Raw genomic sequence first — 53358 nt, forward strand, 5'->3', positions numbered from 1 at the left:
CGGATGATCGAGATCCGCAAACAGAACCCCGCCTTCGGACTCGGCTCCTACACCGAACTGCCGTCCTCCAACCCGGCGGTGCTCGCCTTCCTGCGGGAACACGGCGACGACCTGGTGCTGTGCGTCAACAACTTCTCCCGCTTCGCCCAGCCCACCGAACTCGACCTGCGGGCCTACGACGGACGGCACCCCGTCGAGCTGATCGGCGGGGTGCGCTTCCCCGCCATCGGCGAACTGCCCTATCTGCTGACCCTGCAAGGCCACGGTTTCTACTGGTTCCGGCTCACCCGAGTCGCATCCCGCATCGGCCGCCGCCGCTGACCCGTCCGGCGCCGAGGAAAGGACGCGTCACCATGCCGAACACCATCACCCCCCGGCCGCGCGCCGCGACCGCGCTCGACGGGCCCCTGGACTCGCTCGGCGGACTGTTGCGCGAGTGGCTGCCCGGGCAACGCTGGTTCGCGGGCAAGGACCGGCCCGTCACCGATCTGTCGGTGCTGTCCGTGACCGAGCTGTTCCCGGGCTGCCTGCACCTGCTGGTGCACGCCTCGCACGCGCCGGTGCCCACCCCCGGCGGCACGCCCCCGCCCGGGGACTGCTACCAGCTGCTGCTGAGCCTGCGCCGGCACCTCGCGCCGCGCCTGGAACGGGCGTTCATCGGGCGGGCCGCGGCGGGACCGCTGGCCGGACTCGCGGTGTACGACGCGCTGCACGACCCGCGCTCGGCCCAGCTGCTGCTGGAGCGGCTGCGGCGGCCCGGCGCGGCGGGCCCGCTGCGGTTCGAGGCGGACCCGGCCGCCCGGGTGCCCGGCGGTCTGCCGCCGCGGCTGCTGGACGCCGAGCAGTCCAACTCCTCGGTCGTCTACGGCGACGCGTACATCCTGAAGCTGTTCCGGCGGATCCAGCCCGGCGTCAACCCGGACCTGGAGGTGCCCGCGGCGCTGGCCGCGCTCGGCTGCTCCCGGGTGCCGGCGCCGGTGGCCTGGTTCACCACGGACGGCCCGCGCCCGGCCACCCTCGGGGTGCTCCAGCCGTTCCTGCCGGACGCCACCGACGGCTGGTCGCTGGCGCTCGGCGCGCTCGCCGCGGGCGACGACTTCACCGCCGAGGCCCGGGCGCTGGGCCGGGCCATGGCCGAGGTGCACCTGGCGCTGGCCGAGGCGTTCCCGCCGGCCGGGCCGGGCGAGAACGGCCGTACGGCGGAGGCGATGAGCGCACGGCTGGACGCCGCCGCGCACGCCGTACCCGGGCTGCTGCCCTTCGTGCCCGGCCTGCGGGCCGCGTTCGCGGCGCTGGCCACCTGCGACACCGGGCCGCCCGCCCAGCGGGTCCACGGCGATCTGCACCTGGGGCAGGTGCTGCGGGCCGGCCGCGACTGGTTCGTCATCGACTTCGAGGGCGAGCCGTCCCGGCCGCTCGCCGAGCGGCGCAGCCCGCAGTCCCCGGTGCGCGACGTCGCCGGGATGCTGCGCTCCTTCGACTACGCGGCCCGGCAGCGCCGCCCCTGGCGACCCGAGTGGGCGCGCCGCTGCCGGGAGGCGTTCTGCGCGGGCTACGCGGCCCGCGCGGGCTGGGATCCACGCAAGAAGCACGCGCTGCTGCGCGCGCACGAGACGGACAGGGCGGTCTACGAGGTGCTGTACGAGGCGAGACACCGACCGGACTGGCTGCCGGTTCCGATGGCGGCGATCAAACGGCTCGCCGTGTGGGGAGGCTGACGCATGGCACTGCGCGACACCACACGCCCGGAGGCCGCGGGCCCCGTGCCCCCCGTGGCCGAGCCGCTGGACCCCGCCGAGCGCGGCCGGCTGCTGGCCGGGGCGCACCACGATCCGCACGCCCTGCTGGGCGCCCACCCGGTGCCGGGCGGCACGCTGCTGCGGGCGCTGCGCCCGAACGCCCGCGCGGTGAGCGTCCTGACCGACGGCACCCGCACCGAGCTGCGCCCGGAGGGCGACGGGCTGTTCGCCGGCGTGCTGCCGGGCCCGGGCATCCCGTCGTACACCCTGCTGGTGGCGTACGACGACGGGGAGCGGGAGGTGCACGACCCGTACCGCTTCTTGCCCGCCCTCGGCGAGCTGGACCTGCATCTGATCCGGGAGGGCCGGCACGAGCGGCTGTGGCGGGCGCTCGGCGCGGAGCCGATGGTCCACCAGGGCGTGGCCGGCACCCGGTTCACGGTGTGGGCGCCGAACGCCCGGGGGGTGCGGGTGGCCGGGGACTTCACGTACTGGGACGGCACGCAGTACCCGATGCGCTCGCTCGGCGCGTCCGGGGTGTGGGAGCTGTTCCTGCCCGGGATCGGCGAGGGCACCCGGTACAAGTTCGAGATCACCTCCCGGCACGGCCACCGGTTCCTGAAGGCGGACCCGATGGCGCGGTGCACGGAGGTCCCGCCGGACACCGCGTCGGTGGTGACGGCGTCGCGCTACGCGTGGGGCGACGCCCAGTGGATGGCGCACCGCGGCGACACCCCCGTGCACCAGGCGCCGTTCTCGGTGTACGAGGTGCATCTGCCGTCCTGGCGTCCCGGCGCGACCTACCGGCAGCTCGCCGAGGAACTCCCCGCCTACGCGCGGGAGCTGGGCTTCACCCACCTGGAGCTGATGCCGGTGGCGGGGCATCCGTTCAGCGGCTCGTGGGGGTACCAGGTCACCTCCTACTACGCGCCGACGCCCCGGCTGGGCTCCCCGGACGACTTCCGGTACTTCGTGGACGCCTGTCACCGGGCCGGCCTCGGGGTGATCATGGACTGGGTGCCGGCGCACTTCCCGAAGGACGACTGGGCGCTGGCCCGGTTCGACGGGGAGCCGCTGTACGAGCCCGGGAACGCCTCCCGTGCCGAGCACCCGGACTGGGGGACCTACGAGTTCGACTACGGCCGCACCGAGGTGCGCAACTTCCTCGTCGCCAACGCCGTCTACTGGTGCGAGGAGTTCCACATCGACGGGCTGCGGGTGGACGCGGTCGCCTCCATGCTCTACCTGGACTACTCACGGGACTCCGGGCAGTGGGAGCCGAACGTGTTCGGCGGCCGGGAGGACCTGGACGCGGTCGCCTTCCTCCAGGAGATGAACGCCACCGTCTACCGGCGCTGCCCGGGCGTGGTCACCATCGCCGAGGAGTCCACCGCGTGGGACGGGGTGACCCGGCCGACCGACGGCGGCGGGCTGGGCTTCGGGCTGAAGTGGAACATGGGCTGGATGCACGACTCGCTGGAGTACATCCAGAAGGAGCCGGTGCACCGCAGGTACCACCACGACGAGATGACCTTCTCGATGGTGTACGCCTACAGCGAGAACTACGTCCTGCCGATCTCCCACGACGAGGTCGTGCACGGCAAGCGGGCGCTGGTGTCGAAGATGCCCGGCGACTGGTGGCAGCGGCGGGCCAACCACCGCGCCTATCTGGGGTTCATGTGGGCCCACCCGGGCAAGCAGCTGTTGTTCATGGGGCAGGAGTTCGCACAGGGAGCGGAGTGGTCCGAGGCGCACGGCCCGGAGTGGTGGCTGCTCGGCGACGGCCACCACTCGGCGGGCGACCACCGGGGCGTGCAGTCGCTGGTCCGTGATCTGAACCGGGTGTACCGGGCGACGCCGGCGCTGTGGCAGCGGGACACCGACCCGGGCGGCTTCAGGTGGGTGCTGTGCGACGCGGCGGACGACAACGTGCTGGCGTTCCTGCGGTTCGCGGCGGACGGCGGCCCGCTGCTGGCGGTGTCGAACTTCTCTCCGGTGGTCCGGCACGGCTACCGCCTGGGGGCGCCCGAGGGCGTGGCCGCCTGGCGGGAGGAGCTGAACACCGACGCGGTGCGCTACGGCGGCAGCGGTGTCGGCGCCGGCGGGCCGGTCGAGGCCGCGGACGGGGCCCTCTCGCTGACACTGCCGCCGCTCGCCACGGTCTGGCTGGTGCCGGAGGGCTGAGGCGCCGCAGGTGTCGGTGGCCGTCCGGGGGGCAGTCGGGGTCGTACAGAGCCTCGACTGCCCCCGCGGCACGACACAGAAGGGCGGCCCCATTGCGCACCGTAGGAGTGGAGGAGGAACTCCTCCTGGTCGACCCGGACAGCGGCGACCCGAAGGCGCTGGCGGCGGCCGTTCTCGCCCGCGCCGCCCAGGACGACCCCGGACAGCAGGTCTTCGAGAAGGAACTGTTCGGGCAGATGCTGGAGTTCGCCACGCATCCGCAGTCGGACATGGCGCGGCTCGGGGACGAGATCGTCCGCTGCCGCAAGGAGGCGGCCCGGCACGCCGGGGAGATCGGCTGCGCCGTCGCCGCGCTGGCCACCTCGCCGCTGCCGGTCAGCCCCTCGCTGAGCGTCAACGAGCGCTATCAGTGGCTGGCCGATCGGTTCGGGATCCCGACCTGGGACCAGCTCGTCTGCGGCTGCCACGTGCATGTGTCCGTGGAGTCGGACGAGGAGGGGGTCGCCGTCCTCGACCGGCTCCGTCCCTGGCTGCCGGTGCTCCGGGCGATCAGCGCGAACTCCCCGTTCTGGCAGGGCCGCAACACCGACTACGCCAGCTATCGCAGCCGGGTGTGGAACCGCTGGCCGTCGGCCGGGCCGGCCGAGCCGTTCGGCACCGCCGAGCGCTACCACCGGCGGGTGGCCGACATGGTGGCCACGGGCGTCGTGCTGGACGAGGGCATGATCTACTTCGACGCCCGGCTGTCCGCCCGCTATCCGACGGTGGAGATACGGGTGGCGGATGTGTGCCTGGGCGCGGGGACCGCCGTCCTGCTCGCCACGCTGGTCCGCGCCCTCGTGGAGACGGCCGCCGCCGAGTGGCGGGCGGGCCGGCCGACGCCCGACACCGGGGTGAGCCTGCTCAGGATGGCCGACTGGCAGGCCGCCCGGTTCGGCCTGGAGGAGGAGCTGCTCGACCCGGTCACCCTGCGGCCCCGGCCCGCCGCGCGGGTGCTGGACTCCCTGCTGGAGTACACCGGGGACGCGCTCGGCGCCGCCGGCGACGCCGACCGCGCCACGGAAGGCGTGGCGGAGCTGCTGCACCGGGGCAACGGCGCACGGGAACAGCGCCGGCTGCTGGAGCGCACCGGCAGCCTGCGGGACGTGGTCACCGAGTGCGTGCGGCGCACGCAGGGGTGAGCGTCCCGCCCGGCGGCGGTCACAGGATCAGGATCAGCGCGTAGACCAGGAAGAACGCCGCGATCAGGACCACCAGGAGCAGGATCACGGTCAGCGGCGCCTTGGCCCAGCCCTTCGTCGGATTGTGCGTCTCCCGGGGCCCGGCCTCGGGCATGCTGCTCTCGGCGGGCGGCGTCTCGCCGGGCGGGACGGAGCCGCCGGGCTCCAGCCCGGTGGTGCGCTCGGGCTCCGGATCGGGGTTCACATGACTCATGTCCCCCGAGTCCCCAGGACGGGCCCACATCATCAGCCGATCACGACTTCCCGGTTCCGGTCACCGGACGCTGTCCCCTGAGCTACATTCGAGCACCGCCGACAGCGAGCCGGTCGGCGGTGTGTCCCTGCGTACCCCGGGAGCAGCGCATGCGGAACGTCGCCTCCGCCCCGGCCGCCGCCCCGCTCTGGCGGACGGTGACGGCGGCCGAGCTGCGGGACCGGGTGTCGGACGTGGCCCGGGACCTGGTGGGCGCACACCGCGGCGCCCCCGGGACGGGCCGGGGCGCGCTGTTGCCCACGCCGTCCCCCAAGCTGCGCCGGGACGCCGTGGCGCGGCACTGCGCCGCCGGGATCGAGGCGATGTACGCGGCCCGGTCCCGGCCGCGGCCGGTGGTGCGGGAGCCGGCCGACCCGGACGGGACGGACGACGTGTTCCGCCGAGGAGGCGGCGCCCCCGGGGGAATCGCGGGAGCGGAGAGGGCGGAAGGATAGTCCGCGCCAGTGGGGGAACCCGCAGCGCATCGAAGAGATCAGCGACGAGGACCGTCCGGCCGCCGGTGCCGGACGGGGCCGGGGAAGCGAGATGGCGACGGAGCCGCGTTGGGACGACACACCACCGTCGGAGGAGAAGTACGAGCGTACGTTCTCCTTCCCCGGTGAGCTGCGCAACGTCACGGGAGCGCGGCTCGCGGCGGAGGAATTCCTCCACGCGCTCTCCCGTGACGCGCCACCGGGCGCCCAGGAGTACTGGGACGACATCCTGCTGGTGGTGACCGAGCTGGCCGCGAACGCCATCCAGTACGCGCCGGGCCCCTTCGGCCTGCGGTTGCGCCGCACCTTCGACGGGGTGCACGTGACGATGCGGGACACCAACCCGGAGCGGCCGGAGCCGCGGCCCTTCCACCCGCGCACCGGTGGCGGCGGCATCGGCTGGCACCTGGTGCACACCCTGTGCAGCCAGGTCAGCGTCGTCGTGCACGACAGCGGCAAGGACATCCACGCGTTCCTGCCCTGGTGACACGGGGAACGCCGGGCGGGCGGCCGCACCACGTGTAGGCGGGCGCCCACCGGTTACTCCACCGGACAGCGGGGGCGTGGTGCCCCCCACGCGTTCGTCTGGCTGCCGCGCCCGGCTGGCGGGGTGGTCGCGGGCGCGGTGGGATCGGAGTCGGCGCACAGCGATCCGGGGCGGGCCGGCGGCATCGAGCCGGACCGTCCGGAGCCGCAGAAAGGGATGAACACCGTGACACGACCCAGGATCCTGGTGGTGGGCGCAGGCTTCGCCGGAGTCGAGTGCGTCCGCCGCCTGGAGCGGAAACTCGCGCCCGACGAGGCCGACGTCACTCTGGTGACGCCGTTCTCCTACCAGCTCTACCTGCCTCTGCTGCCCCAGGTCGCCTCCGGCGTGCTCACGCCGCAGTCGATCGCCCTGTCGCTGCGCCGCAGCAAGAAGTACCGCACCCGGATCATCCCGGGCGGTGCGATCGGGGTGGACCTGAGGTCCAAGGTGTGTGTCGTCCGCACCATCACCGACAAGATCGTCAACGAGCCGTACGACTACATCGTGCTCGCCCCGGGCAGTGTGACCCGCACCTTCGACATCCCGGGCCTGACCGACCACGCCTTCGGGATGAAGACGCTCGCCGAGGCCGCCTACATCCGCGACCACGTCATCTCGCAGCTGGATCTGGCGGACGCCAGCGACGACCCGGCCGAACGGGCCGCGCGGCTGCAGTTCGTGGTGGTCGGCGGCGGCTACGCGGGCACGGAGACCGCGGCCTGCCTGCAACGCCTCACCCACGCCGCCGTGCAGCGCTACCCGCGCCTGGACCCGGGTCTGATCCGCTGGCACCTGATCGACATCGCGCCCAAGCTGATGCCGGAACTGGGCGACAAGCTGGGCCGCAGCGCGCAGGAGATCCTCGGACGGCGCGGTATCGAGGTCTCGCTGGGCGTGTCGATCGACAAGGCCGGCGCGGAGGAGGTCACCTTCACCGACGGCCGGGTGGTGCCGACGCACACCCTGATCTGGACGGCCGGGGTGGTCGCCAGTCCCCTGATCGCCACGCTCGGCGCGGAGACGGTCAAGGGCCGGCTGGCGGTGACCGCGCAGATGTGCCTGCCGGGCCATGACGGGGTGTTCGCGCTCGGCGACTCGGCGGCCGTGCCGGACCTCGCCAAGGGCGACGAGGGCGCGGTCTGCCCGCCCACCGCCCAGCACGCCATGCGGCAGGGCAAGGTGGTCGCCGACAACGTCATCGCCACGCTGCGCGGACAGCCGATGCGGCCCTACGAGCACAAGGACCTGGGACTGGTCGTCGACCTCGGCGGCAAGGACGCGGTGTCCAAGCCGCTCGGCGTGGAGCTGCGCGGGGTGCCCGCGCAGGCGGTGGCCCGCGGCTACCACTGGTCGGCGCTGCGCACCAACGTCGCCAAGACGCGGGTGATGACGAACTGGATGCTGAACGCGGTCGCGGGCGACGATTTCGTGCGCACCGGCTTCCAGGCCCGCAAGCCCGCCCGGCTGAAGGACTTCGAGTTCACCGACTCCTATCTGACGCCCGAACAGGTGCGGGCCCGGGTGGAGGGCGCGGCCGTCGGCCCGTCCTGATGTGACCGTGATCACCCGGGACCGCCGACGAGTCCGGCCCGGGCCGGCCGTCTTACCAGGTGATCACGGAACACCGCACGGAGGGACGCACCACGATGACCGAGAAGACCGTCAAGGGCCCGGCGAGCTACTTCCCCTCGATCGAGGCGAAGTACGGCCGCCCGGTCGCCGAGTGGCAGGAGCTGATCCGCTCCTCGCCGCTGACCCGGCACATGGAGCTGGTCGGCTGGCTGAAGTCGGCGCACGGGCTCGGCCACGGGCACGCGAACGCCCTGGTGGCCGCCACCCTGGCCGAGGGCAGGTAACCCGGGCGCGCGTGCGATGCTGGGTCGCGGATCAATGTCCGGTACGGGAGAGAGCGCGGCCAGGTGAGGGAACGGGGACGGTCGGGACGGGTACGGATGTGGGACCGGCTCGCGGCGTCGGACCCCGGACTGCTCCGGCTGACGGCGGGACTGCGCACGGTCACCGCCATCGCCCTGACCCTCGCCGTGCTGGCCGGCGCGAGCGTCCCGGTCCCCCGTCTGGTCGCCGGGGCCATGGCCGCGATGGTCGCCACCTTCGCCATCCGGGAGAAGCAGCCCGCCCGGCAGGCCGTCACGCTCGCGCTCGGCCTGCCGATGGCGCTCGCCTCGGTGTCGCTGGGCGCGCTGCTCAACCAGCGCGTCGTCGTCGGCGACCTGTTCTTCGTCGCCCTGATCTTCGGCGCCGTCTACGGCCGCCGGTTCGGCGACCGCGGCACGGCACTCGGGCTGATCGGGTTCCAGGTCTACTTCCTGTCGTTGTTCGTGCAGGCCACGACGGCGGCGCTGCCCGGGCTGTACGGCGTCATCGCGGTGGCGTTCGCGTGCAGCGCCACCGCCCGGTTCGTGCTGCTGCCGCAGACCCCGGCGGGCACCCTGGACCGGCTGCGGCGGGCCTTCCGCGCCCGGCTCGCCCAGTTGCTCGCCAGCCAGGCGAAGCTGCCGGACGCCGGACCGGAGGAGGTGGAGAAGGTGCTGGAGGAGCTGCGCACCCGCACCGCCCGGCTGCACGAGACGGCGCTGCTGATCCAGGGCCGGCTGGAGGACGGCACCTCGGACCCGGCGGTGGCCCGGCTGCTCCAGCGCCGGATCGCGGACGCGGAGATCGCGGCCGAACGGCTGGGGCTGCTGCTGCTCACCGCGCGCAGCGCCGAGCGCACCGACACCCTCACCCTGCATCTGCCGGGCGCCCCGGTGCCCTCGGGGATCGAGCTGCCGGTGCGGGACGGGGCGGCGGCCGCGCTGCGCCGGGACCTGCGGGCGCTGCGGGTGCTGATGCTGCGGCCGGCCGGGGAGGCGCCGGGGGCCGCGCTCGCCCGGGTGCGCAACCGGCTGCTGGGCTACCGCGAGGAGGAGAACCTGCCCGACGCCTCCCCGGCCGTGCAGGACGTCTTCCGGGGGCTCGGCGAGGCGGCCCGCGCCGCGCTCGGCCTGCGGCTGGCCCTGGACGGGCCGCAGGACGAGTCCGCCGACACCCCGGCGACCACCCGCTCGCGCGAGGAGCTGGACGCGGAGGACACCGCGATCGAGATCAGCGAGGAGCGGGCGCCGGAGGCGGAGCCGACCGGGCTGCGCCGGCCCACCACCCGGGCCGCCGTCCAGGTGGCCGTCGGTTCCTCGCTGGCCATCGCCGGCGGCGAGCTGCTGTCCAGCCAGCGCTGGTACTGGGCGGTGCTGACGTGCTGGATCGTGTTCCTGAACACCGCCTCCACCGGCGAGATCGTGGTGAAGGGCTACCGGCGGCTGCTGGGCACGGTGCTCGGCGTGGTGGCGGGCATCGGGCTCGCCGGGCTGGTCGGGCACCACACCTGGATGGCGTTCGGCCTGGTGCTGCTGTTCATCTTCGCGATGTTCTACACCGCGCCGCTGTCGTACACGCTGATGTCGTTCTTCGTCACGGCGATGCTGGGACTGCTCTACACGCTGCTGAACACCTACAGCGCGGCGGTGCTGGTACTGCGCATCGAGGAGACGGCGCTCGGCGCGGCCTGCGGGGTGTTCGCGGCGGCGGTGGTGCTGCCCGTGCACACCGACCGCCGTACCAACGAGCTGCTGGTGGCGGTCCTGGAGCGGCTCGCCGACGTCACGCGGGGCGCCGTCGACCAGCTCAGCGGCGGGCCCGGCGGCGATCTGGTGGAACAGGCGCGGGAGCTGGACCAGGCGCTGGCGGACCTGCGGGCGGCCACCCAGCCGCTGACCCATCCGATCACCCCGCTGCGCTCGCGCCGGGACTCGGTGCGGTACGTGGTGGCGCTGCTGGAGACCTGCGCGTACCACGGGCGGTCCCTCGCCGCCACGGCCGAACTGCTGCCCACGCATCCCTCGATCGCGGCCGACCCCCGGCTGCGCGGGGCATGCGGGCGGATCCTGCACAACATCGAGGCGATCGCGGCGCACGTGGCCGATCCGCACTCCGCCGAGAAGATCGAGAGCGGCCCCAGCATCGCGTCGATGCTGGAGCCGGGAACCCTGCGCACCCCGCGCTACGGCCGTGTGACCGACCGGGTGCTGCGCCATCTGCAGCGGCTGGACGAGGCGGTCTCCGGTCTGGCGCGCCCGCTCGGCGTGGCCGGCGGGCCCTCCCGGTGAGCGGTCAGCGCCGTCCGGCGGAGCCGGGCCGGGGCGTGCCCAGCGCCTCGTCGCGGATGCGGGCGCAGCTGCGGCTGATCAGCCGGGAGACGTGCATCTGCGAGATGCCGAGCCGGTCGGCGATGCGGCTTTGGGTCATGTCCTCGAAGAAGCGCATGTAGAGGATGGCCCGTTCACGCTCGGGCAGCCGGCGCAGGCCCTCCTTGGCGGCCTCCCGGTCGACGACGGTGTCGAAGGAGGTGTCCGTGGCGCCGAGGGTGTCGGCGAGGCTGTAGCCGTCGTCGCCGGCGGACAGCTCGGCGTCCAGGGAGAGGGTGCTGAAGCTCTCCAGCGCCTCCATGCCGGCAGCGACCTCCTCCTCGGTGAGCCCGGTGTGGGCGGCGATGTCGGCGACGGTGGGCTCGGGGCTGCCCGGGTTCTGGGTGAGCTCCCTGCGGGCCACCCGGACCCGGTTGCGCAGTTCCTGGACCCGGCGGGGTACGCGCAGGGCCCACATCCGGTCGCGGAAGTGCCGCTTGACCTCTCCGGTGATCGTGGGCACGGCGTAGCTCTCGAAGGCGCCGCGGGACGGGTCGAACCGGTCGATGGCCTTGACCAGTCCCAGTGCGGCCACCTGGCGCAGGTCCTCCACGGACTCGCCGCGGTCGCGGAAGCGGCCGGCGATCCGGTGGGCCATGGGCAGCCAGGCGGTGACGAGTTCATCGCGTACGGCGTCCCGCTCGGGGCCGTCCTCCAGCTCCGCCAGCCGGGCGAACAGCGCCGCGGTGTCGGGGGCGTCGTCGTGGCTGCGGCGGGCGGACGCCCCTGCGGGGGCGGTCGTGCCGGGACGGCTTGTCGACATGTCGGTCAGCATGCGGAATCGCTCCTGAACGTGGTTTCAGGGCACCTCCGGAAACAGGGGTTCCGGGTTCTGGCCCGAACGGTGGTGTCAGGGTTTCGCCGCGGGGTGAGCCACCGGGCCCGGCGGGAGGGGCCCAGGCAGCGGGTCTCTTCCCCGCTGGGCGCGCGCCTCCGGTCCGAAGCACGAGATTCCGCCTGCCCCCTGCCCCGGAGGGCAAACACCCCGATGAGGGGAACTTCGCGAACCGCTCCGGCACAAGCGGAACGATGCCCCGGGCCACGGCGTGGATCCGGCACCCTCGGTAGGGGTGTCATCACCGGGCCGCTCGCGGGTACCCGCCGGATATGACGGATGTCGTGGACGCGGACGAGTTGTTGCGCCGCATCCGGCGCGGTCAGGAGCACGCGGCGGCGCAGGAGGAGACATGGCGGGAGCGGGCCCGGAGCCTGGCGGCGACGGATCCGCAGGGTGCCGCGGAGGCGGCGGACCGGGCGCGGGCGTTCGAGGCCGTGCTGCGGGTGCTGGAGGAGATCGTCCACCCGGGCGGGCCTCCCGTGCGGACGGACGGAGTGAAACAGGTCACCTGACCCGGTTAAGCCCGGGGAAAACCCCGGTAAATGGTTTATTATTCATCCATACGTGATGCGGGAGCGGCGCGGAACCGTCCTTCCCCCCTCCGCGCGTCACCGCATACGGCCCTGGCTGGTTTCCCCCGTCCAGCCAGGGCTTTTTGCTGCCCGGGAACGGCCGGGAGGCGGCGGGCGCCCCGGTTTCGAGGTGCCCGGGGCGGCGGCAGCGGCTGAAATGGGCTTAAGCACAGCACCCCGACCGCAACCGCCGCCGGCGAGGAGCCCCGCGCATGACCAAAGCGATCAAACTGCTCACCGCCCTTCCCCAGGCGCAGCGCGAGCGCCTGATGGAGGTGGCCCGGGAGGTCTCCTTCCCCGAGGACAGCCACATCTTCGAGGCGGGCGGCACCGCCGACCGGTTCTGGGTGATCCGCTCGGGCGCGGTCCACCTGGACACCGAGGTCACCTCGCGGCAGCGGGTGACCGTGGCCACGCTCGGCGCGGGCGACCTGCTCGGCTGGTCCTGGCTGTTCCCGCCGTACGAGTGGGACTTCGGCGCGGTGGCCTTCACCGACGTGCGCGCCTACGAGTTCGACGGGCCGTCGGTGCTCGCCCTGTGCGTGGAGGATCCGCTGCTCGGGCTCTCGGTGGTGCGGACGGTGGCCGAGATCCTCGCCCACCGGCTGGAGACGACCCGCGGCAAGCTGATGGAGCAGTACACGATGCGGCGGCGGGTCGGTCCGCTCTAGCCCCCGTGGCCGCCCGTCAGACGCGGTAGCGGCGCAGGGCCGGGACCGCGCCGGCCAGGGCCAGCATCGCCACGACGACCAGGGCGCCGCCGCCCGCGACGGCGGCCCGGGGGCCGAACGCGGCGCCGGCGGTGCCGTGCAGGACGTCCGCCAGCCGCGGCCCGCCCGCGACGACCACCGTGAACACCCCCTGCATCCGGCCGCGCATCTCGTCGGTCGCGGCCGACAGCAGGATCGCGCCGCGGAACACCATGGAGACCATGTCGGCGACCCCGGCCGCGGCGAGGAAGACCACGGCGACCCAGAGGTTGCCGCTCAGCCCGAACCCGGCGATGGCCACGCCCCAGCCGACGACCGACCCGACGACCATCCAGCCGTGCCGGCGGGCCCGCGAGAACACCCCGGAGAACAGGCCGCCGAGCACCGCGCCGATCGGGATGCCGGCGAACAGCACGCCGAGCGCCAGACCCTCGCCGTAGGAGCCGTAGCTCTCCGCGGCCAGCTGCGGGAACAGGGCGCGGGGCATGCCGAACACCATGGCGACGATGTCGGCGAGGAAGGACAGCAGCAGGACCTTGTGCCGGGCGATGTACCGGAATCCGTCCGCTATCTCGCGCAGCCCGGCCCGGCGGGCGCCGGTCCCGCCGAGCGGCGGCAGGGCGGGCAGCCGCAGGACGGCCCACACGGCCGCGCACAGCGCCAGCGCGTCGATCAGGTACAGCTCCGGCAGCCCGACGACCGGGATCAGCGCACCGGCGAGCAGCGGTCCGGCCACCAGACCGGTCTGCATCACCGTCGAGCCGAGCGCGTTCGCCGCCGGCAGCTGCTCGGCCGGGACCAGCCGGGCTATGGAGGCGCTGCGGGCGGGCGCGTTGAGTCCGAAGAACGCCTGTTGCAGCGCGAGCAGGACCATGAGAACGACGACCGAGTCCATACCGGTGACGGCCTGCGCCCAGAACAGCAGCGAGGTCACCGCGATGCCGCCGTTGGTGACCAGCAGCAGCTTGCGCCGGTCGACGGTGTCGGCGATCGCCCCGCCCCACAGCGCGAAGGCCACCATCGGCAGCAGGCCCGCGAAGCTCGCGTAGCCGACCCAGGCCGAGGACTGGGTGATGTCGTAGATCTGCTTGGGTACGGCGACGGCGGTGAGCTGGCTGCCGACGGCGGTGACGATGGTCGACGACCACAGCCGCCGGTAGGCGGGGATGCGTAGCGGGCGGGTGTCCATCGCCCAGCGGCGCCAGCCGCGCCGGGGCGGGTCCGCGGCCTCCGGGCGGCCGGGGGTGGTCTCGGTGCTGCTGCTCTCGCTCGTGTCCACGGCTGTCCTGGTTGCTCGTTACATCTTTTCGGTTCGAGAGCCTCACTATCGCAGCAGCGAGCGGCGGACATCGAACAGGATGCGGTCAGGACCCGGCGACCAGGCTCACGCCCAGCACCAGCATGGTGACGGCGACCAGGCCGTCCAGCACCCGCCAGGCGCCCGGCCGGGCCAGACACCGGCCGAGCAGCCGGGCGCCGAAGCCGAGGGCGGCGAACCAGCACAGGCTGGCGAGCACGGCGCCGAGCCCGAAGGTCCAGCGCAGCGGGCCCCGGTCGGCGGCGAGCGAGCCGAGCAGGAACACGGTGTCGAGGTAGACGTGCGGGTTCAGCCAGGTCATCGCCAGGCAGGTGAGCACCGCCCGGCGCCGGGAGCCGGCCGCCTCGCCCTCCGCGCGCAGCCCGGTGGTGCCCGGCTTGAGCACCCGGCGGGCGGCCAGGACGCCGTAGCACAGCAGGAAGAGGCCGCCGACGACGCCGACCGCGCGCAGCGCGCCCGGCCAGGCCACCACCACCGCGCCGACCCCGCCGACCCCGAGCGCGATCAGCACCGCGTCGGACAGGGCGCAGATGCCGACCACGGTGAGCACGGCCTCCCGGCGCACCCCCTGCCGCAGGACGAAGGCGTTCTGGGCGCCGATGGCGACGATCAGGGACAGGCCGGTGCCGAACCCGGCGGCGGTGGCGGTCAGGGCGTGGTTCATGCACAGGACGCTAGAGAACACAGAGCCCCAAGTACAGCTAATGATTTTTAGGTAGCGTTAGCGTATGTGATGACAGAACTTCCCCTGGAGCAGGTACGGACCCTGCTGGCCGTGATCGACGAGGGCACCTTCGACGCGGCCGCCGCCGCGCTGCACGTGACACCGTCGGCGGTCAGCCAGCGGGTCAAGGCCCTGGAACAGCGCACCGGCCGGGTCCTGCTCCAGCGCACGAAACCGGTACGGCCCACGGAGTCCGGCGCGGTGCTGGTGCGGTTCGCCCGGCAGCTCGCCCGGCTGGAACGGGACGCCTGGGGCGAGCTGGGGCTGAACGGCACCGGGGAGCCGACCCGGGTGTCGGTAGCGGTGAACGCGGATTCGCTGGCAACCTGGTTCCTGCCGGCCCTGACCCGGGTCCCGGACCTCTGCTTCGAACTGCGCCGGGAGGACGAGGACCACACGGCGGCGCTGCTGCGCGAGGGCCTGGTGATGGCGGCGGTGACCTCCTCGCCCGACCCGGTCCCCGGCTGCACGGTGCGCCCGCTCGGCCGGATGCGCTATCTGCCGGTGGCCGCGCCGGAGTTCGTCGCCGACCGGCTGGCGGGGCGGCCGGCGGCGGAGGCGCTGTCCCGGGCGCCCGTGGTGGTCTTCGACCGCAAGGACGACTTCCAGGACGGCTTCGCCCGCCGGCTCGGCCGCGGTTCGGCCGGTCCGTTCCGGCACCACGTGCCCACCTCCGAGGGGTTCCTGGAGGCGGTCGCCGCAGGGCTGGGCTGGGGCATGGTCCCGGAGGCCCAGGCCGGTCCCCTGCTGGCGCGGGGACGGCTGGCGCTGCTCGTCCCCGGGGAGTTCATGGACGTGGCCCTGTACTGGCAGCAGTGGAGGCTCGACTCCCCCGCCCTGGCGGCCCTCGCCGACGCGGTGACGGCCACGGCGGCGGAGGTGCTGCGCCGCTGAGGGAGCGGATCACGCACCGAGGCCAACTCGCCGCCGGCGGTGGCCGGTCCGGGGCCCGGTGCCCACCGGGCCCCGGAGCCCCGTCTGTTCGCCGCCCCACGCCCGCGCGCGGAGGGCTTTCCCGCCCGCCGGAACGCCATCGTCGCCGGATCGTCCGGCGGTTGAGCCGTTTCACGTTCCCCCGGCCGGTCACCCGAAGGCGAGAACGCTTACGACAGGGCACGACGACTCCCACCGATCCAGGAGATTTCCGATGGACAACTGGCGTGACCATGCCGCGTGCCGTGACGAGGATCCCGATCTGTTCTTCCCCATCGGGACCACCGGCCCGGCACAGGTGCAGACCGAGCGGGCGAAGGCGGTGTGCGGACGCTGCCCGGTCCGGGAGCAGTGCCTGGACTGGGCGCTGGACACCGGGCAGAGCATCGGCGTCTGGGGCGGCACCACGGAGCTGGAGCGCCGGGCGCTCAAGCGCCGGGCCCGCTCCCGCTACCGCTCCGGCTGACGGCCGGAGCCCGGCCGGCGCCCGCGCGCCGCGCGGTGGCCCTCCCGGCGCGGGGGGGGGGCGCCCGGCGCGCGGCTCAGCCGCCGCGGCGCAGGGTCCCCCACGCCCGCTCCTGGCGGGCCACCTCGTGGCGGGCCTCCTCGATCACCTCGTCGGCGATCCAGCACAGCGGTTCGACGTCGGCCACGAGCGGCTCGTTGTCGGGTCCCCGGCCCCGCTCCCTGCCCCCGAGGACCCAGGGGCGTACGCCGGGGCCCTTGTCGTGGGGCAGGTGCGCGTAGTCGTAGAGGCGGCGCGCCACCCACAGCTCGACCGAGCGGCCGTTCCACCACTCCTCCACGTCGAGCGGGTTGGCGGACAGCCCGGGCATGGCCACGCCGGTCAGCTCGTCCGTACTGGACGCCTTGCGGAGATCGGTGCCGGGCCCCTTGGACCATCGCACGTACAGCCCCCGGCGCCGCCGCACCAGGGCGGCCGCGTCGGCGAGGGTGCCCACGACCGGCAGGTCGTCCGGTGCGCTCATGGCTTGACCTCCCTGTACTGCGCGTACGCCACGCGACCGGAGTACCCCGGCCGCGCGGCGGAAATCGAACGTCAGGCGCGGTCCGGCCGGCCCGGGGCGTACAGCCAGGTGTCGAACAGTCCTTTGAGCCGCTTCCCCGACGTCCGCTCGGCCAGCCGGACGAACCCGGCGGTCGTGCCGTGTCCGCCGCGGTGCCCGTCCGCCCAGGCGCGCAGGACGCGGAAGAAGTCCGCGGCGGCGCGGGCCTCACGGGGGTCCGCGGCGTTGAACACCTGGATTCCGTCACGGGTCGTGTACCGCTCGGTACGGAACGTGCCGATGGTGGCGGTCGCCAGGTAGGCGGCCATGGGCTCGCTCTGGCGCCAGCGGACGGTGGTCGTGCCGTGGGCGGTGCGCTGACCGAGGAGGACGCCGTTGGCGACGGCGGTGCGGCCCCGCGGGACGGTGAGCGTGAAGTCGTACGACGCCTTGTCCCCGGGGTGGCCGTTGGCGGGGAACCAGGTCATGGCGCCCTGGGGTTCGCCCGCGACGAACGCGCCGTCGTCGGTGGGGATCCAGCCGTCCGCCGAGCCGTCGGGGTCGGTGACCGGCCCGGGGGTGCCGTGGTAGGTGACGGCGACCCGGAAGGTGCGGCCCTTCGCCCGGGCGGTGGGCGGGGTGACGGCGAGTTCCCGGCCGTCGCGCGCGAAGCGGGCGGTCCGGCCGTCGACCGTCACCCGGGTGACGGTCAGCCCGGGCAGGTCGAGGTCGAAGCGGGTCAGGCGCTGGGTGGCGCGGGCGGTGAGGACGGCGGCGCCGTCGAGGCGCCGGGCGGCGGGATCGTAACGCAGCGTCAGGTCGTAGTGGCCCACGTCGTAGCCGCCGTTGCCGCTGAGCGGGAAGTACGGGTCGCCCGCGCCGGGCGCTCCGGCGGTGGCCGGTGCGGCGCTCCCGGTGGTGTTCGGTGCCGCGGCCCCGGTGGTGGCGAGGAGTGCGGCGAGGGCGACGGGGACGGTGGCGAGGACGGCGGTTCGGCGGCGGGCGGGCCGGCGCGGTGGCGTCACATGCGCTCCTCGGGCGTGGCGGTGATCGACCGGCCGCCAGCGTAGGCGGGCCGGCGCCCCGGATTCCCCCTTCTTCCGGTCGAGTCGCCTCGCGTCGCCGCCCGGGGGCACAGGCGGTGCGCAGTACGCTCGCGGCACCGTCCCCGCCCCGGAAGGAGCCCCGTGCCGTGAGCGTGCGCCTGCGCCGGATCTACGAACCGCCCGAGCCCGACGACGGTCTGCGCGTGCTGGTGGACCGGCTGTGGCCGCGCGGCCTCGCCAAGGAGGACGCCCACGTGGACGAATGGCCCAAGGGCCTTACGCCGTCGGCCGAGCTGCGCACGTGGTACCACGCGGGCGAGGGTTCGTACGAGGAGTTCCGCCGGCGCTACGAGGCGGAGCTGGACGCGCCGGAGGCCGCCGCGCTGCTCGACGGCCTGCGCGAGTCGGCCCGCAAGGGACGCGTGACCCTCCTGACGGCGTCGAAGCGGCCCGGGGAGAGCCACGCGCGGGTGCTGCTGGAGCTGGTGGGGGGCTGAGGGGCGGCCCTGGTCCGGGGCCGGCGCCCGCCCGCTGCCCGCGGCCGGGGTTCAGCCCGTGTGCCGGGCCGCGTGCCGGCCCGCCGCCCGGCCGGAGAACAGGCAGCCGCCGAGGAAGGTGCCCTCCAGGGCGTTGTAGCCGTGCACCCCGCCGCCGCCGAACCCGGCCACCTCGCCCGCCGCGTACAGCCCCTCGATGGGCGTGCCGTCGGTGCCGAGGGCCCGGGAGTCCAGGTCGGTCTGGATGCCGCCGAGGGTCTTGCGGGTCAGCACGTGCAGCCGGACCCCGACGAGGGGGCCCGCGGCCGGATCGAGGATGCGGTGCGGGGCGGCGACCCGGCCGAGCCGGTCGCCGATGTAGCGGCGGGCGTTGCGGATGCCCTGGACCTGGGCGTCCTTGCTGTAGGGGTTGGCGATCTGCGCGTCGCGGGCCTCGATCCGGCGGCGCACCGCGGCGGCGTCGAGCAGCGGCTCGCCGGTCAGCGCGTTCATCTTCTCCACCAGCCGTTCCAGGCGGTCCGCGACGACGAAGTCCTCGCCCCGCTCCAGGAAGGCCCGCACGGGTGCCGGGGCGCCCTTGCCGAGCAGCCGGTCGCGCAGCACGGCCTTGCGGTCCCTGGCGGTGATGTCGGGGTTCTGCTCGGAGCCGGAGAGCGCGAACTCCTTCTCGATGATCTTCCGGGTGAGGACGAACCACGAGTGGTCGTAGCCGGCGATGTCCTCGGTGGTGCGCAGGTACTTCAGGGTGCCGAGCGTGTCGTAGCCGGGCAGGCAGGGGTCGGGCAGGCGGCGGCCGAGGGCGTCGAGCCAGACGGAGGACGGGCCGGGCAGGATGCGTATGCCGTGGCCGGGCCAGATCGGGTCCCAGTTGCGCAGGCCTTCGGTGTAGTGCCACATGCGGTCGCGGTTGACGAGCCGTACGCCGGCCCCGGCGCTGATGTCGAGCATGCGGCCGTCGACGTAGGCCGGGACGCCGGTGACCATCCGGGCGGGGGGCGTGCCGAGCCGCGCGGGCCAGTGGCGGCGGACGATGTCGTGGTCGGCGCCGATGCCGCCGGTGGTCACGACGACGGCCTGGGCGGTCAGTTCGAAGTCGCCGGCGCGGTCGCGGCCGGAGGCGACGCCGCGCGGGGAGTCGTCGGGGGCGAGGACCGTGCCGCGCACCCCGCGAGCCGTTCCGCCCTCGACGACCAGTTCGTCCACCCGGTGGCGGTGGTGGAAGGTCAGCAGTCCGTCCCGGGCGGCCTGCCGGGCGTAGCGGACGAAGGGTTCGACCACGCCGGTGCCGGTGCCCCAGGCGATGTGGAAGCGGGGCACGGAGTTGCCGTGCCCGTCGGCCCGCAGGTCGCCGCGCTCGGCCCAGCCGACGGTGGGCAGCAGTTCGATGCCGTGCCCGGCGAGCCAGGACCGCTTCTCCCCCGCCGCCCACTCCACGTAGGCGCGGGCCCAGCGCACCGCCCAGGAGTCCTCGTCGGCGAGCCGGTCGAAGCGTGCGCTGCCCTGCCAGTCGGTCCAGGCGAGGCCGAAGGAGTCCTTGACGCCGAGGCGGCGCTGTTCGGGCGAGTCGACGAGGAAGAGCCCGCCCAAGGACCAGAACGCCTGGCCGCCGAGGTTGGCGGCGTTCTCCTGGTCGACCAGGGCCACCCGGCGGCCCCGGCTGGTGAGTTCGTGCGCGGCGACGAGCCCGGCGAGGCCCGCTCCGACCACGATGACGTCGGCGTCCATGTGTGTGTCCTTCCTCGGGGGTGCGCGTCGGGGGCCGTCGCGGGGCTACGACGGGGTGCGGCTGCCGTCCGTCAGCAGCGCGGTGAGCAGCCGCTTCAGCCAGGCCCGGGCGGCCTCGACGTCCCGGTCCAGCAGCAGTTGGGTGGTGACGCCGTCGTACGCGGCGACCACGGCGCGGGCGGCGCCGTCCGCGTCGCCGAGGACGGCGGGCAGCGCGGTGTGGCCCCGGGCGCGGGCCAGCCGGCCGGCGACGGCCGCGCGGAGCCGGGCGCGGTGGTCGAGCAGGGCGCGGGCGACGGCCGGGTCCCGGGCGGCGTGCACCAGGAAGTCGGTCTTCACCAGCAGCCAGTCCACGTCGAGCAGCAGCACCTCGGTGACCCGGTCCACGGCGGCGGTCACGTCGAGGTCCGGGCCGTCCTGGGCGAGCGCGTCGGCCACCTGGCCGGCGATCAGGCCGGCGCGCTCCCGGTACAGGGCGAAGAACAGCTCGTCCAGGGTGGCGAAGTTCGAGTAGAAGGCGCCTCGGCTGAATCCGGCCGCCTCGCAGACCTCCTCGATGGTGACCCGCCCGAACCCCTTCGCCGCGAACACGGCGAACGCGGCGTCGAGCAGCCGGGCCCGGGTGCGGACCCGGCGCCGGGTGACGCGCGCGGGCGGCTCGTGCGCCGGCTCCATCCGACCGTCCTCTCGTTCGATGCGCGAATGTATCGGATACATCGGTGTATCGAAAGGGCGCGGTGACGGCGTTCGAACGCCTCAGTGATCAAATGAAACATACTTTCGATTAACGGAGTACGCTGGCCCCATGGCCACGCACCTCCAGGGCTCCCTGTTCGACCAGACCGACGAGCTGCGGCTCGGTCCCCTGGACGGGCTGGGCCGCACGGTGCTGGGCGCGGGGGCCTGGATCGACGTGCTGCCGGGCTGGCTCGGCGGCGCCGACGCGCTCTTCGAACACCTCGCGGCCGAGGTGCCGTGGCGGGCCGAGCGCCGGAAGATGTACGACAACGTGGTCGCCGTCCCCCGGCTGCTGGCCCACTACGGCGAGCGGGACCCGCTCCCCCACCCGGTGCTGGACGAGGCCCGCGCCGCCCTGTCCCGGCACTACGCCGAGGAGCTGGGCGAGCCGTTCACGACGGCCGGGCTGTGCTTCTACCGGGACGGCCGCGACAGCGTGGCCTGGCACGGGGACCGCACCGGGCGGGGCGCCCGCGAGGACACCATGGTCGCGATCCTCTCCGTCGGCGCGCCCCGGGACCTGCTGCTGCGGCCCGCGGGCGGCGGCGGCCCCGCGGTGCGCCGGCCGCTCGGGCACGGCGATCTGATCGTGATGGGCGGATCCTGCCAGCGCACCTGGGAGCACTGCGTGCCCAAGACCAGCCGGGCCACCGGACCGCGCATCAGCGTCCAGTTCCGGCCGCACGGCGTCCGGTGACCGGCCGGCCCCGCCCTTGCGCGGACCCTCGGCCGGTCTGATTGGCTGTCCTTCCACCAACGATCACACGGGGTTCGGGGAGATCATGCGGGCAGAGGTACGCCAAGTCGCCGACGGCACCTACCTGGTGTGCGGCGCGCACGTCAACTGGGTGATCCTCAAGGAGGGCGACGCCGTCACCCTGGTGGACACCGGCTATCCGGGAGACCGCCCGGCGCTGCTGGAATCGCTCGCGGAGGTCGGCGCCTCCCCGGAGGCGGTCGCCGCCGTGCTGATCACCCACGCGCACAACGACCACCTGGGCTCGGCCGAGTACCTGCGCGCGGCCCACGGCACGCCGGTGTACCTGCACCCGGCCGAAGTCGCGCACGCGCGGCGGGACTTCCTCCAGCAGGCCGCCGTCGGCGATGTCGTGCGCAACGCCTGGCGGCCGGGCGTCCTGCCCTGGGCGCGGCACGTGCTCAAGGCCGGCGGCACCGCGCACAACCCGGTCGCCGCGCCCGAGCCGTTCCCCGCCGAGGGCCCCCTTGACCTGCCCGGCCGTCCCGTGCCCGTGCACACCCCCGGCCACACCGACGGCCACTGCGTCTACCACCTGCCCGGGTCGGGGATCGTCATCTCCGGGGACGCGCTGGTCAGCGGGCACTCCATCTCACGGATCGAGGGCCCGCAGATCCTGCCCGGCTTCTTCCACCACGACCGGGCCCGGGTCATCGCCTCGCTGGAGCTGGTCGCCGCCCTCGACGGGGACGTCCTGCTGCCGGGACACGGACCGGTGCACCGGGGCCCGGTGCGCGCGGCGGCCGAACAGGCCCGGGAGAGGGCCTCCTGAAACACCCGGCCGGGGCCTTAGGGTTCGTGTCATGTCCTTGCAGATCAGCGCCACGAACCCGGAGCACCCCGCGCTCCTGCTCGCCCTGCCCTGGGACACCCCGCTGGAGGAGTGGCCCGAGGAGTACCTCGTCCCGCTCCCCCGCGGCATCTCCCGGCACGTGGTGCGCTACGCGCGCGCCGGCGACGAGGTGATCGCCGTCAAGGAGCTGGCCGAGCGGCCCGCGCTGCGCGAGTACGGGCTGCTGCGCGACCTGGACCGGCTCGGCATCCCGGCCGTCGACCCGCTCGCCGTCGTCACCGGCCGCACCGACCGCTCGGGCGCCCCGCTGGAGCCGGTGCTGATCACGCGGCACCTGCGCGGCTCGATGCCGTACCGGTCGATGTTCGAGACCACCATGCGCCCGGCGACCATGCACCGGCTGATGGACGCCCTCGCCGTGCTGCTGGTCCGTCTCCACCTGGCCGGCTTCGCCTGGGGCGACTGCTCGCTGTCCAACACCCTGTTCCGGCGGGACGCGGGCGCCTACGCGGCCTATCTGGTCGACGCCGAGACCGGCGAGCTGCACCCGCGGCTCAGCCCCGGGCAGCGCGACTACGACCTCGACCTGGCCCGGGTCAACATCAGCGGCGAGCTGCTGGACCTCGAGGCGTCCGGCGCGCTGCACCCGTCGGTGGACCCGGTGGAGTTCGGTCACGAGATCTGCACCCGCTACCACGGGCTGTGGCGGGAGCTGACCCGCACCTCGGTGTACCCGGCGGGCAAGTACCACTACATCGAGCGCCGGATCCGCCGGCTGAACGACCTCGGCTTCGACGTGGCCGAGATGCAGATCGAGCACTCCTCCAACGGTGACACGGTCACCTTCGTGCCGAAGGTCGTGGACGCCGGCCACCACCAGCGGCAGCTGCTGCGGCTGACCGGCCTGGACACCGAGGAGAACCAGGCACGGCGGCTGCTGAGCGACCTGGAGAGCTGGATGGCCACCCAGGACGACTACGCCCCCGAGGACGCGACCGGCGGGGACCCCCATGCCGCCCGCCCCGAGGTGCTCGCCCACCGCTGGGTCCGGGACGTGTTCCGGCCCACCGTGCGCGCCGTGCCGCCGGAGCTGCGCGGCACGATGGACCCGGCGGAGATCTACCACCAGCTGCTCGAACACCGCTGGTACCTGTCCGAGCGCGCCCAGCACGACATCGGGCTGGACACGGCCGTCGAGGACTACATCGAGAACGTCCTGCCGAGGGCCCGCGCCACACTGGAGCCGGCCGAGCCCGAGTAGGTCAGTCGTGCGGGACCACGGCCACCGGGCAGCCGGCGTGGTGCAGCACGCCGTGCGCCACGGAGCCGATCCGGGCACCGACGGCCGTCCGGTGCGCCCGGCGCCCGACGACCATCAGCTGGGCCCGGGCCGCCGTCGACAGCAGCACCTGCCCGGCGCTGCCCATCTCGACGTGCTCGGCGACGGACACCTCGGGGAACCGCTCCCGCCAGGGCCGCACGGCATCCGCCAGCGCCTGCTTCTCGTACGGTTCGAGGCCGCCGGCCTCGTCCAGCAGCCGGAGCGAACCGGGGCTGTAGGCGAACACCGGCGGCAGGGTCCACGCCCGCACCGCGCGGACCGCCGCTCCCCGGGCCGCCGCCGTCTCGAACGCGAACCGCAGCGCCGCCGCGCTGTCGTCGGGCCCGCCCTGCTGGCCGACCACGACGTCCCGGCCGGACGCCTCCGCCGCCGCTTCGTCCCCGGCGCGCACCAGCACCACGGGCCGGGCCGCCTCGGCGATCACCTGCTGCCCCACCGAGCCCAGCAGGAACCCGACGACGGGTCCGTGCCCGCGCGAGCCGAGCACCAGCATCTCGGCCCCGGCCGCGGCTCGGGCCAGCGCCTGCCCGGCCCCGCCCTCCACCAGGTCCGTGGTCACCGTCAGCCCCGGGTGCCGTTCCGCGACGGAGCGCACGGCGCGCTCCACGCCTTGCGAGACCCACCCGTGCTGGGTGTCCCGGTCGGCCGTGGCCAGCGCCTCGGCGTACCGCCAGGCGTGCACCACGCGCAGCGGCAGGCCCCGGCGCACCCCCTCCCTGGCCGCCCAGTCCAGCGCGGCCAGGCTCTCCTCGGTACCGTCCACCCCTGCCGTGATCGGGCGTGTCATCCGTGGGCCTCCTCGTCGTCCCGTGCGCACGAGCGTGTCGTCGTGTGCTCATGATCATGGTGCCCGCTCCCGGCCACCGGCACCGCGAAGTGCCGCGGCGGACCCGGGCGATCGAACATACGACGGCCCGGTACCGGTGACATGGGTGGGGAGTCGTATGGCACAGGCCGCCGAGACCGCGCGGACCGTCATCCTGACCGTGGACGACGACCCGGGGGTCTCCCGTGCCGTCGCCCGCGACCTCAGGCGGCGCTACGGCGGGTCGTACCGCGTCGTCCGGGCGGAGCCCGGCGAGTCCGCGCTCGCCGCGCTGCGCGAGCGTTCCTGGAACAGGCCCTGGACGTGTACCCGGGAACGCGTCGGGTGCTGCTGACCGCGTACGCGGACACGCACGCGGCGATCGACGCCATCAACGTCGTCGACCTGGACCACTATCTGCTCAAGCCCTGGGATCCGCCCGAGGAGAAGCTCTACCCGGTCCTCGACGATCTCCTCCAGGCCTGGCGCTCCGGCGCCCACAAGCCGGTGCCCAGCACCAAGGTGGTCGGACACCGCTGGTCGGCGCGGTCCTCGGCGGTCCGCGAGTTCCCGGCCCGCAACCAGGTGAGCCCGAACCGCCCGAGCCGGCTCCCCCGGCGAGCCGTCCCGCCGTCCCGCCGGTACCGGGCCCGGCGGGACGGGTGCCGGCCGACTGGGCGCGCACGCTGCGCTGACACCGGGGCGGACGGGCCCCGCACGGGCGGATGCCCCGCACGGGGCGGGGCATCCGGTGGCGCGGGGTGGTCCGGCGTCCGTCAGTGGGCGCGCAGGGTGTTGGCGGCGGTCACGTTGACCGCGGACCACGACGTGTTGACCGTCTTGTACTCGGTGCTGTTCGCGCCGTACAGGTCCTTGGCCGCCTTCAGGGTCGCGGTGCGTGCCTGGTGGAAGTCGGTGCTGGAGACCATGTAGCGGGTGAGCGCCCGGTAGTAGATGGCGGTCGCCTTGGCCCGGCCGATGCCCTTGACCTTGATGTTGTGGTAGGTCGGCGAGTTGTAGGTGACGCTGCCGATCTTCTTCTTGCCGCCGCCCTCGGCGAGGAGGTAGTAGGCGTGCGAGGAGACGCCGGAACCGGCGTGCACCTCGGTGTAGTAGGTGTTCGGCGACCAGTAGTCGATGGTGCCCTCGAGCTTGTCCAGCGACGGGTGGTCCAGGCGGCGCAGGAACTTCTGCGCGAGACCCAGCTTCTCGCCGACCAGGTAGTCCGGGGTGTCCTTCGCGTTCTTGGCGTAGAACTCGACGTTCGAGCCGAAGATGTCCGCGAGCGACTCGTTCAGCGAGCCGGGCTCGCCGTACTGGTTGCCGTCGGAGTCGACGAAGGTCGGCTGGAGGTTGGCGGTCGCCTCCACCACGCCGTGGGTCAGCTCGTGGCCGGTGACGTCGAGGACGACGAGCGGCTTCTTGAACATCTGGCCGTCGCCGTCGCCGTACAGCATGCAGTTGCAGGTGGGGTCCCAGAAGGCGTTGGCGACCTTCTTGCCCCAGTGCACCATCGCCTGGGCGGCCTTGCTGTTGTTGCGGATGCCCTTGCGCTTGAACGTGGACTTGTAGAAGTCCAGCGTCTTGGTCACGCCGTACTGCGCGTCGGCGGCGACCGTGGCCCGGCTCGAGGTCGCGCCGTTGCCCCACACGTTGTTCGTGTTGGTGAACTTGGCGCCGGCGCTGAACTTCTCGGTGTACGAGCCCTTGGCGTCCCGGGTCTCGGTGCCGTACCGGTTCGGGTCCTTGAGCTGGTAGTGACCGCGCGAGGTCTGCGTGGTGGTGAGGCCGACGTTGCCCACGAAGAGGGTCTTGCCGGTGCCCTTGGCGGCCGACGGGTAGCCCGTGGCGGCGGTGGCGCCGGAGCCGACCAGACCGGAGGCGGCCGCGGCGGAGCCGGTGCCGGTGGCCGGGTCGAGGGTCTCGCCGCGGTCGCGCAGGGTGTCGAGCAGCCTCGGCGACAGGAACTCGTCCCGGGACGGCGTGTTGCTGCGCACCTTGCCGGTGACCGCGTCGACGACGACGGTGCGGGAGGTGTCCCGGTCGGTGACGGTGACCTGGTAGGCGAGCGCGGAGGCGCCGGCGCGGGCGTCCACCACGAGCTGGGCGCCGCTCGCGGCGCCCTTGGCGGCCTCGGCGGCCTTCGCGGCGGCCTGGGCGGCGGACAGCCTGGCCCGGGCGGCGGGCTTGACGGTGTGGTCGGCCGCGCGGGTCACGCCGGCGTAGCCGAGCTTGCCGTCGAGGTGGACGACGAGGTCGCCACCGAGCACCTGGAGGCCCTCGTGCGTGCGGACGAACCGGACGTGCCGGGCGCCCTCGGGGTCGATCATGACGTCCTGGGCGTGCAGTTCGTCGCCCTTGGAGACGCCGGTCGCGGAGGCGTGCGCGAAGGCCGCGGCGCGCGCCGCCTCCACCACCACCGCGGCATTGACGGCGGCGGAGGCGGCGGTGCGCTGCGTCCCCGTGTCGGGAGCCGCGAAAGCCGTACCGGCCAGGCCCGTGGCAGCCGTCGTCACCGCGACGGCGACCGCCACGGTGCGTATGTGCGGTCTACGCAATCTGATCAGGGTTCCTTCGTTCGAAGGCGGCCGAGGTCGTCAACCGCCTTGAGACATGGCGCGGTTGGGCGCCACGGGGGCCGGTCGGCCCCGGGGGTAACCCTTACGGATCAGTCATGGACACGTAAAGCCGGAATGATCCATTTCGTGAACTTCTATGGCAATCCTTTACATACGAGAGCCACAGAGTGATCACAGCATGACCCATCGTGTGTCGGCTGGGAGGACGTCACCCCCATCCCCTAGGTTCCCAGGGCGGAATGTGACCGATATCGCATCAGGAACCGGGCCGATGGGAGAGGATCGCGACATGGACGTGGCAACGGTGGGGCGGGGAGCGGTTCTCGGTGCGGTCGCGCTGTCGCTGTTCGCGGTCCCCGCGCACGCGGCGGCCGGGACACCGGACACCCCGGTGTCGGCGGCACGGCAGGCTCCGGACACGGCGGCACGGCCGGCAGCGCGCATCCCGGGCGCGGCGGCGCTGCCGGCCCCGGACACCGCGGGTCTGGCCGCGGTGCTGCGGTCGGTGGTGGCCCGGGGCGCGCCGGGGGCGCTGGCCCGGATCGACGACCACGGCCGGACCTACCGGGTCACCCGCGGCGTCGCCGACCGCGCCACGGGGCGGGCCATCAGCACCGGCGACCGGTTCCGGATCGGCAGCGTCACCAAGACCTTCACGACCGTGGTGCTGCTCCAACTGGTCGACGAACAGCGGCTGCGGCTGGACGCGCCGGTCAACCGCTATCTGCCGGGCCTGCTGCCGGACGACCGGATCACCGTCCGCCATGTGCTCGGCCACCGCAGCGGCCTGTACGACTACAGCAACGACATGTTCGCCGCCAGCGTCCCCGGCTTCGAGGCGGTCCGCAACAAGGTGTTCACCTACCGGCAGTTGGTCGCCCTCTCCCTGAAGAAGCCCCGCACCAACGCGCCCGGCGCCGCCTACGCGTACTCCAACACCAACTTCGTCGTCGCCGGGCTGCTCGTGGAGAAGCTCACCGGGCAGCCGGTGGCAACCGCCTACCAGAACCGTCTCATCAAGCCGCTGAAGCTGACCGACACCTTCTACGTCCACCCGGCCACCGCGATCCCCGGCCGCCACACCCGCGGCTATCTGACGCCGGACACCGCGGGCGCCCCGCTGGTCGACGCGACCGCGCAGACCGTGTCCTGGGCGCAGAGCGCGGGGGCGGTCATCTCCAGCGCCCGCGACCTCGACGCCTTCTACGGCGCGCTGCTGAAGGGCAGGCTGATGTCCGCCGCGCGGCTCGCCGACATGGAGCGGTTCACCAAGGTGAACAGCACGACGGCGTACGGGCTCGGGCTGCGGCGGCGGACCCTGTCCTGCGGGGTGTCGGTGTACGGGCACACGGGGGCGGTGCAGGGCTACTACACCTACGCGTTCGGCACCAAGGACGGCGGGCGGACCCTCACCGCGGTGGCCAACACCTCCAACAACGCCAAGGTGCTGGACGCCCTGGCCGGGACGCTGGAGTCGGCGTTCTGCGGGAGGTGACCGGACGGCGGCCGGACCGGCACGTTCCGTGATCTTGGCGGAACGGACTCGTCCGGGACACCATGCCCGCATGAAGGGTGATCTCTTTTCCAGTCAGCACGTGGTGCGGCCGGCCGTGGAGCCGGGAATGTCCGTCGAGAACGCCAAGTGCGTCAAGTACGCGGTGGACGGCGAGATGTACGCCCGGCAGGGCGCGATGGTCGCCTACCGCGGCGACCTGAGGTTCGAGCGCAAGGGACAGGGCGTCGGCGGCATGCTCAAGCGTGCGGTCACCGGTGAGGGGCTGCCCCTGATGGCGGTGCGCGGTCGGGGCGAGGCCTGGTTCGCGCACGAGGCGCAGAACTGCTTCATCGTCGACGTCGAGCCCGGCGACCAGTTCACCGTCAACGGCCGCAACGTCCTGTGTTTCGACGCCTCGCTGTCGTACGAGATCAAGACGGTGAAGGGGTCGGGCATCGCCGGCGGCGGCCTGTTCAACAGCGTCTTCACCGGGCAGGGCCGGCTCGGCCTGGTCTGCGACGGCAACCCGCTGGTCATCCCCGTGTCCGCGCAGGCGCCGGTGTACGTCGACACGGACGCGGTGGTGGGCTGGACCACCCATCTGCAGACCTCGCTGCACCGCTCGCAGTCCCTCGGCTCGATGCTGCGCGGTGGTTCCGGGGAGGCCGTGCAGCTGATGTTCCAGGGCGAGGGGTTCGTCGTGGTGCGGCCGAGCGAGCTGACACCCCAGACGAACCAGCAGCGCTGACCCCGCCCCGCCGGGAACGGTGCCGGCGCCCGGATCGGACGATGCCTCCGGGCTGTGGCGAACCCCATGGAACGCACCCCCGCGCGCCCCGCGTCTTCGTCACCGGTTCGGAACGGCGGGCGCGACGCTCGTGCCACGGCTCGCGGCACCGCCGTACGCCCCCGGAGCAGGCCCGCGACGAGCGCGCCGGCCCGGCCGCCGGCCTGTGTGCGCCGGGCCCGCTCCCGGCCACGCGGCACCGGCCGGCGACCGATGCGCGTGTCCCGGCCGCACAGCGGTGCCGCGCGGGCCGTGGTCGCCGGCCGCACCCCGCCCGGCATCACTGACGACATTCCCGCGGACGTTCCGGGGTACCGGAGGAGTGATCCGCGTCGTCGGCTGTTTTCCGGACGGGAAGCCGGGGACTCGCCGGATATGGTGCAAATCGGATACACGATGATGACCGAGCAGGCCGGTCCCCGGGACCTGGTGAACCATGTGGTGGGCGCCGAGGAGGTGGGGTTCGACTTCTCGGTGATCTCGGACCACTACTTCCCGTGGCTGCGCGCGCAGGGCCACGCCTCCTACGCGTGGAGCGTGCTGGGCGCCGCCGCCCAGGCCACCACGCGGATCCCCCTGATGACCTACGTCACCTGTCCCATCCTGCGCTACCACCCGGCGATCGTGGCGCAGAAGGCGGCGACCGTGCAGCTGCTGTCGGAGGGCAGGTTCCGGCTCGGCCTCGGCGCCGGCGAGAACCTGAACGAGCACGTCGTGGGCGGCGGCTGGCCTCCGGTGGACGTCCGGCACGAGATGCTGGAGGAGGCGATGGAGATCATCCGCGCGCTGTTCGAGGGCGGCCATGTCACCCACCACGGGCAGCACTACGACGTGGAATCGGCCCGGCTGTGGGACCTGCCGGACCAGGCGCCGCCGATCGGCCTCGCCGTCTCGGGCGACCAGTCCTGCGAACTCGCCGGGCGCCTCGCCGACCTGGTGATCGCGACCGAGCCGAAGGCGGGCCTGCTGGAGGCGTTCGACCGGCACGGCGGCCAGGGCAAGCCCCGGGTGGGCCAGCTGCCGGTGAGCTACGACCCCGACCGGGACACGGCGGTCAAGCGCGCCCACTCCCAGTTCCGCTGGTTCGGCCTGGGCTGGAAGGTGAACGCCGAACTGCCGCACCCCGACTCGTTCGAGGCCGCGACGCAGTTCGTCACCGAGGACGACATCGCCTCCGCCATCCCGTGCGGTGACGACCCCGAGGCCTTCGTCGAGGCCGTACGGCCGTACGCGGAGGCCGGTTTCGGGGAGGTCGCGCTGGTGCAGATCGGCGGCGACGCGCAGCGGGAGTTCCTGGACTGGTCGGCGAAGACCCTGCTGCCGGCGCTGCGGGAGGCGTTCGGATGAGGGCCGTTGCGGCGATGTGGCGCAGGAATCAGCCGCACGAGTGAGCATCCTGGGCACTGCCGGGGTACTAGGGGTTTCTACGCCGATTGTCTGCCGGAGGCCCCGCGTGAACCCGTTCGTGCACAAGACCCTGGTGGTGCAGCTCCTCGCGCCCGGCACCGGGCGGTGTCCGGTGCTGGCCCATCTCGGCTACGCCGCCGACGACCCGTTCGCCGTCACCGCCGTCTTCGCCCACGACGGCCGGGTGCTGGCGTCCTGGCGGCTGGACCGGGCGATGCTCGCCGAGGGCCTGGCCGGATCGGTCGGCATCGGCGACGTACGGCTGCGGCCGCAGGACACGGGTCCGTGGCACGAACTGCGCATGGAGTTCCTCGGGGACACCCGCCCGGACGGCAGCCGGCACCGGGCGGTGGTGCTGGCGTGGGCGCCGGGGGTGGCGGCGTTCCTGCGCGAGACGTACCAGGTGGTGCCGCCGGGCCAGGAGCGGGTCGACGTGGACGAGTTGCTGGCGGAGATCCTCTCCGCGGGGTGAGTAGCCGTACTCATGCCCGCGGGCCCGGCCCGGCGCCACGATGGGGCTCTACGACGCCTCGAGGCAAGGAGCCCCGCCGTGACCGCTGCGCATCCCGCCCCGCTCCGGGCGCCGCGCCGTGTGCCGCCCGTCGTCTTCGCCGGTGTGGTGGCCGCGGGGCTGGCCGTGTCGGCGGTCGGCGCCCGTGACCGCGCCACCTGGTTCCTGGAGACCGTGTGGGCGCTGCTGGGCCTGCCGCTGGTGGTGCTGTTCTGGCGGCGCTTTCCGCTGACCGGGCTGCTGTGCGGGCTGCTCACCGCGCACGCGCTGGTCCTCGCGGTCGGCGGGCACTACACGTACGCCGAGGTCCCGGCGGGCGACTGGGTGCGCGACACCTTCGGCCTGGACCGCAATCCGTACGACCGTTTCGGGCATCTGATGCAGGGCTTCGTCCCCGCCCTGCTGGTCCGCGAACTGCTCACCCGCACCTCACCGTTGCGCGGCAGCCGCTGGCTGGCCCCGCTCACCGTGTGCGCCTGCCTGGCCTTCAGCGCCTGCTTCGAGCTGCTGGAATGGCTGGCGGCCGAGATCGGCGGCCACGGCGCGGACGCGTTCCTGGCGACCCAGGGAGACCCCTGGGACACCCAGTGGGACATGCTCTGCGCCCTGACCGGCGCCGTACTGTCCCTCCTCCTGCTCGGCCACCACCATGACCGCCAGCTGCGGACACTCGGTGTTCGACGCACGCCATCGCCGAGGACGACGGCCGCGCCAGGCAGGACCTAGTCCTCCGGGTCCTCCGGGTCCTCCGGGTCCTCCGGGTCCTGCGGGTTCCGGCGGCGGGCCCACAAGGGGAGGATGTACCAGCACAGGACGTACCAGGCGACGACGGCCGACACCAGGTAGGGGACGTAGCCGTTGTGGGTGGCCACCCGGAGGATCAGCAGCAGGGACGAGGTCATCGTGGCGAGCAGCAGGGCCAGGCCGACCAGGGTCAGCCGGGAGGCCAGCCGTACCGCGCGGGGCTTGACCCGGTGGCCGGAGACCAGGCGGTGCAGGGACACCGGGCCGATGAGCGCGCCGGTGGCGCAGGCGCCCATGACGACGGTCACGATGTAGATCGTCTGGTCGGTGTCGGCCAGCCGGGCGTACTTCGGCTGGAAGACCACCGTCAGCAGGAAGCCGAACAGGATCTGTACGCCCGTCTGTGCGACGCGGACCTCCTGGATGAGTTCACCCCACATCCGGTCGGCCCGCTCCTCCTCGGTCTCGTCGCGCCCTCTGCGCCGCCCTTCCCGTATCATGCCCAGCCGTATAACCGTCCGTCCGTTCGTCAAACGGGGAAGCGGCTACCAGCGGTGTTCGACCTGGTCCTTGATCCGGCGGTCGTACAGATCCCGGATCGCGGTGAGGGTCGCGGGCGGCAGCGGCGGCAGCTTGGCCGCGGCGGCGTTGGCGCGGGCCTGCTCCGGGCTGCGGGCGCCGGGGATCACGGTGGTGACCCCCTCCTGCTCGATGATCCAGCGCAGTGCGAGCTGGGCCGGGGTGTAGCCCTCGGGGGCGAGCGCGGCGAACTCGGCGGCGGCCTCCACGCCGGTGGCGTAGTCGACTCCGGAGAAGGTCTCGCCCTGGTCGAATGCCTCGCCGTGCCGGTTGTAGGTGCGGTGGTCGTCGGCCGCGAACACCGTGTCCTTGGTGTACTTCCCGGACAGCAGCCCGGAGGCGAGCGGGACCCGCGCGATGATGCCGACTCCGGCCTCGCGGGCGGCGGGCAGCACCTCGCGCAGCGGCTTCATGCGGAACGGGTTGAGGATGATCTGCACGCTGGCCACGCCCGGCCGGGCGATCGCGGTGAGCGCCTGCTCACAGGTCTCCACGCTCACGCCGTAGGCGGCGACGCGCTCCTCCTCGACCAGGGTGTCCAGGGCGTCGAACACCTCGTCGGAGGAGTAGACGGGGGTGGGCGGGCAGTGCAGCTGCACCAGGTCGAGGCGGTCGACGCCGAGGTTGCGGCGCGAGCGGTCGTTCCAGGCGCGGAAGTTGTCCAGGACATAGTTCTCCGGGATCTGCTCCACCCGGCGGCCCATCTTGGTGGCCACGAGGACGTGCAGGTCGGGACGGCCGCGCAGGAAGGAGGCGATGGTCTCCTCGCTGCGCCCGTCACCGTACACGTCAGCCGTGTCGAAGAAGGTCACCCCGGCCTCGGCCGCCGCCTCCAGGACGGACAGGGCCACCTTGTCGTCCACCTCTCCCCAGTCGGCGCCCAGCTGCCATGTGCCGAGCCCGACCACCGATGCCCACTGCCCCGACCTGCCGATCACACGTTCGTCCATGGCGTCAGTCTGTCATCCGTCACGGCATCCCGTGCACTTGACGGGTCCGCTCAGCCGGTCAGCCGGGTGCGCAGCTCACGCTTGTCCGGTTTGCCCGCCGCCGTCAGCGGGATGTCCGGCACCAAATGCAGGGCGTCGGGGGCGTAGAGGCGTCCCTTGCGGGCGGTGACGAAGTCCCGGATCTCCTGGAGCGCGGGGCGCTGCCCGGCGGCGGGCACCACGGCGGCGTGCACATGCTCCACCGCGTCGCCGTCCCGGCTGCCGAACACCGCGCACCGGCCGACGGCGGGATGGCCGAGCAGCAGTTCCTCCAGCTCCGCCGGATAGACATGGCCCCCGACGACCACGATCTTCTCCTTGATCCGGTCCACCAGGTACAGGTAGCCGTCCTCGTCGAGATAGCCGACGTCGCCGGTGTGCACCCAGCCGTCCCGCAGCACCTCGGCGGTCAGCTCCGGCTGCTTCCAGTAGCCGCCCATCACATAGGGCGAGCGCACCCGGACCTCGCCCCACTCCCCGGGCGGCAGGGCGGTGCCGTCGGCGTCCCGGACGGTGATCTCCACGCCCGGCAGGGCCCGGCCGACCGTCAGCTGGCCGCCGCGTCCGGTCACCTCCTGCTCCGTGGGGCCGGTCTGGGTGATGAGCTGCGTCTCGGCCTGCCCGTACATGCCGTGCAGCACGGGCCCGAGGACGCGGGCGGCCTGCCGCATCCGGGCCGGTGAGGCGGGAGTGCCGCCGTAGCTGACGCGGCGCAGGGCGGACAGGTCGGTGCGGGGCAGGTCGGGGTGGTCCAGGAGCCGGTAGAGCAGGGGCGGCAGCAGCCAGGTGTGGGTGACCCGCTCGCGCTGGATCGCGGCCAGCGCGTCCCCGGGCTCGAAGCCGTGCCGCAGGACCACCGAGCCGCCCTGGTACAGCGCCAGGTCGGCGAAGATCCCGGCGAGGTGGGCGAGGGCGGTGCAGGCCAGGAAGCGGGGCGGGTCGCCGGCGGCGGCGAACCCCTGGTCCATGCTCAGCCGGTAGGCGCCGTGGGTCATGCGGATGCCCTTGGGGATGCCGGTGGTCCCGCCGGTGTGCCGGACGCACCAGTCGTCGTCGGGGCCGGCCCGGCCCTCCATCGGCCGGGCCGGCCGCCGTGCCGCCGCCGCGAGCACGTCCTCGGCCTCGCCGTCCGGTCCGAGCCAGCGGATCTCGGGGGTGCCGGGGAGCCGCGACAACTGCCGTGCCGCCTCCCGCTGCCGGTCGTCCACCAGCAGCAGGGAGCAGTCCACGCTCTCCATCACCCGGGCCATGACCGGCGGGCTCATGCCCTCGTAGAGGACGACCACCCGGGCGCCGGTCAGATTGGCGGCGTAGCGGGCCACCAGGGCCTCCACGGTGTTGCCGGTGAGCAGGGTGACCGTGGCCCCGCGCCCCGTCCCGCGATCGGCCAGCTCCCAGGAGAGCCGGTGGACCTGGTCCCGGAACTCGCCGGCGCCGACCACCCGGCCCTCGGCGGTGGTGACCGCGGCCCGGGCCGGTTCGGCGGCCAGCACGTCGAGGACGGCCTCCGCGTAACTGCGGAACCCGGCCCGCGCAGGGGCCTGTTGCTCGCTCATCGCCGTTCTCCCTCGTCCGAAGCGGTGGTGGGCACGGCCGACGCTAGTGCCGGGGCGTGCATGCCTTCCACGACCGGTCCGGCCATGTGTTCATGACGCGAGGGGCATGAGCCGCTCCCCGGCCACCCGGCGGAAGTCGCGGGCGGCGGGCGAGAGATAGGCGCCCCGCCGCCACACCAGGGTCAGCGTGCGGTGGCAGTCGGGGGCGTCCAGCCGCAGCCAGGCCACCGGGCCGTCCTCGCCGATGGCCCGCCGGGCGACGGCCGGCAGCAGGCACAGGCCGAGTCCGGCGCCTGCCAGTTCGGGTGTGGCGGCGGCCTCGTCGCCCTCGCAGACCACCCGAGGGGTCAGCCCCTCGCGGGCGAACAGCCGCTCCAGCAGCGCTCGTTGCCAGTGGCCGGCCCGGGTGCTGACGAAGTCCTCGCCGGCCAGCTCGGCCACCGTGACGCTCGTCCGGCCGGCCAGCGGATGCCCGGCGGGCACGGCCAGCAGCACCTCCTCGCGGACCAGTTCCAGCGTGCGCAGTCCGGGGCCGGCGAGCGGTTGGGAGGCGATGGCGAAGTCGACCTCGGCGGAGCGCAGGTGCCGGTGCATGGCGTCCACCGGGGCCTGGAACAGGCGCACCCGCACCCCGGGCCGCAGCGCGCGGAAGGCGGACAGCACCCCGGAGAGCTGGAGCAGGGTCTCGGCGGCCACGGCGACCCGTCCGGGGCCGGGTCCGGCGGCGTCGGCCATCTCCCGCCGGGCGTCGTCGAGTTCCGCCAGCGCCCGGTCGACCCGGGCCAGGAAGGCGGCGCCGTGGTCGTTGAGCCGTATACGGCGGCCCTGGCGGTCGAACAGCGGGACGCCGAGGCCGGTCTCGAGCCGGCGGATGGTCCGGCTCACCGACGGCTGGGCGACCCGCAGTTCCTCGGCGGCCCGGCTGATGTGCTGGTGCCGGGCGACGGCCTGGAAGTAGCGCAGTGACAGCAGATCCATCCCGGTAGTGTCGCCGCCTCACGGACCGTCACCGCGCCGGGCCGCCGCCGGCCCTCGGCCGCGCGGCCCGGGCCGGGTTCTGTTCCGGGGCGGCGAGGCAGCGGCCGGCGAAGTGGGCGCGTACGCCGTCGGCGGCGGCTGCTGACAGGTCCGGGGTCAGGCCCCCGGCTCCGGCCCCCTTTGAGGGTGAGGGCTCCACGTCCGGTGAAGCGGGGCGGGTCAGTGGGCGCGCTCGGCGCGGGCGTGCAGGGCGCGGGCGGCGCGGGGGCCGAGCCAGCGCTTGAGCCTGCGCAGGGATTCCAGTTGTCCGGCCGCCTTGTCCAGGCCGTAGTACAGCTGCGGCGGGACGTACGGCAGCAGCGGTGAGTGGCGCTGGCCGAGCAGGGCGAACATCCGGTGCGGGGGCAGGTGGATGTAGCGGGGCAGGTTCTCGTACCACCGGGCGCTGTAGCGGGCGGCGCTCTGCGCGGACAGCAGCTCGGTCCGGCGCCGGCGTTCGTAGGCGGCGAGGGCCTCGGGCAGGGGGTGCGCGCGCAGGGCGTCGGCCAGGCACATGGCGTCCTCCAGGGCGAGGGTGGTGCCGGCGCCGATGGAGTAGTGGGTGGTGTGGGCGGCGTCGCCGACCAGGACCAGGCGGCCGTCGTGCCAGGTGCGGTTGGTGAGGGTGCGGAAGGTCCCCCAGGAGGCGCCGGGGCGGGCGACGAGGGGGTGGCCGTCGAGGACGCGGCCGAAGAGCTCCTCCAGCGGCGCGAGGTTCCCGGCGGGATCCGCCCGGTCCAGCCCGAGTCCGGTGAGGGTCTGCGGGGAGCACTCGACGACGCAGGTGCTGTGGCCGGCGTCGTAGCCGTAGCCGTAGGCCCAGATCCAGCCGTGCCGGGTCTCGGTGAAGGCGAAGGTGAAGGCGTCGAAGACCTTGGTGGTGCCGAGCCAGAGGTAGACATTGCGGCCCGGGGTGACGCGGGTGCCGAAGTGGTCGGCGCGGCGGGTGCGCAGGGCGCTGTGGACGCCGTCGGCCGCGACGACGAGGTCCGCGCCGGCGGGCGGCCGGGTCGGCGCGCTCTCGTACTCCAGGCGGACGCCGAGGGCGCGGGCCCGGGCGGCGAGCAGGCCGAGCAGCCGGTGCCGGCCGATGCCGAAGCCCTCGTCGCCGTGGTGCCGGGTGGTCCTGCCGCCGACGTGGGCGACGCCGTCCGTCCACCGCACCGAGTGTTCCTCCACGGCGCGGGCGGTCTCGGGGTCGTACTCCCGGAGTCTGTCGAGCAGGCCCCGCCAGTACGTCACGCCCCAGCCGTAGGTGGAGCCCTCGGGGTCGCGTTCGTGGACGGTGATGTCGTGGGCCGGATCCTGTCGCTTGAGCAGGAGGGCGAGGCACAGGCCGGCGGGCCCGCCTCCGACGCAGACGACCTTCACGCGCACACCCCTGACAGTCACCGTAAGTGGTCGATCGGCACCGGAGAGTAGCAGGGGTGGACGGCCCATCCGATCGCGCCAGTCTGGCGTGGTGAGCCGCGCCACTCGGACGGACCGCCGCCGGAAAGGATCAAGGAAATCCGGGGTGCCCCGGCAAGGAATTCCCCGTTCCGGTGCGGATCGGGCCACCCTCACAGCAAGATCATCTTTGTTCAACTCTGTATGACATGTGGTTAATTGTCCGGATCACAGCCAACCGGTTCCGGGAGATTTCTCCTGCTCCGGGACCTGCCGATAGGCATGCGTCGTCACCAAAGGATCACTCTTCCGGAGGACCCGCATGCCCGAGATCACCCGGCGCCGCGCGCTCACCGCGGCGGCCGCCGTCGCCGCGACCGCCACGGCGGCCGTCGCCCTCACCGCTCCCGCCGCGACGGCCGCGTCCGCCGCCGGCCATCACGAGCCCGCCGCGCCCGGCTCCTTCGACGAGGTCTACAAGGGCCGCCGGATACAGGGCCGTCCGGCGGACGGCACCGGACACCACCACGGACACGGCGGCGGCTACGCGGTGTTCGTCGACGGCGTACCGCTGCACGTGATGCGCAACGCCGACGGCAGCTGGATCAGCGTCGTCAGCCACTACGACCCGATGCCCACCCCGCGCGCCGCCGCCCGTGCCGCGGTGGACGAGCTGCAGGGCGCCCCGCTGCTGCCGTTCCCCGCCAACTGACCGCCCCTCGCAAGGACTTCGGAGCACCGAGCACCATGACCGTACGCAAGAACCAGGCCGCCCTGACCACCGACGAGAAGCGCCGGTTCGTCGCCGCCGTCCTCGAACTCAAGCGCGGCGGGCGCTACGACGACTTCGTCCGCACGCACAACGAGTTCATCATGTCGGACACCGACAGCGGTGAGCGGACCGGCCACCGCTCCCCGTCCTTCCTGCCCTGGCACCGCAGATTCCTGCTCGACTTCGAACAGGCGCTGCAGGCCGTGGACTCCTCCGTCACGCTGCCGTACTGGGACTGGAGCACCGACCGCACCGTGCGGGCCTCGCTGTGGGCGCCGGACTTCCTCGGCGGTACCGGTCGCAGCACCGACGGACGGGTGATGGACGGCCCGTTCGCCGCGTCCACCGGCAACTGGCCGATCAACGTGCGCGTCGACGGCCGGACGTTCCTGCGGCGCTCGCTCGGCACGAGCGTGGCCGAGCTGCCGACGCGCGCCGAGGTGGAGTCGGTGCTGGCGATGAGCGCGTACGACCTGCCGCCGTACAACAGCGCCTCGGACGGCTTCCGCAACCACCTGGAGGGCTGGCGCGGGGTGAACCTGCACAACCGGGTGCACGTCTGGGTGGGCGGGCAGATGGCCACCGGGGTCTCCCCCAACGACCCGGTGTTCTGGCTGCACCACGCCTACGTCGACAAGCTGTGGGCCGAGTGGCAGCGGCGGCACCCGGACGCGGCCTATGTGCCGGCCGGCGGCACGCCGGACGTGGTGGACCTGGACGAGACCATGAAGCCGTGGAACACCGTGCGCCCGGCGGACCTGCTGGACCACACCCGGTACTACACGTTCGACGCCTGATCAGGCGTCGGCGGTGCGGCACTCCGGGTGTCCCCAGCCCTGCGCGTTCTTGGCGATCTTCTCGCCGGCCGCGTAGGACCGGCCGCACAGGCAGCGGCCGGGGAACTTGGCCTTGATGGTCCGGGCGGACGAGGACGCCCCGGCGCCGGTCCGGCGGGGTGCCTTCCGGCGCGCCGCCCCGGCCGCCGGGGTGTCGGGCGACGGCGGGGGCTCCGGGGAGCCGAGTTCGCTGCCGGCGGACTCCTGCCCGGAGGCCGCCTGGCTGGCCGCGCGGTCGGCGAAGTCGTTCAGCGGGTCGCCGTCGACCTGGTGGGCGGGTACGTAGCGGAACTCCACGGACCGGCCGCCGAGGAGTTCGTCGATGCGGACCACCAGGTCCTGGTTGGCGACAGGCTTGCCGGCGGCGGTCTTCCAGCCGTTGCGCTTCCAGCCGGGCAGCCAGGTGGTGACGGCCTTCATCGCGTACTGGGAGTCCATCCGGACCTCCAGCGGCACGTCCGGGTCGACGGCCGTGAGCAGCCGCTCCAGGGCCGTCAGTTCGGCGACGTTGTTGGTGGCCCGGCCGAGCGGGCCCGCCGCCCAGCGGGCGGGGGTCCGCTCGTCGCCGCCCGAGACCACCCACGCCCATCCGGCCGGTCCGGGGTTTCCCTTCGAAGCCCCGTCGCACGCGGCCACCACACGTTCACGCATGCGCTCGATGATGCCATGGCCACGGGCGGGGCCGTGCCGGGGCCGGTCAGACGTCCCTGATCTCCGGCATGCGCCCCTCGGTGGTGGTGATGTCGATCACCGAGAAGTCGGCGCCCTGCGGGTCGCTGAGCGCCGCGAACCGGCCGAAGGGGCTGCTCATCGGCCCGAAGCGGAGGATCCCGCCGAGCTCGACGGCCCGGTCGACGGCCGCGTCGCAGTCGGCGGTGGTGAAGTAGACGTTGATGTACGCGGGCACCTCGGGCGGGAAGTCGTCGGTCATCCGCATCCGGCCGAGGACGGTGTCCTCGCCGATGTCGAACATCCGGAAGTCCACCGCGTCGTCCTCGATCTCCTTCATCCGGTAGGGGAAGACGGCGGTGAGGAAGGCGTCCGCCTGCTCCGGCTCCCTGGTGAAGACCTCGGCCCAGCAGTAGGCGCCGGGCACCGCCGTCGCCTCGAAGCCCTCGTGGGTGCCCGCCTGCCACACGCCGAACACCGCGCCGCTGGGCTCCCGGGCCAGGCACATCGTGCCGAAATCACCGACCCGCATCGGCTCCAGCAGTACCTCCCCGCCGCTGTCGCGGATCCTGCGGGCGGTGGCCGCGGCGTCGGGCGAGGCGAAGTACAGGCACCAGCGGGACTGGCCCTCCTGGCCGGGCATGGGCGGGACGACGGCCGCGACGGCCCTGCCGTCCGCGTAGGCCTGGGTGTAGTGGCCGTACTCCGACGACGACTCGCCGAAGGTCCAGCCGAGGACGTCGCCGTAGAACCGCTTGGCTCCCTCGACGTCGCTGAACATCGCGTCGGCCCAACAGGGCGTTCCTTCGGGTTGCACGGCCATGCTCGCGACCCTCCTGATGTGGTGTGTCCCGTCTGTTCACGCTAGTCATCCGGGGTCCGGCCCGCGCGGTGAGCCGGGACCCGGAATCCGGCCGGCGGTGCGGTGGGCGTCGCGCCGCGGCGGGACGCGGCGCATACGGTCGGGAGGGGTGCGACGACGGCGGCCCGGCGTGCGCTACGCGCCCGCGTACGCCCGTTCCAGCTCGGCCGCGTCCAGCTTGCCCATGCCCATCATGGACCGCAGGGCGCGGCCGGCCTTCTCCGGGTCCGGGTCGGCGATCATGTCGAGCAGCGGGGCGTAGACCACCTGCCAGGACACGCCGTACCGGTCCTTGAGCCAGCCGCAGGGGCCGCCCTCGCCGCCGTTCTCGGTCAGCCTCGTCCAGTAGTGGTCGATCTCCTGCTGGTCGGCGCAGAGGACCTGGAACGAGACCGCCTCGTTGAACGTGTACCGGGGTCCGCCGTCGAGCGCGACGAACCTCTGGCCGTTGGCCGTGAACTCCACGGTCAGCACGGCACCGTCCGGGCCGGGGCCGGACTCGGGCCACCGGACGACGCGTTCGACACCGGAGTTCTCGAAGACGGACACGTAGTGGTGCGCGGCCTCCTCCGCCTGGCCGTCGAACCAGAGGCAGGTGAGGAATCCGTCGGTGCTCATGAGCGCCTCCCGGGGCGTGGAACGGGCAGGGGAACAGGGTCGTGAGAGGAGACCGTTCCACGCCGCGGAACTCATCGGCCCGGCCGGCGGCCGATCGAACGGGTGAGAGCCGCCGGGCCCCGGGGCGCCCGGCGTGCCAGGGTCAGGCCGCGAGGCAGAGGCCGCGGTACGACCCGTGCTGCGGGGCCGCGGTGCGGTGGTGGACGGCCGTACGGCGGGACAGCTCGCCGTGCACCCGCGCCAGCAGGTCGCCGAGGCCCAGGCCGAGGGCGTGCGCGGCGGCGGCGAGGACCTCGGACGACGCCTCCTTGCGGCCGCGCTCGATCTCCGAGAGATAGGGCAGCGAGATCCGGGCCGCGTCGGCCACGTCCTTGAGGGTGCGCCGCTGGGCCCGCCGCTCGCGGCGCAGCACCTCGCCGACCAGATCCCGCCACAGGGGCTCCCTGGGGGCGGGCTCGCTCTCCGGCCCCTCGGGGCGGGCCGGCGCCGGCCGCAGGGGGATCACTCGGGCTTTGTCGCTCACCGGGTTGGTCATCCCGTCAGCCTAGGAGCGCTGCCGTCGGGGGCAAGGACCGGGCGTTGCGCCCTGAGGGAAATCCTCGCCCGGACCGGGCCCCGACCGGCCATTTCGCGCCACCGCGTGAGGGCGGGGGCATGCACCGCGTCACCATGGGTACTCGCGCCGTGAGCGGCTTCGCGGGAACGCATGATCCGTCGGGCGACGGGTACCCGCTGGAGACGCTGCCTGGACACTGGGGCCGGCTCCACCCGGTGCCGGACCGGAGGCCGCACAGGGAGACGTGGAACCGTGACTTTCGTGGGAGAGGTAATGAACACCGCCGCCGGGATCCGGCCGGAAGCAGAGGCCGTCGAGGAGACCGAGCAGGACAGGGCGGACGAGGGGTCCCTGCCCGGCATCACGGACCCGGCGTCCGTCGCCCCGCGCGACGCGCGCGAGCTGTCCCGCCAGTTCTTCCGCCGGCTGGCCGAGCTGGAAGAGGGAACGCACGAGTACCAGTACGCGCGCAACACACTCATCGAGATGAACATGTCGCTCGTGCGGTTCGCGGCCGGACGCTTCCGGGGCCGCGGCGACGACATGGAGGACGTCGTCCAGACGGGCATGATCGGCCTGATCAAGGCCATCGACCGGTTCGAGCTGGCGCGCGAGGTCGAGTTCACGTCCTTTGCGCTGCCGTACATCGTCGGCGAGATCAAGCGGTTCTTCCGGGACACCACCTGGGCCGTCCACGTGCCGCGCCGGCTCCAGGAACTGCGGGTGGAGCTGGCCAAGGCGCGCGAGGAGCTGTCCAGCCGGCTGGACCGGGATCCGACGGTGGCGGAGCTGGCCACGCTGATGAACATCTCCGAGAAGGAGGTGGTCGAGGCCCAGCTGGCCTCGAACGGCTACAACTCCGCCTCCCTGGACGCCGCGCTCACCGGGGACGGCCCCGAGGACGGCGAGGCCGTGCTCGCCGACTTCATCGGTGTGGAGGAGGAGGGCCTGCGGCTCGTGGAGGACTTCCACGCGCTCGCCCCGCTGATGGCGGAGCTGAGCGATCGCGACCGGCAGATCATCCACCTGCGGTTCGTGGAGGAGGCCACGCAGGCCGAGATCGGTGAGCGGCTGGGCTGCTCCCAGATGCACGTCTCCCGGCTGATCAAGCGGATCATCGCCCGGCTGCGCCAGGGGATGCTCGGGGAGCTGGGCTGCGCCTGACGTCCGGGGATCACGACGCCGACGGGCCGGGTGCCTGGGCAGGGCGGCTCGGCCCTGTGCGGGAGATCGGCTCTGTGCGGGAGACGAGATGAAGATGAAGAGGTTCAGCCCCGCCGCAGGGCGAAGACGGCCCGCACCCGCTTGCCCACGGGGACGCGTTCGACGGTGACCTCGGCGGCCAGCGCGTGCACGATCTCCAGGCCGTGCCGCCCGACGCGCTCGGGGTTCTTCGGGAACCGGCGGGGCAGGGCCGTACTGCTGTCGTACACGGACACGACGACCGAGCTGTCCGTGCCCTCCAGCTCCAGGATGTACGGGCCGTTGCTGTGCCGGTCGGCGTTGGTGACCAGTTCGCTCACCATCAGCAGCAGCTCCCCGTCGGCGCGGTCGTCGACGCCGGCGCACCACTCCGTGCGCAGCTGCTGGAGGAACCGGGCGGCGAAGGCACGCGCCTCGGCGATACAGCCGGGAGCGCCGGTGTAGTGCGCCGCGCGCCGCAGCGGCTCCACGGGTACGTCGAAACCAGTCGGTATCACTGCCCCGCCCAGGTACTCGGTCATGCTGTTCTCTCTCGGAAAGGCCCGGTGCGGCCGGTGGCCGTCGCTCCAGTCCTCGTACCCCGAGCCCGGGCCGGCAGTCCCCCGGATGCGTTCGCCCACCGCGCACAGGGGCCGCCGGTCGCGGCGGGGTCCTCTCCGGCCGGTGTCCGGCCCCCGGCGGCGCGGCGGAGGGTCAGGCTACCGGTATGACCAGCGCCGGTATCGTCCGCTGCATGCGCAGGGCGTCGACGGACTCCGCGAGCAGCTCGTACTCGGTGGTCTCGTCGCCGGTCGCGAGGCGTACCAGCCTGCCCGCGGCCAGCTCGTCGGCGACCCGTTCCTGCCGGGCCGGATCGCCGCACCAGGCACGCAGGACGTCCGGCACGTCGGGCACGGTGTCGGCGACCGGGACCAGCGCGCGGGGCGGGAAGTGGGCGGCCTCCGGCCGCGGGTCGAGGCGGTCGGCGATCCAGCTGGCCCGGTCGCGCAGCCACCACAGGGCGAGCGCGAGCGTGGGGGCCCGGTAGGTGCCGAGCGGCACTCCGATGCGCTGTCCGCCGCAGATGCCGTACGCGGTGACATGGCACAGGAACTCGTCGTGCATGCGCACTCCCCCGTCGCGTCGTCCGCCTGCGGGCCGGCCTCGCTTTCGCCGCGGCTCGTGTGCGGTGCGTGATCGGGGCCTCGCTGGAAGTGAAGCCCGCACAGTCGAGTATGTTCACCGATGAATCACTGTCACCATGTTTTTCCGGCCAGTCTCCTGGCATATTCCGTCCCGGTCCTGGCCGAAATTCCGCGGTCGGGCGCGGGCCTCCCGGGTGCCTGGGCGCCCGGCCATGACCCCGGGGGTAATCGACGGTCCCCGGCCGCCCGGGGCAGGGTTGCCCTACCGGGTCACCGCAGCGGGGATCCGGGTTCCGACCAGTGCCGATCCTCGATGGAGGCTGATCGCCCATGTCCGCGACCCCCGACCGCTACGAGACCGCCGCGGCCCGTTACTTCGACGCCTGGAACGCCACCGGACCGGAGCGGCGGGCGAAGGCGGTGGCCGCCGCCTGGACCGAGGACGGCCGGTACACCGACCCCCTCGCCGACGTCGGCGGGCACGACGGGATCGCGGCCGTCATCGCCGCCGCCCACGAGCGGTTCCCCGGTTTCGTCTTCCGGCCCCTCGACTCCGTGGACGGCCACCACGACACGGCCCGCTTCTCCTGGGAACTGGTGAGCGAGGCCGCGGACCCGTCATCCGGGGAGCGGTCCGCCCCGGTCGCCGGTTCCGACGTGGTCACGCTGGACGCGGACGGCCGTATCCGCTCCGTGCTCGGCTTCCTCGACCGGGTGCCCGCCGACACGTGAGGAGCGGCGTACGCGAGGAGCCCGGCCGCCGGGACGGGCGGCCGGGCTCGTACGGCGGTGGCGGGTCGGACCGTCAGGGCCTGACGATGGCGTCGATCCGGTCCAGTTCCCCGGCGTCGAACGCCAGGTTGCCGATGGCCGCCACGCTGTCCTCGATCTGGCGGACGCTGCTCGCGCCGACCAGCGCGGACGTCACCCGGCCGCCGCGCAGCACCCAGGCCAGCGCCAGCTGGGCCAGCGTCTGGCCGCGGGAGGTGGCCACCTCGTCCAGCGCGCGCAGCCGGGCCACCAGGTCCTCGGTGACCGCGTCCGAGTTCAGGAACGGGCTGTCGCTCGCCGCCCGGGAGTCCTCCGGGATGCCGTCGAGGTAGCGGCCGGTGAGCAGGCCCTGCTCCAGCGGGGAGTAGACGATGGAGCCGACCTGGAGCTCGTCCAGGGTGTCGAGCAGGCCCTCGTCCTCGGGGCGCCGGTCGAGCATCGAGTAGCGCGGCTGGTGGATGAGGAGCGGGGTGCCCAGCTCGCCGAGGATGCGGGCGGCCTCCCGGGTCTGCTCGGCGGAGTAGTTGGACACGCCGACGTAGAGCGCCTTGCCCTGCTGCACCGCGCTGTGCAGGGCGCCCATCGTCTCCTCCAGCGGAGTGTCCGGGTCCGGGCGGTGCGAGTAGAAGATGTCGACGTGGTCCAGGCCCATCCGCCGCAGGCTCTGGTCGAGCGAGCCGAGCAGGTACTTGCGCGAGCCCCACTCGCCGTACGGGCCGGGCCACATCAGATAGCCGGCCTTGGTGGAGATCACCAGCTCGTCGCGGTAGCGGGCGAAGTCGTCCCTCAGGGCCGCGCCGAAGGCGGACTCGGCCGCGCCGGGCGGCGGACCGTAGTTGTTCGCCAGGTCGAAGTGGGTCACGCCGAGGTCGAAGGCCCGGCGCAGGATGGCCCGCTGGGTCTCCACGGGCCGGTCGGGGCCGAAGTTGTGCCACAGGCCGAGCGACAGGGCGGGGAGCTTCAGGCCGCTGCGTCCGGTGCGCCGGTAGGGCATGTCGGCGTAGCGGTCGGGGTGTGCGGTGTACAACGCGACTCCATGAGGGGTGGGCGCGGGATCTGCCGCCTCCACTCTTCCCTCGGCGGCGGGCAGCGGTCCAACAGAAGAATCCGATGGAATTCAGCGGATAGGCTTCTCAATCATGGAACTGCGCCATCTCCAGCACTTCGTCGCGGTCGCCGAGGACCGGCACTTCACCCGGGCCGCCGAGCGTCTGATGGTGTCCCAGTCCGGTCTGTCGGCGTCGATCCGGGCGCTGGAGCGGGAGTTGCGGGCGCCGCTGTTCGTGCGGACCACGCGCCGGGTGACCCTGACGGAGGCGGGGCGTGCGCTGCTGGCGGAGGCCGAGCGGATCCTCGCCCAGGTGCGGGCGGCGCACGACGCGGTGGCGGCGGTGCAGGGCGTGCTGCGCGGCACGCTGGCGCTCGGCACCGAGCAGTGCATCGCCGGGGTGCGGGTGGCCCCGCTGCTGGCGGCCTTCCGGGGCCGGCACCCGGATGTGGAGATCCGGCTGCGGCAGGCCGGCTCGGGGGCGCTGGCGGAGGAGGTCGCGGCCGGGCGGCTCGACCTGGCCTTCGCCTACCGCACCCAGGCCGACACCGACCAGCTGCGGTCGGTGTCGCTGGCCAGCGAGCCGATGACCGTGCTGTGCCATCCCAGCCACCGGCTCGCCGCCGGGCCGGCCGTGCTCGGCCCGGACGACCTCACCGGTGAGGTGTTCGTGGACTTCCACCCCGACTGGGGTCCGCGCCGCACCACCGACGCCGCGTTCGCCGCGGCCGGGGTCCGGCGCACGGTCGCCCTGGAGGTCAACGACGTGCACAGCCTGCTGGACCTGGTGGACGAGAACCTGGGCGTCGCGGTCGTGCCCCGGCACTTCCGGCACAAGCGGCCGGCGCTCGCGGCGCTGCCGCTGAAGGGGACGGACGGGGCACGGTACGAGACGGTGGCCCTGCTGCCGCCGGAGCGGGCCACGAGCCCGGCCGCCCGGGCGCTGGTCACCCTGCTCGAAACGGGGACGTGACGCACCGGCCGCCGGATTCCGGACGCGGGAGCGGCGATGGTTTGCGATGGTGGACGGTATGCATGCCAAGGACATCCTCATCGACGGTTACGGCCGCGTCCGGGAAGAAGTCCACGCCGCCCTCGACGGCCTCGGCCCCGAGGAGCTGCACCACCGCCCGGCCCCGGACGCCAACACCATCGCCTGGCTGGTCTGGCACCTCACCCGGGTGCAGGACGACCACATCGCGGACGCCTTCGACCTGGACCAGGTGTGGCTCGCCCAGGACTGGCAGAAGCGGTTCGGGCTCGACCTGCCCCGGCACGACACGGGCTACGGGCACACCCCGGCCAAGGTCGCGAAGGTGCGGGTGGACTCGGCCGCGCTGCTGACCGGGTACTACGACGCCGTCCACGAGCAGACCCTCGGCGTCCTGCGCACCCTGGCCGCCAAGGATCTGGAGCGCGTCGTGGACGAGCGCTGGGATCCTCCGGTCGGCCTGGGCGTGCGCCTGGTGAGCGTCCTGTCCGACGATCTCCAGCACGTCGGGCAGGCCGCCTATCTCAGGGGGCTGGTTCAGAGCGCGGCGGCGTAACCCGGCAGAACCACGTCTTCAACGAGGGCCGTGCGCTGGTCGAACGGGATGAACGCGCTCTTGAGGGCGTTGACGGTGACCGTGCGCAGGTCCTCCACCGTCCAGCCGGCCTGCTCCACCAGCAGGGACATCTCGCGGGTCATCGTGGTCCCCGACACCAGGCGGTTGTCCGTGTTCAGGGTGACCCGGAAGCCGAGGTCCTTCAGGGCCGTGATCGGGTGCTCGGCGATCGAGCCGGCGCAGCCGGTCTGGAGGTTGGAGGTGGGGCACATCTCCAGAGCGATCCGGCGGTCGCGCACCCAGGAGGCGAGGCGGCCGAGCTTGCCGTCCACGATGTCCTCGGTGAGGCGCACCCCGTGGCCGATGCGCTGGGCGCCGCACACCTGGAGCGCCTGGTGGATGCTGGGCAGGCCGTACGCCTCGCCCGCGTGGATGGTGAAGGGCATGTTCTCGGCGCGCAGGTACGCGAAGGCGTCGAGGTGGTCGGCGGGCGGGAAGCCGTCCTCGGCGCCCGCGATGTCGAAGCCGACGACACCGGCGTCCCGGTACGCGACGGCAAGCCCGGCGGCCTCGCGGACCCGGTCGAACATGCGCATCCCGCACAGCAGGGTGCCGACCCGGACGGGGGTGCCGGCCGCCGCCGCCTTGGCCATGCCGGCGGCCAGGCCCTCCTGGACGGCCTCGACGACCTCCGGCAGGGCGAGTCCGCCCTTGAGCATCAGCTCGGGGGCGTAGCGCACCTCCGCGTAGACGACGCCGTCGGCGGCGAGGTCGAGGACGTACTCCTCGGCGGTGCGCAGCAGGCCCTCGCGGGTCTGCATGACGGCGAGGGTGTGCTCGAAGGTGGCGATGTAGCGGACCAGGTCGCCGGAGCCGGCGGCCTCGACGTACCAGGCGGCCAGCTCGTCGGGGTCGGTGGTGGGCAGGGTGTGGCCGGCCGCGTCGGCGAGTTCGACGACGGTGGCGGGGCGCAGGCCGCCGTCGAGGTGGTCGTGCAGGACGGCCTTGGGGAGCCGGCGGAGAGTCTCGGTGTCGATGCGGGACGCGGTCATGGTGTGTCGTTTCCTCGGCTGGGTGATGCGGGGCGGGTCAGCGGGCGGCGGGCTGGAGCAGGTCCCAGCGGTTGCCGTGGAGGTCCTGGAAGACGGCGACGGTGCCGTACGGCTCGTGGCGCGGCTCCTCCAGGAAGGTCACGCCGGCGGCGGTCATCCTGGCGTGGTCGCGGGCGAAGTCGTCGGTGTGCAGGAAGAAGCCCACGCGTCCGCCCGTCTGGTCGCCGATCCGGGCGCGCTGGCCGGCGTCCTTGGCACGGGCCAGCAGCAGTCCGGTGCCCGCCGCGTCGCCACCGGGCTCGACGACGACCCAGCGCGAGCCGTCGGGGCGCGGGGCGTCCTCGGCGAGACGGAAGCCCAGGGCCTCAGTGTAGAAGCGGATCGCCTCGTCGTAGTCGTGGACGACGAGGGTGACCAGGGCGACGCGACGCATGGCTACCTTCCGGCGGGGAGCGGTTAGCCGGTGAGGTTATACGTAAAACTTGTCGGACGCCAGTCCACTTCTACGCGCGTCACGCAGGGGTGGAGCCGGGGCGGCCGGGGGGTGGCGCCCGTGGAGGGCGGCCGTGCGGCCCGGTCGTGGGGAGCGCCCCGTCACGACGTCGGGATCAGGGCCTCTCCTCGCCCTGCGCACCTCCACGCGGTGGTGGACGTCGGCCGTCGCCGTCGCCGAGGCGAGGCAGGACAGGGTGGCGCAGGCGGCGAGGAGCGCGGCGGCCGTGCGGTGGGCCACGGGTGGGCGCGGGCCGGCCGGCAGGGCCTGGACGCGTCGCGGGACGGGGCCGGTGGCGGCGCCGGGGGCGAAACCGGGGCGCGCGGAGCCGGCGGACCTGGCGGCGAGGGCCGCGCGGGCGATGGCCCGGGCGGTCAGCCGCCGGTCGCCGACCGCGGCGGCGGCGGTCTCGTCCGCGGCGCGCTCGGCCGCGAGCCGGACCGTGTCCCGGACCCGGCGCAGCGCGGGGTGGCAGTGCGCCGCGAGTTCGGCGACGGCCAGCGCGTAGTGGTGGCCGCCCGCGTTGTGCGCCCGCTCGTGGGCGAGCAGCGCCTCCCGCTCGGGGCCGTCCAGGACGCGCAGCATCGCCGTGGTGACGACGACCCGGTGCGGGCGGCCGGGCAGGGCGTAGGCGTCGGGCCTGGGCGAGTCCACCACGCACAGGTCGCCGGCGGCGGGCCGGCGGCAGGCCTCGGCACGGGCCGCCCGGAAGGCGCGGGCCTGCTCCAGGGCCGAGCGGCCGAGGGTCCAGCCGCTCCGGGCGAGCGCGCCGGCCGAGGCGGCGGCGGCCGGCACCACGAGGGCGCCGGGGGCGGTGCGCAGCGGATGGACCACCTCGCCGAGCGCGGCGAAGAACGGCAGCTCCAGCAGCCCGAGCAGGAGCAGCACACCGAGGGTCACCGCCGTACCGCCGGCGAGCAGCAGCGCGCAGCCCGCGACGGACCACAGCGCGGCCGCCGGACTCAGCCGGTCCAGTGCCCGGCGGGCCGGAAGCGGCAGGGCGAACGGGAGCAGCAGCGGGAGCGGGAGCAGGGCGGTCATCGGCCGTCGGCGGCGAGCAGGTCGCGCAGGACGCGTTCGTCGTCCGGGCTGAGCTGGGCGACGAAGCGGGCGAGCACCGTCTCGCGGTCGCTGTCCCGGTCCAGTTCGCTGTGCATCCGGCGGGCGGTGAGGCCGTGGGCGTCCTGGGCGTCCCGGACGGGGAAGTAGGCGTAGCCCCTGCCCTGGCGCCGCCGGTCGACCACGCCCTTGTCGTGCAGCCGGGTGAGGATCGTCGTCACCGTCGTCCGGGCGAGGCCGGTGCCGAGGCCCGACTGGACCTCGCCGGGGGTCTGGGGCGCGCCGGCGGCCCAGAGCGCGGCCAGGACGCTCGCTTCGAGTTCACCGGCCGGCCGGCGTTGGCCCTTGGCGTCGGTCATGGGGAGCTTCCTCACCGCGTCTTCGTGTCTTCGTAGTGCTGTTCTCAGGGCCGTCCACGTCATCGTAGTCAGGGGGGTGGCGACGCCTGCCGGGTGCGGGGCGGGCCCCGGCGGTGGGGCGTCCGGGCGCGGGGCGGACGGCGGTGTGCGCGGGCGTATGGGGCCGGGGACCTACGCCCGGGGTCGCGGGTGCGGGGCGCCCCGGGGCCGAGGTGCCGGCGGGGCGCGGCCGGTAGCGTCGCCGGACATGACGATCAACGAACCGGTCCGCACCCCGGCCCGGCGCAAGAGCGACGTGCTGGCCCGGCTGGAGCGGGAGACCGACATCTGGGTGGCCTCGGCGGACGCGCACGGCGTGCCGTGTCTCGTACCGCTGTGGTTCGTCTGGCACGGGGAGTCGTTCTGGCTGTGCACGCGCGGCACCAACCCCACGGGCCGCAACCTCCGCGACGGCGGCCTAACCCGGCTCGCCCTCGGCGACACCCGGGACGTCGTGCTGGTCGACGGGGAGGTACGGGTCTTCGGCCCCGGGGAGGTGCCGGTGGCGGCGGCCGGGGCGTTCGCGGCGAAGACCGGCTGGGATCCGGGCGCGGACAGCACCGCCTACGTCTTCTTCCGGGTGCGGCCGGTCGCGGTGCAGGCGTGGCACGGGGTGCGCGAGCTGCGCGGCCGGCATCTCATGCGGGACGGCGCCTGGGCGGTGTGACACCGGCCGGCGGCCCCCGCCGGCCGGGCCCTCGGCGGGCGGACCGCGGTGGCCGGGCCGTCGGCGGCCGGCCGGTCCGGGTGCGGACCTCGCGGCCCGTGTCCGGAGCGGTCAGCCGGCCTGCGTACGGGCCTCGGCGAGCCGGGCCAGTTCCTCGTCGGTGAACCGCAGCGCCCCGGCGGCGACGTTCTCGGCCAGGTGGCCGGGGTCGCCGGTGCCGGGAATGGCGAGGACGTGCGGGCCCTGGTGCAGCGTCCAGGCGATGCGGACCTGCGCGGGGCTCACGCCGTGGGCGCGGGCGACGGAGAGCACGGTGTCGTCGTGGGCGGCCGTGGCACCGCGCTCGCCGGCCTCGCCGGCCACGGTGTAGAAGGGGACGAAGGCGATGCCGCGCTCCCCGCACAGCCGCAGCAGTTCGTCACCGGCCGGGTCGGGGCGGTCCAGGGCGTACCGATTCTGCACGCAGACCACCGGGGCGATCCCCAGCGCCTCGGCGAGGTGCCGGCCTTCCACGGCGGAGATCCCGAGGTGCCGGACGAGCCCGGCCGTGCGCAACTCCGCGAGGGCGCCGAAGTGTTCGGCGATGGAGTCCTGGTTCATCCGGCGCAGGTAGACGACGTCGAGGTGGTCCCGTCCGAGCTGGCGCAGGTTCTCCTCGACGTGGCCGCGCAGCTGGTCGGGCCGGGCGGAGGTGCCCCACGCGCCGTACGGGTCGCGGTAGGGGCCGACCTTGACGGCGATGACCAGGTCGTCGGGGTACGGGGACAGCGCGGTGTTGACGAGTTCGTTGGCGGAGCGCAGCGAGGAGAAGTAGAAGGCCGCCGTGTCGATGTGGTTCACGCCGAGCCCGACGGCCTCGCGCAGCACGGTCAGGGACCGCTCCCGGTCGCTGGGGGTGCCGTGGTGGAAGGCGGCGCTGCCCGTCAGCCGCATGGTGCCGAGACCGATGCGGTGGACGGGCAGGTCGCCCAGCGGGAAGGTGCCGGAGGCGTCCGCGGTGATCGTCTGCGTGGTCATCGGCGGAGTCTCGCACACGGCACCCGGCCGGTCCTCGGCAGTACGGGCCGGCGCCCGGCGGGACACCGGGGATCCGGGTGAAGCGCCGGTGGGCGGCGGCCCGGCTCCGCGCTGGGCCGGATTCCCGCCGTCGCACTCCGGGGAGCCGTCGATGCGGGCGAGCCGGGCCCGGCCGCGCGTGCGGCCGGGCCGCTCCGCGCCGGAGGGTCAGTGCAGCGGCTTCGCCAGGACCGCCTTGCGGTGGCTGAAGGTCTCGATGGAGTAGCGGCCGTGGTAGTTGCCCATGCCGCTCTCCCCCACCCCGCCGAACGGCAGGTCGGAGACGGTGAGATGGGCGACGGGCAGACCGTGGCCGAGGCCGCCCGAGGAGGTCTCGGCGGCGAAGCGCGCGCGGACCTCGTCCGACTCGCTGAAGACGTACAGGGCGAGGGGCTTGTCCCGGTCGTTGACGAAGGCGATGGCCTCGTCCGGGCCGGACACGGTGACGATCGGCAGGATCGGTCCGAAGATCTCCTCCCGCATGACGGGCGAGTCCGGGTCGACGTCGGCGAGGACGGTCGGCGCGAGGTACTTCGCCGCCCGGTCGCCGACGCCGCCGACGGCGACCCGGCCGGAGCCGAGCAGGCCGGACAGCCGGTCGAAGTGCCGCTCGTTGACGATCCGGCCGTACTCCGGCGAGCGGGCCGGGTCGGCACCGAACAGCTTCTCGATCGCGCGGACCAGCGCCGCCTCCAGGGCGGGCGCGGTCCGAGGGTCGGTCAGGACGTAGTCGGGGGCGACGCAGGTCTGGCCCGCGTTGAGGAACTTGCCGCGGGCGAGCCGGTCCGCGACCGCCTCCAGGTCGGTGCCGCGGTCCACGAACACCGGGGATTTGCCGCCGAGTTCGAGGGTGACCGGGGTGAGGTGCTCGGCGGCGGCCCGCATGACGATACGGCCGACGGTGCCGTTGCCGGTGTAGAAGACGTGGTCGAAGCGCTCGGCCAGCAGGGCCGTGGTCTCCGGGACACCGCCCTCCACGACGGCGACGGCGTCCGGGTCCAGGTAGGCCGGGATCAGCTCGGCCAGCACGGCGGAGGTGGCCGGTGCCAGCTCGCTCGGCTTGGCGACCACCGCGTTGCCGGACGCCAGCGCGCCGACCATGGGGGCGA

General features: G+C 73.7%; 57 protein-coding genes and 1 pseudogene (1 of these 58 only partly in view). 30 read left to right on the forward strand and 28 right to left on the reverse strand.

Going from position 1 to position 53358, the window contains the following annotated elements:
* The 4 genes from ACZ4W9_RS31535 to ACZ4W9_RS31550 all read left to right on the forward strand — a co-directional run.
* Positions 1 to 321: alpha-glucosidase C-terminal domain-containing protein (locus ACZ4W9_RS31535; protein ID WP_466717806.1), on the forward strand; the 321-nt coding region annotated here is incomplete at its 5' end.
* 32 nt (positions 322 to 353) lie between these two features.
* Positions 354 to 1718 (forward strand): maltokinase N-terminal cap-like domain-containing protein, encoded by a 1365-nt coding sequence (locus tag ACZ4W9_RS31540; protein WP_467941461.1) that lies wholly within the window; start codon positions 354 to 356, stop codon positions 1716 to 1718.
* Positions 1719 to 1721: 3 nt separating this feature from the next.
* Complete coding sequence (gene glgB, locus ACZ4W9_RS31545) at positions 1722 to 3923, forward strand: 1,4-alpha-glucan branching enzyme (protein WP_467941462.1); 2202 nt, start codon at positions 1722 to 1724, stop codon at positions 3921 to 3923.
* A gap of 92 nt (positions 3924 to 4015) precedes the next feature.
* Positions 4016 to 5104 carry a glutamate--cysteine ligase 2 gene (locus ACZ4W9_RS31550; RefSeq protein WP_467941464.1) on the forward strand — a complete coding sequence of 363 codons (1089 nt, stop codon included), beginning with the start codon at positions 4016 to 4018 and terminating at the stop codon, positions 5102 to 5104.
* 19 nt (positions 5105 to 5123) lie between these two features.
* On the opposite strand, the gene ACZ4W9_RS31555 is transcribed toward ACZ4W9_RS31550, so the two are convergent.
* Positions 5124 to 5357 (reverse strand): DUF6480 family protein, encoded by a 234-nt coding sequence (locus ACZ4W9_RS31555; protein WP_467941465.1) that lies wholly within the window; start codon positions 5355 to 5357, stop codon positions 5124 to 5126.
* Positions 5358 to 5506: 149 nt separating this feature from the next.
* On the opposite strand from ACZ4W9_RS31555, the gene ACZ4W9_RS31560 reads away from it, so the two are divergent.
* From ACZ4W9_RS31560 to ACZ4W9_RS31580, 5 genes are all read left to right on the forward strand, one after another.
* Entirely contained in the window at positions 5507 to 5851 is a 345-nt protein-coding gene (locus ACZ4W9_RS31560) for a hypothetical protein (RefSeq protein ID WP_467941466.1), read from the forward strand.
* Positions 5852 to 5942: 91 nt separating this feature from the next.
* The gene (locus ACZ4W9_RS31565; RefSeq protein ID WP_467941468.1) at positions 5943 to 6377 is read left to right on the forward strand and encodes an ATP-binding protein; all 435 of its coding nucleotides are present in this window, start codon (positions 5943 to 5945) and stop codon (positions 6375 to 6377) included.
* Positions 6378 to 6593: 216 nt separating this feature from the next.
* Positions 6594 to 7970, forward strand: coding sequence for an NAD(P)/FAD-dependent oxidoreductase (locus tag ACZ4W9_RS31570; RefSeq protein ID WP_467941470.1), 1377 nt, complete (start codon positions 6594 to 6596; stop codon positions 7968 to 7970).
* Positions 7971 to 8065: 95 nt separating this feature from the next.
* Positions 8066 to 8275, forward strand: a complete 210-nt coding sequence (locus ACZ4W9_RS31575) for a DUF4287 domain-containing protein (protein ID WP_467941471.1) — start codon at positions 8066 to 8068, stop codon at positions 8273 to 8275.
* A 96-nt stretch (positions 8276 to 8371) separates the two neighbouring features.
* Positions 8372 to 10582 (forward strand): FUSC family protein, encoded by a 2211-nt coding sequence (locus ACZ4W9_RS31580; RefSeq protein WP_467941472.1) that lies wholly within the window; start codon positions 8372 to 8374, stop codon positions 10580 to 10582.
* A 4-nt stretch (positions 10583 to 10586) separates the two neighbouring features.
* Here ACZ4W9_RS31580 and ACZ4W9_RS31585 read toward each other — a convergent pair whose 3' ends face one another.
* Positions 10587 to 11435, reverse strand: a complete 849-nt coding sequence (locus ACZ4W9_RS31585) for an RNA polymerase sigma factor SigF (protein ID WP_467941474.1) — start codon at positions 11433 to 11435, stop codon at positions 10587 to 10589.
* Between the two features lie 332 nt (positions 11436 to 11767).
* Here ACZ4W9_RS31585 and ACZ4W9_RS31590 point away from each other — a divergent pair, with 332 nt between their 5' ends.
* Both ACZ4W9_RS31590 and ACZ4W9_RS31595 read left to right on the forward strand, forming a co-directional pair.
* Positions 11768 to 12010 (forward strand): hypothetical protein, encoded by a 243-nt coding sequence (locus tag ACZ4W9_RS31590; protein ID WP_467941475.1) that lies wholly within the window; start codon positions 11768 to 11770, stop codon positions 12008 to 12010.
* Between the two features lie 272 nt (positions 12011 to 12282).
* Positions 12283 to 12741, forward strand: coding sequence for a cyclic nucleotide-binding domain-containing protein (locus ACZ4W9_RS31595; protein ID WP_467941476.1), 459 nt, complete (start codon positions 12283 to 12285; stop codon positions 12739 to 12741).
* 16 nt (positions 12742 to 12757) lie between these two features.
* Here the strand turns inward: ACZ4W9_RS31595 and ACZ4W9_RS31600 are convergent, their stop codons facing one another.
* Both ACZ4W9_RS31600 and ACZ4W9_RS31605 read right to left on the reverse strand, forming a co-directional pair.
* A complete protein-coding gene (locus ACZ4W9_RS31600; protein ID WP_467941478.1) occupies positions 12758 to 14059 on the reverse strand; it encodes an MFS transporter in 1302 nt (433 codons plus the stop codon).
* An 85-nt stretch (positions 14060 to 14144) separates the two neighbouring features.
* A complete protein-coding gene (locus tag ACZ4W9_RS31605) occupies positions 14145 to 14762 on the reverse strand; it encodes a LysE/ArgO family amino acid transporter (RefSeq protein ID WP_467941480.1) in 618 nt (205 codons plus the stop codon).
* Between the two features lie 66 nt (positions 14763 to 14828).
* Between ACZ4W9_RS31605 and ACZ4W9_RS31610 the strand changes: the two genes are divergently transcribed.
* Positions 14829 to 15716 (forward strand): LysR family transcriptional regulator ArgP, encoded by an 888-nt coding sequence (locus ACZ4W9_RS31610; RefSeq protein ID WP_467941481.1) that lies wholly within the window; start codon positions 14829 to 14831, stop codon positions 15714 to 15716.
* A gap of 253 nt (positions 15717 to 15969) precedes the next feature.
* On the forward strand, positions 15970 to 16221 hold the full coding sequence (locus tag ACZ4W9_RS31615) for a WhiB family transcriptional regulator (RefSeq protein WP_467941482.1): 252 nt from the start codon (positions 15970 to 15972) through the stop codon (positions 16219 to 16221).
* A gap of 76 nt (positions 16222 to 16297) precedes the next feature.
* Here ACZ4W9_RS31615 and ACZ4W9_RS31620 read toward each other — a convergent pair whose 3' ends face one another.
* A complete protein-coding gene (locus ACZ4W9_RS31620) occupies positions 16298 to 16744 on the reverse strand; it encodes a DUF6098 family protein (protein ID WP_467941484.1) in 447 nt (148 codons plus the stop codon).
* Between the two features lie 71 nt (positions 16745 to 16815).
* The gene (locus ACZ4W9_RS31625; RefSeq protein ID WP_467941485.1) at positions 16816 to 17787 is read right to left on the reverse strand and encodes a gluzincin family metallopeptidase; all 972 of its coding nucleotides are present in this window, start codon (positions 17785 to 17787) and stop codon (positions 16816 to 16818) included.
* A 167-nt stretch (positions 17788 to 17954) separates the two neighbouring features.
* Between ACZ4W9_RS31625 and ACZ4W9_RS31630 the strand changes: the two genes are divergently transcribed.
* On the forward strand, positions 17955 to 18305 hold the full coding sequence (locus ACZ4W9_RS31630; protein ID WP_467941486.1) for a DUF488 domain-containing protein: 351 nt from the start codon (positions 17955 to 17957) through the stop codon (positions 18303 to 18305).
* A gap of 51 nt (positions 18306 to 18356) precedes the next feature.
* Here the strand turns inward: ACZ4W9_RS31630 and ACZ4W9_RS31635 are convergent, their stop codons facing one another.
* Together ACZ4W9_RS31635 and ACZ4W9_RS31640 are read right to left on the reverse strand one after the other, a co-directional pair.
* Positions 18357 to 20030, reverse strand: coding sequence for an FAD-binding dehydrogenase (locus ACZ4W9_RS31635; protein ID WP_467941488.1), 1674 nt, complete (start codon positions 20028 to 20030; stop codon positions 18357 to 18359).
* Positions 20031 to 20075: 45 nt separating this feature from the next.
* Complete coding sequence (locus tag ACZ4W9_RS31640) at positions 20076 to 20705, reverse strand: TetR/AcrR family transcriptional regulator (RefSeq protein WP_467941489.1); 630 nt, start codon at positions 20703 to 20705, stop codon at positions 20076 to 20078.
* 130 nt (positions 20706 to 20835) lie between these two features.
* Between ACZ4W9_RS31640 and ACZ4W9_RS31645 the strand changes: the two genes are divergently transcribed.
* The 3 genes from ACZ4W9_RS31645 to ACZ4W9_RS31655 all read left to right on the forward strand — a co-directional run bounded on the left by ACZ4W9_RS31645 (position 20836) and on the right by ACZ4W9_RS31655 (position 23579).
* Entirely contained in the window at positions 20836 to 21465 is a 630-nt protein-coding gene (locus tag ACZ4W9_RS31645; protein ID WP_467941491.1) for an alpha-ketoglutarate-dependent dioxygenase AlkB family protein, read from the forward strand.
* A gap of 85 nt (positions 21466 to 21550) precedes the next feature.
* Complete coding sequence (locus tag ACZ4W9_RS31650; protein ID WP_467941492.1) at positions 21551 to 22297, forward strand: MBL fold metallo-hydrolase; 747 nt, start codon at positions 21551 to 21553, stop codon at positions 22295 to 22297.
* 31 nt (positions 22298 to 22328) lie between these two features.
* Positions 22329 to 23579: a DUF4032 domain-containing protein gene (locus tag ACZ4W9_RS31655; RefSeq protein WP_467941493.1), complete on the forward strand. Its 1251-nt coding sequence runs from the start codon at positions 22329 to 22331 to the stop codon at positions 23577 to 23579.
* Between the two features lies 1 nt (position 23580).
* Here the strand turns inward: ACZ4W9_RS31655 and ACZ4W9_RS31660 are convergent, their stop codons facing one another.
* Positions 23581 to 24447 carry a universal stress protein gene (locus ACZ4W9_RS31660; RefSeq protein ID WP_467941495.1) on the reverse strand — a complete coding sequence of 289 codons (867 nt, stop codon included), beginning with the start codon at positions 24445 to 24447 and terminating at the stop codon, positions 23581 to 23583.
* A gap of 157 nt (positions 24448 to 24604) precedes the next feature.
* Here ACZ4W9_RS31660 and ACZ4W9_RS31665 point away from each other — a divergent pair.
* Positions 24605 to 25182, forward strand: a pseudogene (locus ACZ4W9_RS31665) (response regulator); the annotation flags it as partial.
* 59 nt (positions 25183 to 25241) lie between these two features.
* Here ACZ4W9_RS31665 and ACZ4W9_RS31670 read toward each other — a convergent pair.
* Positions 25242 to 27023, reverse strand: a complete 1782-nt coding sequence (locus ACZ4W9_RS31670) for a M4 family metallopeptidase (RefSeq protein ID WP_467941497.1) — start codon at positions 27021 to 27023, stop codon at positions 25242 to 25244.
* 310 nt (positions 27024 to 27333) lie between these two features.
* On the opposite strand from ACZ4W9_RS31670, the gene ACZ4W9_RS31675 reads away from it, so the two are divergent.
* The 5 genes from ACZ4W9_RS31675 (at position 27334) to ACZ4W9_RS31695 (ending at position 31970) form a co-directional block, all read left to right on the forward strand.
* A complete protein-coding gene (locus tag ACZ4W9_RS31675; protein WP_467941498.1) occupies positions 27334 to 28539 on the forward strand; it encodes a serine hydrolase domain-containing protein in 1206 nt (401 codons plus the stop codon).
* Between the two features lie 70 nt (positions 28540 to 28609).
* A complete protein-coding gene (locus tag ACZ4W9_RS31680) occupies positions 28610 to 29287 on the forward strand; it encodes an AIM24 family protein (protein WP_467941499.1) in 678 nt (225 codons plus the stop codon).
* 414 nt (positions 29288 to 29701) lie between these two features.
* A complete protein-coding gene (locus ACZ4W9_RS31685) occupies positions 29702 to 30673 on the forward strand; it encodes an LLM class F420-dependent oxidoreductase (RefSeq protein WP_467941501.1) in 972 nt (323 codons plus the stop codon).
* 106 nt (positions 30674 to 30779) lie between these two features.
* Positions 30780 to 31205 (forward strand): SsgA family sporulation/cell division regulator, encoded by a 426-nt coding sequence (locus ACZ4W9_RS31690; protein ID WP_467941502.1) that lies wholly within the window; start codon positions 30780 to 30782, stop codon positions 31203 to 31205.
* A gap of 120 nt (positions 31206 to 31325) precedes the next feature.
* A complete protein-coding gene (locus tag ACZ4W9_RS31695) occupies positions 31326 to 31970 on the forward strand; it encodes a DUF2238 domain-containing protein (protein WP_467941573.1) in 645 nt (214 codons plus the stop codon).
* On the opposite strand, the gene ACZ4W9_RS31700 is transcribed toward ACZ4W9_RS31695, so the two are convergent.
* The 5 genes from ACZ4W9_RS31700 to ACZ4W9_RS31720 form a co-directional block, all read right to left on the reverse strand.
* Entirely contained in the window at positions 31967 to 32488 is a 522-nt protein-coding gene (locus tag ACZ4W9_RS31700; protein ID WP_467941504.1) for a DUF6328 family protein, read from the reverse strand. The two genes, ACZ4W9_RS31695 and ACZ4W9_RS31700, sit on opposite strands and share 4 nt — an antisense overlap.
* A 45-nt stretch (positions 32489 to 32533) precedes the next feature.
* Complete coding sequence (locus tag ACZ4W9_RS31705) at positions 32534 to 33517, reverse strand: aldo/keto reductase (protein ID WP_467941506.1); 984 nt, start codon at positions 33515 to 33517, stop codon at positions 32534 to 32536.
* A 50-nt stretch (positions 33518 to 33567) separates the two neighbouring features.
* Entirely contained in the window at positions 33568 to 35112 is a 1545-nt protein-coding gene (locus ACZ4W9_RS31710) for an AMP-binding protein (RefSeq protein ID WP_467941507.1), read from the reverse strand.
* A 90-nt stretch (positions 35113 to 35202) separates the two neighbouring features.
* Positions 35203 to 36090 (reverse strand): LysR family transcriptional regulator, encoded by an 888-nt coding sequence (locus ACZ4W9_RS31715; RefSeq protein ID WP_467941509.1) that lies wholly within the window; start codon positions 36088 to 36090, stop codon positions 35203 to 35205.
* A gap of 219 nt (positions 36091 to 36309) precedes the next feature.
* Positions 36310 to 37506, reverse strand: a complete 1197-nt coding sequence (locus tag ACZ4W9_RS31720; protein ID WP_467941511.1) for an FAD-dependent monooxygenase — start codon at positions 37504 to 37506, stop codon at positions 36310 to 36312.
* Positions 37507 to 37840: 334 nt separating this feature from the next.
* On the opposite strand from ACZ4W9_RS31720, the gene melC1 reads away from it, so the two are divergent.
* Positions 37841 to 38230: an apotyrosinase chaperone MelC1 gene (melC1, locus tag ACZ4W9_RS31725; protein WP_467941512.1), complete on the forward strand. Its 390-nt coding sequence runs from the start codon at positions 37841 to 37843 to the stop codon at positions 38228 to 38230.
* A gap of 35 nt (positions 38231 to 38265) precedes the next feature.
* Positions 38266 to 39087 carry a tyrosinase MelC2 gene (gene melC2 / locus ACZ4W9_RS31730; RefSeq protein WP_467941513.1) on the forward strand — a complete coding sequence of 274 codons (822 nt, stop codon included), beginning with the start codon at positions 38266 to 38268 and terminating at the stop codon, positions 39085 to 39087.
* Here melC2 and ACZ4W9_RS31735 read toward each other — a convergent pair whose 3' ends face one another.
* The 4 genes from ACZ4W9_RS31735 to ACZ4W9_RS31750 all read right to left on the reverse strand — a co-directional run bounded on the left by ACZ4W9_RS31735 (position 39088) and on the right by ACZ4W9_RS31750 (position 41810).
* Positions 39088 to 39789: a ribonuclease H family protein gene (locus ACZ4W9_RS31735; protein WP_467941575.1), complete on the reverse strand. Its 702-nt coding sequence runs from the start codon at positions 39787 to 39789 to the stop codon at positions 39088 to 39090.
* A gap of 34 nt (positions 39790 to 39823) precedes the next feature.
* Positions 39824 to 40618 (reverse strand): VOC family protein, encoded by a 795-nt coding sequence (locus ACZ4W9_RS31740; RefSeq protein ID WP_467941515.1) that lies wholly within the window; start codon positions 40616 to 40618, stop codon positions 39824 to 39826.
* Positions 40619 to 40792: 174 nt separating this feature from the next.
* The gene (locus ACZ4W9_RS31745; protein ID WP_467941516.1) at positions 40793 to 41275 is read right to left on the reverse strand and encodes a VOC family protein; all 483 of its coding nucleotides are present in this window, start codon (positions 41273 to 41275) and stop codon (positions 40793 to 40795) included.
* 142 nt (positions 41276 to 41417) lie between these two features.
* Entirely contained in the window at positions 41418 to 41810 is a 393-nt protein-coding gene (locus ACZ4W9_RS31750; RefSeq protein WP_467941518.1) for a helix-turn-helix domain-containing protein, read from the reverse strand.
* Between the two features lie 294 nt (positions 41811 to 42104).
* Between ACZ4W9_RS31750 and ACZ4W9_RS31755 the strand changes: the two genes are divergently transcribed.
* Complete coding sequence (locus ACZ4W9_RS31755) at positions 42105 to 42995, forward strand: RNA polymerase sigma factor SigF (RefSeq protein WP_467941577.1); 891 nt, start codon at positions 42105 to 42107, stop codon at positions 42993 to 42995.
* Between the two features lie 104 nt (positions 42996 to 43099).
* On the opposite strand, the gene ACZ4W9_RS31760 is transcribed toward ACZ4W9_RS31755, so the two are convergent.
* Entirely contained in the window at positions 43100 to 43555 is a 456-nt protein-coding gene (locus ACZ4W9_RS31760) for an ATP-binding protein (protein WP_467941519.1), read from the reverse strand.
* 172 nt (positions 43556 to 43727) lie between these two features.
* Positions 43728 to 44138 (reverse strand): hypothetical protein, encoded by a 411-nt coding sequence (locus tag ACZ4W9_RS31765; RefSeq protein WP_467941521.1) that lies wholly within the window; start codon positions 44136 to 44138, stop codon positions 43728 to 43730.
* Positions 44139 to 44488: 350 nt separating this feature from the next.
* On the opposite strand from ACZ4W9_RS31765, the gene ACZ4W9_RS31770 reads away from it, so the two are divergent.
* On the forward strand, positions 44489 to 44890 hold the full coding sequence (locus ACZ4W9_RS31770) for a nuclear transport factor 2 family protein (protein WP_467941523.1): 402 nt from the start codon (positions 44489 to 44491) through the stop codon (positions 44888 to 44890).
* A 73-nt stretch (positions 44891 to 44963) separates the two neighbouring features.
* Here the strand turns inward: ACZ4W9_RS31770 and mgrA are convergent, their stop codons facing one another.
* Positions 44964 to 45956 carry an L-glyceraldehyde 3-phosphate reductase gene (mgrA, locus tag ACZ4W9_RS31775; protein ID WP_467941525.1) on the reverse strand — a complete coding sequence of 331 codons (993 nt, stop codon included), beginning with the start codon at positions 45954 to 45956 and terminating at the stop codon, positions 44964 to 44966.
* A 112-nt stretch (positions 45957 to 46068) separates the two neighbouring features.
* On the opposite strand from mgrA, the gene ACZ4W9_RS31780 reads away from it, so the two are divergent.
* Entirely contained in the window at positions 46069 to 46950 is an 882-nt protein-coding gene (locus ACZ4W9_RS31780) for a LysR family transcriptional regulator (protein ID WP_467941526.1), read from the forward strand.
* 58 nt (positions 46951 to 47008) lie between these two features.
* The gene (locus tag ACZ4W9_RS31785) at positions 47009 to 47524 is read left to right on the forward strand and encodes a mycothiol transferase (RefSeq protein ID WP_467941528.1); all 516 of its coding nucleotides are present in this window, start codon (positions 47009 to 47011) and stop codon (positions 47522 to 47524) included.
* Here ACZ4W9_RS31785 and ACZ4W9_RS31790 read toward each other — a convergent pair.
* Genes ACZ4W9_RS31790 through ACZ4W9_RS31805 form a run of 4 tightly spaced genes read right to left on the reverse strand, consistent with a single transcriptional unit; the run spans position 47506 to position 50487 of the window.
* Entirely contained in the window at positions 47506 to 48576 is a 1071-nt protein-coding gene (locus ACZ4W9_RS31790) for an adenosine deaminase (protein ID WP_467941530.1), read from the reverse strand. The two genes, ACZ4W9_RS31785 and ACZ4W9_RS31790, sit on opposite strands and share 19 nt — an antisense overlap.
* Before the next feature lie 37 nt (positions 48577 to 48613).
* Positions 48614 to 49009, reverse strand: coding sequence for a VOC family protein (locus tag ACZ4W9_RS31795; RefSeq protein WP_467941531.1), 396 nt, complete (start codon positions 49007 to 49009; stop codon positions 48614 to 48616).
* 36 nt (positions 49010 to 49045) lie between these two features.
* Positions 49046 to 50110, reverse strand: coding sequence for a M48 family metalloprotease (locus tag ACZ4W9_RS31800; protein WP_467941532.1), 1065 nt, complete (start codon positions 50108 to 50110; stop codon positions 49046 to 49048).
* Positions 50107 to 50487 (reverse strand): BlaI/MecI/CopY family transcriptional regulator, encoded by a 381-nt coding sequence (locus tag ACZ4W9_RS31805; protein ID WP_467941534.1) that lies wholly within the window; start codon positions 50485 to 50487, stop codon positions 50107 to 50109. Before ACZ4W9_RS31805 ends, ACZ4W9_RS31800 begins: the two co-directional genes overlap by 4 nt.
* Before the next feature lie 247 nt (positions 50488 to 50734).
* On the opposite strand from ACZ4W9_RS31805, the gene ACZ4W9_RS31810 reads away from it, so the two are divergent.
* Complete coding sequence (locus ACZ4W9_RS31810) at positions 50735 to 51193, forward strand: pyridoxamine 5'-phosphate oxidase family protein (protein ID WP_467941536.1); 459 nt, start codon at positions 50735 to 50737, stop codon at positions 51191 to 51193.
* A gap of 111 nt (positions 51194 to 51304) precedes the next feature.
* On the opposite strand, the gene ACZ4W9_RS31815 is transcribed toward ACZ4W9_RS31810, so the two are convergent.
* Positions 51305 to 52210 (reverse strand): aldo/keto reductase, encoded by a 906-nt coding sequence (locus ACZ4W9_RS31815; RefSeq protein ID WP_467941538.1) that lies wholly within the window; start codon positions 52208 to 52210, stop codon positions 51305 to 51307.
* A 207-nt stretch (positions 52211 to 52417) separates the two neighbouring features.
* Positions 52418 to 53358, reverse strand: the 3' portion of a protein-coding gene (locus tag ACZ4W9_RS31820; protein ID WP_467941539.1) for an aldehyde dehydrogenase family protein. Its footprint extends 382 nt past the window's final position; 941 of the gene's 1323 nt are visible here — the last part of the coding sequence; its start codon lies off the right edge, out of view; the stop codon is at positions 52418 to 52420.

This window comes from Streptomyces sp. NPDC029296 (assembly GCF_055569255.1).

Bases quoted from the DNA above. Each gene is read 5' to 3' on its own strand.
- ACZ4W9_RS31590 (WP_467941475.1), top strand. From the start codon at position 11,768: ATGACGGATGTCGTGGACGCGGACGAGTTGTTGCGCCGCATCCGGCGC.
- ACZ4W9_RS31745 (WP_467941516.1), bottom strand. From the start codon at position 41,275: ATGAGCACCGACGGATTCCTCACCTGCCTCTGGTTCGACGGCCAGGCG.
- ACZ4W9_RS31595 (WP_467941476.1), top strand. From the start codon at position 12,283: ATGACCAAAGCGATCAAACTGCTCACCGCCCTTCCCCAGGCGCAGCGC.
- ACZ4W9_RS31540 (WP_467941461.1), top strand. From the start codon at position 354: ATGCCGAACACCATCACCCCCCGGCCGCGCGCCGCGACCGCGCTCGAC.
- ACZ4W9_RS31675 (WP_467941498.1), top strand. From the start codon at position 27,334: ATGGACGTGGCAACGGTGGGGCGGGGAGCGGTTCTCGGTGCGGTCGCG.
- ACZ4W9_RS31705 (WP_467941506.1), bottom strand. From the start codon at position 33,517: ATGGACGAACGTGTGATCGGCAGGTCGGGGCAGTGGGCATCGGTGGTC.
- ACZ4W9_RS31785 (WP_467941528.1), top strand. From the start codon at position 47,009: ATGCATGCCAAGGACATCCTCATCGACGGTTACGGCCGCGTCCGGGAA.
- ACZ4W9_RS31575 (WP_467941471.1), top strand. From the start codon at position 8,066: ATGACCGAGAAGACCGTCAAGGGCCCGGCGAGCTACTTCCCCTCGATC.
- ACZ4W9_RS31805 (WP_467941534.1), bottom strand. From the start codon at position 50,487: ATGACCGACGCCAAGGGCCAACGCCGGCCGGCCGGTGAACTCGAAGCG.
- ACZ4W9_RS31795 (WP_467941531.1), bottom strand. From the start codon at position 49,009: ATGCGTCGCGTCGCCCTGGTCACCCTCGTCGTCCACGACTACGACGAG.
- ACZ4W9_RS31740 (WP_467941515.1), bottom strand. From the start codon at position 40,618: ATGGCCGTGCAACCCGAAGGAACGCCCTGTTGGGCCGACGCGATGTTC.
- ACZ4W9_RS31750 (WP_467941518.1), bottom strand. From the start codon at position 41,810: ATGACCAACCCGGTGAGCGACAAAGCCCGAGTGATCCCCCTGCGGCCG.
- ACZ4W9_RS31715 (WP_467941509.1), bottom strand. From the start codon at position 36,090: ATGGATCTGCTGTCACTGCGCTACTTCCAGGCCGTCGCCCGGCACCAG.
- ACZ4W9_RS31700 (WP_467941504.1), bottom strand. From the start codon at position 32,488: ATGATACGGGAAGGGCGGCGCAGAGGGCGCGACGAGACCGAGGAGGAG.
- ACZ4W9_RS31755 (WP_467941577.1), top strand. From the start codon at position 42,105: ATGAACACCGCCGCCGGGATCCGGCCGGAAGCAGAGGCCGTCGAGGAG.
- ACZ4W9_RS31810 (WP_467941536.1), top strand. From the start codon at position 50,735: ATGACGATCAACGAACCGGTCCGCACCCCGGCCCGGCGCAAGAGCGAC.
- melC2 (WP_467941513.1), top strand. From the start codon at position 38,266: ATGACCGTACGCAAGAACCAGGCCGCCCTGACCACCGACGAGAAGCGC.
- ACZ4W9_RS31680 (WP_467941499.1), top strand. From the start codon at position 28,610: ATGAAGGGTGATCTCTTTTCCAGTCAGCACGTGGTGCGGCCGGCCGTG.
- ACZ4W9_RS31645 (WP_467941491.1), top strand. From the start codon at position 20,836: ATGGCCACGCACCTCCAGGGCTCCCTGTTCGACCAGACCGACGAGCTG.
- ACZ4W9_RS31710 (WP_467941507.1), bottom strand. From the start codon at position 35,112: ATGAGCGAGCAACAGGCCCCTGCGCGGGCCGGGTTCCGCAGTTACGCG.
- ACZ4W9_RS31765 (WP_467941521.1), bottom strand. From the start codon at position 44,138: ATGCACGACGAGTTCCTGTGCCATGTCACCGCGTACGGCATCTGCGGC.
- ACZ4W9_RS31615 (WP_467941482.1), top strand. From the start codon at position 15,970: ATGGACAACTGGCGTGACCATGCCGCGTGCCGTGACGAGGATCCCGAT.
- ACZ4W9_RS31640 (WP_467941489.1), bottom strand. From the start codon at position 20,705: ATGGAGCCGGCGCACGAGCCGCCCGCGCGCGTCACCCGGCGCCGGGTC.
- ACZ4W9_RS31660 (WP_467941495.1), bottom strand. From the start codon at position 24,447: ATGACACGCCCGATCACGGCAGGGGTGGACGGTACCGAGGAGAGCCTG.
- glgB (WP_467941462.1), top strand. From the start codon at position 1,722: ATGGCACTGCGCGACACCACACGCCCGGAGGCCGCGGGCCCCGTGCCC.
- ACZ4W9_RS31620 (WP_467941484.1), bottom strand. From the start codon at position 16,744: ATGAGCGCACCGGACGACCTGCCGGTCGTGGGCACCCTCGCCGACGCG.
- melC1 (WP_467941512.1), top strand. From the start codon at position 37,841: ATGCCCGAGATCACCCGGCGCCGCGCGCTCACCGCGGCGGCCGCCGTC.
- ACZ4W9_RS31760 (WP_467941519.1), bottom strand. From the start codon at position 43,555: ATGACCGAGTACCTGGGCGGGGCAGTGATACCGACTGGTTTCGACGTA.
- ACZ4W9_RS31585 (WP_467941474.1), bottom strand. From the start codon at position 11,435: ATGCTGACCGACATGTCGACAAGCCGTCCCGGCACGACCGCCCCCGCA.
- ACZ4W9_RS31655 (WP_467941493.1), top strand. From the start codon at position 22,329: ATGTCCTTGCAGATCAGCGCCACGAACCCGGAGCACCCCGCGCTCCTG.
- ACZ4W9_RS31560 (WP_467941466.1), top strand. From the start codon at position 5,507: ATGCGGAACGTCGCCTCCGCCCCGGCCGCCGCCCCGCTCTGGCGGACG.
- ACZ4W9_RS31780 (WP_467941526.1), top strand. From the start codon at position 46,069: ATGGAACTGCGCCATCTCCAGCACTTCGTCGCGGTCGCCGAGGACCGG.
- ACZ4W9_RS31800 (WP_467941532.1), bottom strand. From the start codon at position 50,110: ATGACCGCCCTGCTCCCGCTCCCGCTGCTGCTCCCGTTCGCCCTGCCG.
- ACZ4W9_RS31570 (WP_467941470.1), top strand. From the start codon at position 6,594: ATGAACACCGTGACACGACCCAGGATCCTGGTGGTGGGCGCAGGCTTC.
- ACZ4W9_RS31555 (WP_467941465.1), bottom strand. From the start codon at position 5,357: ATGAGTCATGTGAACCCCGATCCGGAGCCCGAGCGCACCACCGGGCTG.
- ACZ4W9_RS31790 (WP_467941530.1), bottom strand. From the start codon at position 48,576: ATGACCGCGTCCCGCATCGACACCGAGACTCTCCGCCGGCTCCCCAAG.
- ACZ4W9_RS31605 (WP_467941480.1), bottom strand. From the start codon at position 14,762: ATGAACCACGCCCTGACCGCCACCGCCGCCGGGTTCGGCACCGGCCTG.
- ACZ4W9_RS31565 (WP_467941468.1), top strand. From the start codon at position 5,943: ATGGCGACGGAGCCGCGTTGGGACGACACACCACCGTCGGAGGAGAAG.
- ACZ4W9_RS31685 (WP_467941501.1), top strand. From the start codon at position 29,702: ATGGTGCAAATCGGATACACGATGATGACCGAGCAGGCCGGTCCCCGG.
- ACZ4W9_RS31650 (WP_467941492.1), top strand. From the start codon at position 21,551: ATGCGGGCAGAGGTACGCCAAGTCGCCGACGGCACCTACCTGGTGTGC.
- ACZ4W9_RS31580 (WP_467941472.1), top strand. From the start codon at position 8,372: ATGTGGGACCGGCTCGCGGCGTCGGACCCCGGACTGCTCCGGCTGACG.
- ACZ4W9_RS31635 (WP_467941488.1), bottom strand. From the start codon at position 20,030: ATGGACGCCGACGTCATCGTGGTCGGAGCGGGCCTCGCCGGGCTCGTC.
- ACZ4W9_RS31770 (WP_467941523.1), top strand. From the start codon at position 44,489: ATGTCCGCGACCCCCGACCGCTACGAGACCGCCGCGGCCCGTTACTTC.
- ACZ4W9_RS31815 (WP_467941538.1), bottom strand. From the start codon at position 52,210: ATGACCACGCAGACGATCACCGCGGACGCCTCCGGCACCTTCCCGCTG.